Here is a 57,671-nt window from a genome sequence, read left to right as displayed (position 1 = left end):
TGAGATGTTGCGGCTCGGCTACGATCCGAAGCTTGCCACGTCAAGCGTCGCAGCGGGCGGCACCCTCGGGTCTTTGATCCCGCCGAGCGTTCTATTCATCATCTACGCAATCTTCACTGAAACCTCGGTCAGCAAGTTGTTTGTCGCCGGTGTTCTTCCCGGAATTCTTACCCTTCTCGGCTTTCTTTTGGTGATTGCCGTCTGGATTGCCATGGATCCGAAGGTGGCTCCGGCGAAGGAGGCACCGGCAAGCCGGGAAGAGAAAATTCAGGCCGCCAAGGAAGCGTGGCCGGCGGCGCTTATCTTTCTGATCATTGTTGTCGGGATCTACGGCGGTTTCTTTACCGCAACCGCCGCTGCAGCGGTCAGCGTGGTGGTCACGACCGCCATCGGCTTCATGCAACGCCGGTTGAGCCTGCCAGATCTGTGGCATGCGGTGCGCGATACCGTCATTCAGACATCTTCGCTGTTCATCGTTGCTGCAGCGGCAAAGATCTTTGTTTCGGCCATTGCGCTCACCGGCATTGCCCCGGCTCTGGTTCAGGCCGTGTCTGAGGCGCAACTCAGCCCGGCCATGCTGCTCTTCTGCATCTGCCTGGTCTACATCCTTCTCGGCATGTTCCTTGATCCGATCGGCATCATGGTGCTGACCCTGCCGCTGATGATCCCGCTGGTTGAAGCAAACGGCATGGATCTTATCTGGTTCGGCGTTGTCGTGGTCAAACTGCTGGAGATCGGCTTGATCACACCTCCGGTCGGCTTGAACGTTTTTGTTTTGGCCAACGTAGTTGGCAAGGAAGCGCCGGTTGGGACGATATTTGCAGGCATATGGCGCTTCCTGGCTGTGGACCTGGTCGTGCTTGCGCTGATCGTCAGTTTCCCAGCCATTTCACTCTTCCTGTCAGAAGCTGTGAAGTAACGTGGAGTTTCAGGATCTGGGCTATGCAAAGGCCAAGAGGTATTGGATAGATACAAAGTGGGACATCAATAAAGCGACAAAATATGCCCGATCTTAAGGATGACAAACGCTACGCGAATACTCTGGCCCGCGGTCTGAGCGTGCTCAGAGTTTTCCGGCCCACGGACAATGGGCTCGGGAACCTTGAGATATCCGAGCGAACCGGTTTGCCGCGTTCGACCGTGTCGCGCTTGACCTTCACCTTGTGCGCTTTGGGCTACCTCACGCATGGCCGTCATCATGACAAATACCGCCTCGGCCCATCGGCGCTGGCGCTTGGCAACATTGCGGCGGCCGCCTTCGGGTTTATCGAAACAGCAACGCCGATCATGCAGAAGCTCGCCAACGATACCAAAACCCTGATCGGCGTTGCCATTCAGGACGATGGCGAAATGCTGATGGTCAAAACCTGGCGGCCGGAAAACTCCGCAACGATCTGGCTGAATGTCGGCTATCGGATGCCGGTTCTGAAGTCGTCAACAGGGGCCGCCTATCTGGGAGCTCTGACAGATGAGGAGCGGCGCAAGCTGATGACACTCTTGCCGGGGGATCAGGCCGCCGAATGCCGGTCCCTGTCCGTGAAGTCCCAGGACCAGCTGCTGGCAAACGGATACATGTACTTGACCGGGGACGACCGGTTCTCCAACTCGATCAACGCCCTGGCGACGCCTTACCGTCCGTCAGAATTCAGCGAGCCGGTTACCTTCTTGAGCGGCGCCGCCGCCGACGTTCTCACCGTTGCGAGAATGAAAGAAAGTGTCGGGCCGAAACTCGCCGGCGCCGTTGAAGAGCTGCGCAGGATTACAGGCCAGAATTACTCGGTATTGCTGCCGGTCTAGCAGCCGCGTCCCCTGCCGGAGCAGGGGAGCCAGTTTTGGGGTGTGTCGCTTTATTCTGCGACTGGAGCAAAAAGATCTGCGTAGGTGTCCCGCAGGATGTTCTTTTGAACCTTGCCCATGGTGTTGCGCGGCAGAGTGTCGACAACGATGAGCTTGCGCGGGTGCTTAAAGCGGGCAAGGCCGTCGCTCACGGCTGCCTGAATGGCATCAAGGTCGGGATTTGCTCCGGCCTCCGGGACAATCAGACCCACGACGGTCTCACCAAAATCGGCATGCGGCACACCGATAACGGCACTTTCCAGAACACCCGGTTGTTCATCGAGGATCAACTCGATTTCCTTCGGATAAATGTTGTAGCCGCCGGAAATGATGAGATCCTTGTTCCGGCCAACGATGTGGACGTAGCCATCGGCGTCGATCTTGCCGAGATCGCCGGTTATGAAGAACCCGTCTTCCCGGAGTTCTGCGGCGGTCTTCTCCGGCATTTGCCAATAGCCCTTGAACACGTTTGCTCCCCGAACCTCGATCTGACCGACCTCACCATCCGGCAGGGTTGCGCCGCTCTCCGGGTTGGTGATCTTGAGATCAACACCGGGCAGGGGAAACCCTACGGTTCCCGCACGGCGCTCTCCGTCGTAGGGGTTTGACGTGTTCATGTTGGTTTCGGTCATGCCATAGCGTTCCAGGATCCGGTGCCCGGTGCGCTCTTCAAACCGCACATGGGTCTCAGCCAGTAGTGGCGCGCTTCCGGAGATGAACAGGCGGATGTGGCTGGTCAGGTCCTTGGTGAACCGCTCATCGTCCAATAGCCGGGTGTAGAACGTCGGCACTCCCATCATGGAGGTCGCCTTCGGCAGGTTTGCGATCATGGCGTCCAGATCGAACTTCGGCAGGAAGATCATGGAACCACCGGCTGCGAGCATCACATTGGTCGCAACGAACAGACCATGGGTGTGGAAGATCGGCAGGGCGTGCAGGAGCACATCCGTCTCGGTGAACTTCCAGTAGTCCGTCAGCGTTTTTGCGTTCGAAAGGAGGTTCGCCTGGGTCAGCATCGCGCCTTTCGACCGTCCAGTCGTCCCCGAAGTGTAGAGAAAGGCTGCCAGGTCATCGGCGGACCGGTCGACAACATCGAAGGTGGCCGGTTTGGTTTTTGCAGTCTCGGTCAAAGACCCGGAGCCATCGGCATTCAGCGTAGCAAGTCTGGCTCCAAGGCCAGTTGCGATCGGCGTGAGCGCGGCTTCGCTGCGCGCATCGCAGACCACAAGCGTGGCGCCGCTGTTCTCGATGAAATAGGTCAGCTCATCGACGGTATAGGCCGTGTTGAGCGGCAGGAAGATCACACCGGCCTGCGCGCAGGCCGCATAGAGAGCAAGTGCCTCGGGTGACTTTTCAATCTGGGCTGCGAGCCGGTCACCCGGTTTCAATCCGAACTCCGTCAAGGCATGGGCGATCTGCGCCGCTTGTCCCAGGAAATCGGCGTGGGTGAGGGTGGCCCCGCTTGCCAGATGCAAAAAAGGTGTCGTCTTGCCGGCGTGTTTGCCGAACAGCTGATCAAAGAGCGGGTTGGCCATCGGTCGGGCTCCTGTTGAGTGTTTTTTCAGCGGCCGCGCTGAGCGACTTGATATCCGAAGAGGCCGCAATTTCATGGGAGGTGGCGAAGCGCTCGTGGTTTTGCGAGACCTTCGACAGATTGTAAAGGTAGTTGACCATCACGCCGGCGGATTGCTGTTGACCCTTTTCAGAAAGGTCGGCGTCCGCGTGAACTTGATAGACCTGCGCGCCGTTGCCGAGATGGAAGCGGGCCACTGGATCAAGCGGCAATCCGTTCCGTCGTTTCGCTGCAATCAGATAATGGGCCGCAAGTGCCTTGAGCTGCTTTGGGTCGTCGGGAAGCGGGCCTAGATCGTTTTTCTCGATCCAGTTGCGGAAACCTGGAATTGGCGACAGGGTTACAAAGGTTTTGAGGCCCGGCAGCTCCAGGGAAAGATCTGCAGCAACCTGTTTGATCAGAGAATTGCCGAAGGATATTCCCGCTAGCCCCTTCTGGCAGTTCGAGATGGAATAAAAGACCGCCGTGTTCGCGTCTTCTGCCTCAATATGCTCCCGTTCCTCGCTCAAGAGCGCCTGGATGGATGAGGGAACACCTTTGGTGAGGGCGACTTCCACGAAGATTAGCGGTTCATCCGGCATTGTGGGGTGGAAGAAGGCGAAGCAGCGCCGGTCGGCGGGCTGCAGGCGCCGTCTCAGGTCATCCCAGCTGTCGATGGCGTGCACCGCTTCATATTCAATGATCTTTTCAAGGATATTGGCCGGGCTTTCCCAGTTGATCGGTCTGAGCACGAGAAACCCTCTGTTGAACCAGCTCGCAAACAGATGCCCGAAGTCGACATTGAGCGCCTGTAGGGCGTCGTCCTCCTTGCTGAAGCGCAGGAGATCGGCGCGCATGGCAACAAGGGATCGGGTGGCGTCCGGCACCTGGTTGAGCCGGCGGATCAGCTCTTGCCGGCGTGGTTCGGCAGCGCGGACCAGGGTTTCGTAGCTGGTTTTCGTTTGCCCCTTTTCATAGGTCTCAAGTGCCGCGCGAAGGTCTTGAGGTGAGACCGCCATGTCTTCGGCCAAGTGCCGGAAAAAGGACAGTTTTTCGTCTTCCTCCGCAGTTTCATACCGGTCGAGGATGATCCGGGCGATGGTGCTGCCCGAAACCTCGCCCGACGCACCCAAAAGCGCGGAAGTAAGTTCCTCCATGGGCCGGTTGTCGGAGCTTCCGGGAAGAAAGGTCCGGTACCGGCGGTCAAAGATTGAAGACAGCAGATCGGCCAAAAGGGTCATCGTGTTGGTCCCATCACAGCATCCGGCAACCACGTTGCCAGTCCCGGGAAGATGCATAACAGGATGATTGCGACGACCATACATCCCACAAAGGGCAAGGACCCCTTAAGGATGGTCTTCAGCGAGATATCCGGTGCAATGCCATTGATGACGTACAAGTTGAGGCCGACTGGTGGCGATATCAAGCCGATCTCCATGTTGATCGTCAGGACAACGGCAAACCAGATCGGATCAAATCCGGCCGTTGTGATGATCGGCAACAGGATAGGTGCTGCCATCAGGATCACGGCAACCGGTGGCAGGAAGAAACCGGCAATCAGCAGGAAGATGTTGACGGCGCCCATCAGCACCCAGCGGTTCACATCCAGAGTGCCGATCCATTCGGCAATTGCCTGCGTGATGAACAACGAGGACAGCATGTAGGAAAACACGCCGGCAGCAGCGATGATGAACAAGATCATCACGCTTTCCTTGGTGCTGTCGCGCAGGACAACCCAAAGATCTCCCGGGTTCCAGAGTTTGTAGATCACCATAGCGATGATCAGACACATCAGCGCGCCGACAGCGGCCGTTTCCGACGGTGTCGCGATACCGCCATACATGGCGTAAAGCACGCCGACGATGATCGCGAGGAAGGGCAGGACCCGAGGCAGGATCTCAAAACGCTGTTTCCAGGTATAGCTGCCGGCACTCAAGACTGAGGCATCCCCGGAGCGCCACGTCGAATAGAGCGACCATGCCATGAAGAGGCCGACCAGCAGAAGACCTGGAATGACACCGGCAAGGAACAGTCGTCCAATCGAGGTTTCGGTCGCAATGCCGTAAACGATCATCGTAACCGATGGCGGGATCAGGATGCCGAGTGTTCCGCCAGCTGCGATCGAGCCGGCTGCAACGCCGTCCGGATAGCCGCGCTTGCGCATTTCCGGAATGCCCATCTTGCCAATTGCCGCACACGTTGCCGGGCTGGACCCGGACATGGCAGCAAACAGCGCGCAAGCGCCAAGATTGGAGACGACCAGCCCGCCGGGAACGCGTGTGAGCCAACGTTCCAACGCTTCATAAAGGTCGGCACCAGCGCGCGTGGACGCGATTGAAGCGCCCATAATGATAAACATCGGGATCGAGAGGAGCGCGAAGTTGTCGAGTTTGCCGAACAGGATTTCCGGCATCAGTTCCAAGGATCGCATGCCATCGAAGATGATGAGGAACCCGGCTGAGACAATCAGAAGCCCCAGCGCGACCGAGACACCGGAAAACAGGACGAAGATAGTGAAGAAGGCGACCAATGCACCAAGGAGAAGCGGGTCCATTATGCGTCCTCCAGGCCAAACGGGCGATCAACCCGTGTGATGACGGCGACCAGATCGGCAATCAGCTGCAAGAGAAGCAGGCCAAACCCAACGGGCAGGGAGAGGTACGGGATCCAAAGCCGGACGCCCCACACCGTGTCCGAGCGCCAGCCGCGGTCCCAGGCAAAGTGCCAGTATTCAAAGCCATAAAACAGCATGATCCCGACAATCAGGATCGACAACGAGAGGGTAATCAACGCGAGGAAAAAGCGAGCCCGTGGCGGCAGGGATAGCGGCACCAGATCCACATTGACGTGGCCGCGCAACCGCTGGACATAAGGCAAGCCGACAAGCGTCGCGGCAATCACCAGATAGATGACCGCTTCCGTCTGCCAGACCGTCGATCCGTTCAACACGAACCGGACAAAGATCATCTGGCATGTGATCGCAACGGCGGCGACAATCATGGCTGCCGAGCACCAGCCTGCAACGGTCGAAATGGCCGCGACAGCGCGCAAAAAGGGGTTGTTACCGGCACGCGCAACGGCTGCCGAGCTGTGACCCGCCATGGGGAACTCCCGAAAAAAGAAAAAGGGTAGCGAGAGGCGGGGCGGCGTGACACCGCCCCGGTCAAAGACTTATTGAACTGACAGTGCCATATCCAGGAGCTCCTGGCCGCCCGGGGTTTGCTCGATGAAGGCCTTGTAGGAGGTCTCTTGCGCAAGGGCCCGCCAGGCGTCGAACTCCTCCTGGCTCATTTGCGCGATCTCGACGCCATTTTCTGCAAAAATATCGGCAGACGCCGCATCCTGCTTCTTGGCTTCCTCCAGATAGAACGCCTCAGCCTTGGCGGCACCTGCCTGCAGCGCGGCTTTTTGGGCATCGTTCAGGCCGTCATAGGTGGATTTGTTCATCAAGAGCGGCTGATACATGAACCAAAGGGCAAAGTCGCTGGCCGGTGTGTAGCACTTGACCTGCTCATAGATCCGATAGCTGACGAAGGATGAGGACGACGTGTTCGCAGCCGTCAGAACGCCGGTCTGCATCGCGTTATAGATTTCTGACGACGCCATGGAGGCAATGGAGGCACCGGCCCCCGCGAGCATTTGCTCAAATGCCTTACCGGCTGCACGGGTCTGTTGCCCCTTTACGTGTTCCGGGGCGGTGATGCATTTGTCTTTGCCGACAAAGCCGCCAGCGAGGTAGCCGTGAACCAGAACCATCACGTCGTCACCTGCCATGATCTCTTCGATCTTGCCCATGAACGGGCTTTCGTTGAGACGGGCTGCGTGATCGTGGTTCTTCACCAGACCCGGCATCAGGGTGAGGTTGTAAGCAGGCTGCTGACCGCCGGCATAGCTCAGCGGAAACACGGTCATATCGAGCTGGCCGCGGCTGAGCGGCTTGTACTGTTCGCGCGGTTTGAACAGGGACTTTGACGGGAAGATCTTGATCTCAAGATCCACGTCGGCAGCGGCGACTTCATTGGCAACGATTTCTGCCACCTTGTGGCGCACATCGCTGGTGGACCACTGGTGCGACAGGCGCAGTTCCGTGGCATTGGCGGCAAAAGCAGAACCGAGCAGCGCGGCAGCTGCAACGGCAGATGTCAGTTTCATGGTCATTGTTGTTCCTCCCAAAGAGCGTGTGACGTTTGGTCAAGCTCGAGAGGCATCCTTGCACCGAATGTATTCTCCGTCAAATTTTTTGTATACAAGATGGAAATTATTGCGTGCAGGGAATAGGTGTGTTTATGTCAGCGGCATGGATAGGAAACGTGCAGATCTGATCGCCGACGAATTGGAGGGCCTCATTTTAGAGGGCACTTACAAAGATGGCGCGCGTTTGGATGAAGTCCAGCTCGCCGAGCGGTTTGAAGTCTCACGCACCCCGGTCCGGGAAGCTTTGCAGCGTCTCTCGCAGTCCGGCCTTGTGGAGCAGATCCCCCGGCGTGGCGTCTTTGTGCGACAACCGGGGCCGGTCGAACTTCTGGAGATGTTCGAGGTGATGGCCGAGTTGGAAGCCGTCTGCGCGCGTCTCGCCGCAAGCCGCATCACGGACCAGGCCTTGTCGGACCTTCATGCTGCCAACGCGCGTTGTGATGAAGCGGTCGCAGCTCAGGACACGGATGGCTATTACCTGGAAAACGAACGCTTCCACGCCATATTGTACCGGCAGTCCGGGAATGGGTTTCTGGAGCAGGAATGCCTCCGGCTTTACCGGCGCCTACAACCCTTCCGCCGCATGCAGCTCAGGGCAAGAGGGCGCTTACCGCAATCCATGGCCGAGCACAAAGCTATTGTGACTGCATTGGAAAAAGGGGATGGCGAGGGCGCAGCTGCGGCCATCCGGGGCCATGTCGCGGTTCAGGGCGAAAAATTCCACCATCTGATGGCCAGCCTGAAGCACGCAGCTGAATAGGTCACTTCAAGTCCGCAAGTGATCTGCGCGGCTTCGACAGAACATGCCGATTTGGGTCCTTAAGCTGTCTGCGAAGCAGCGAGGCAGGTTGTGAAACGCTGAACTCCCGAAATAAAGTACTTCGGACGGTCCTTGCTTTGATGTAGATGAGTAATCTGAAGATCGAAATGATTTGGCTTGAGTTGCTAGCATCAATCACATGAACCAGAGAGCTGAAGTTCGAACCATAGGCCCGCCGTACGAAGATGGTGCAAAGGTTGTTTTTGAGATCTTTGTTCAGCCAGGATTTTCGGACCTGGAACTTTCTGCCGTAACAACAGTACTGCGCACGGCAAACGATGTTCTAAACAACGATGTCTATTCATGGTCAGTCATCTCTGATGAACCGGGATTGGTGACCAGCAGCTCAGATTTGATCGTACGGGCGGCCCCCGCCATCAGCGGCCAGTATTTGTGCGATTGCCTGGTCGTCATTGGCGGCCGTTCCAGCCCTCCAGAGGCATGGCTGGCGCGCTTGAGGGCGATGCAACAGTTGCAACGACGCGTCATCCTCCTCTCGGACGCGTCCCGTCAATATGTGAGGTCGGTCAATAACCTCGATGCGCCAACGACCGCGCACTGGCGTGACGTGTCTCTGTTGCAGGAAGTCGGCTCCTATCCGAAACTGACAGACAGTTTGGTGGAAACACATGGCACCGTGCTGACCTGTGCCGGCCACGGTCATACCCTCGAAGCAATGATCGGTGTGCTTGAAGGCCAGTTGGACCGCCGGCAGTGCGCCGAGATTGCCAGTTTGCTTGTGCTCGATCGTGTTCGCGGATTTTCATCCGAACAACCCAAAGGCAGCAGTTACAGCTCCAGTTACTTTGAAAAGAGGCTGCAAAACGCACTGCGGCTCATGGAGGCCAACATCGAACAGCCCTTGCGTCTTGCAGATGTTGCCAAGGAAGTTGGTTTGTCAACACGTCACCTGGAGCGGTTGTTTACAGTCTATTTCAACACGACGCCGTCGAAACTCTATAAGAAAATTCGCTTGAAGAAGGCGCATGCGCTCGTCGTGGACACCCATCTGCAACAGATCGAGATCGCGCTTTCTTGCGGGTTTGGCTCCGCGGGATCCTTTTCGCTCGCCTACAAGGCGGAATATGGAGAAACGCCGACGCAACGCCGGAAGAGGATGCGGTAGATTCCTTAGTGATCTGGTTAAGCTGCCGCCGTTTGATCCCGGTTTGGTTTTGTTCGGATAAGAAAAAGGCGGCCCGTTTGAACCGCCTTTTTTGCAAATAGCCTCAGAAGCCGTTTATTCGGCGGCCGCCTTGGCAATCTCCAACTGCGCATCGATATCAGAGGCATCGTGCCGCTCGGCGAGCTGTCCGCTTTCGTCCCCAAAGACCCGGTTGACCATGCGCCCGCGGATTGCTGCCGGACGGGCGTCAATCTTTTCAGCCCAGGCAACGAGGTTCTTGTATTCATGGACGGAGAGGAATTCCGCTGCACTGTAAAGACGGCCCAATACCAGCCCGCCGTACCACGGCCAGATCGCCATATCGGCGATCGAATAATTTTCGCCCGCAATGAAGGGGCGCTCGGCGAGCGCCTTGTCCAGCACGTCCAGCTGCCGCTTGGCCTCCATTGAGAAGCGATCGATCGGATACTGGAATTTTTCCGGCGCATAGGCATAGAAGTGACCGAAACCGCCGCCGAGATAGGGCGCAGAGCCCATCTGCCAGAACAGCCAGTTGAGGGTTTCTGTCCGCTCAGGGCCTTCTGCCGGCAGGAATTCACCAAATTTCTCGGCGAGGTACATCAGGATTGACGCAGATTCGAAGACGCGGGTTTTGGCAGGCGTGCTGTGATCGACCAGGGCCGGGATCTTGGAATTGGGGTTTGCGCCGACAAAGCCGCTTCCGAACTGATCGCCGTCGCCAATCTTGATCAGCCAGGCGTCATATTCTGCGCCCTTATGCCCGAGGGCGAGCAGTTCCTCAAGCATCAAGGTGACCTTGACGCCGTTCGGAGTGGCAAGCGAATAGAGCTGCAAAGGATGTTTGCCAACCGGCAATTCCTTCTCATGCGTGGAACCTGAGACCGGCCGGTTGATGCTGGCGAACTGGCCGCCGCTTGGCTGCTCCCAGGTCCAGACTTTCGGCGGGGTGTAAGTGGTCGTATCGCTCATTTGGTCAATGTCTCCAGAACCGGATATTGGTCGATCTCGTAACGATGACCGGTGTGACGTCTCAAGTCATCGCATTATTACGATCAAATAGGCGTCGCAGGAGGTAATGCAACAGCATCCTTTCCAAATCCATGCGCTTTTCGGACGTTGAGCAACGTTCTTTGAACGATTGGGGCCGTGAGGCGTGCTGGCAACATGAATGTCAGATGAACCAACTCTCCGTACTGGTGCCCAAATCATCGGGCAATCTCCTTTTCAGAAATGATGAGGAGCCGGAACGAAGGGGAGCCCGATGCACCTGAAATCACTTGCCGCTGCACTTTGCTTAGTTGCCATGCCGGTCGAGGCGAGCAGCCTTTATGTGAAATACGACATCTCGCTGACGGGTTTGAAGATCGGCGAGGGCGCGCTTTCCGTCGATCTTCAGGATCAATCCTACAAGATCCACGGGCAGGGCAAGATGGCAGCCTTTGGCAATTTCGTTTCTGATGGTTCCGGCAATGTGCTTGCGACTGGCTCAGTATCGCCGCAAGGCCTGAGTCCGGCTGCCTTCTCGATGCAGGCGGAAGAAGACGGCAAACCGAACACGGTTTCGCTCTCTATGGCGAATGGCTCTGTCACGGGCACCAAGATCCACCCGGCCCAAGACAGGATGAACGAGCGGATCCGGGTCACGGATGCCCACAAACGGGGTGTGATCGATCCGCTGACTGCGGTCTTGTTTCCAGCGCCGAAGGGCCTGCACGCGGACAGCTGCAAGCGCACGGTTCCGATTTATGATGGCCGTGACCGGTATGACATCGTTCTGGACTACAAGACAAAGTATCAGAAGAGGGGCGGCCGGAAGGGCTATTCCGGTGGTGTCCTCACTTGCTCTGCCCGTTACAAGGCAATCGCCGGTCACAGGCCGAACCGCAAGACAATCCAGCAGTTGGAAGCAAATACGTCGATGGAGATCCACTTGGCCGAGGTGCCGGGCAAACCGTACCTTCTGCTTTATAGAGCCCGCCTGATGACACCCGCGGGGCCGCTCAACATCCAGAACGTTCGCTTCAAGATATTGAACTAAAGAGAAAGGGCAGGAAAATTCCGGCCCTTTGTTTGTGTCTGTACTGTCAGATCAGACCCTGACGACGTAGACCGAGCACTTGGAGTGCCGAACGACGCGGGCCGCGTTTGGTCCGAGCAGGAACTCGCGCAATTGAGGTTTGTGTGCCCCAATTACAATGAGGTCCGCATCTGTGCGTTTCGCCAGCTCCAGGATCTCTTCGTAGATCGAGCCCGTCGCAACAACGTGACGGATCTCCTTGTTGCGCTCCTCGCCCAAGACACTGCCGACAATATCTGTCAGCTTGTTTTGTGTGTCGTTGACGATCTCATCCTGAAAGTTCTCATCGAAATAGGAACTTACAAGCGTCACGCCGAAATTCGGCACAACGGTGATCACGTCGAGCTGGGCGTTGTCGAGCTGGGCGAGTTTGTCTGCCGTTTGAAGGACCTCGCGGTCTTCCGGATGGGTAATGTCGACGGCGCAAAGAATGGTCTTGTTCATGCCGGAGCTCCTTCCAGTTCCTTGCGTTCGACGCGGGCACGCGGGCGTTGGAGCAGATAGATCAGGCCGAGCAGCAGAAGACCCGGGATGTAGATCAGCTCCTTCGGCATTTGTTCAAGAGACACCTGGGCTTTTGCGATCTGGACCGGGTCATCCCCGTAGAAATCGAAGTTGCCGAGTGTTTCAAAGAACGGTGTGCCCGGGAAGGGTTCATCCATTTTCATCACGCCGTCTTCATCAAAGACGGTCAGGCCAACAGCAGACAGGCGCGCTTCCGCATCCGGCTCGTCTCCGACGGTCAGGATGAAGGTCGTTTCCGCCTGAGATCCTGTATCGAAGTCGGGGCCGTTCACGGTGATGCGGATCTCGTCTCCCGGGTTAGCCTCGCCAACGGCCTCAACGAAACTGGTCGGTTGAACAATTTCGAACGGAGGCTGGATCCGGTTCATGAAGAAGTCCGGACGGAACAGGATGAAAGCAACAAGCACCAGAGCGATGCTCTCATAGATGCGTGAGCGGGTGACGAAATAGCCCATGGTTCCGGCCGTGAAGGCCAATATGGCTATCGTCGCCATTATGAAGACCAGAATACCCTGTCCCCAGCCGACGTCGATCAGAAGCAGATCGGTATTGAAGATGAAGACGAACGGCAGGGCGACGGTTCTGAGCGAATAGAAGAACGCCGTGAAGCCAGTCTTGATCGCATCACCGCCAGATACCGCGGCTGCGGCGAAGGAGGCAAGTCCCACCGGAGGCGTCACATCCGCCATGATGCCGAAGTAGAAGACGAACAGGTGAACGGCAATCAGCGGCACGATCAGGCCGGATTGGGCACCGAGTTCTACCACCACACCGGCCATCAGCGAGGACACCACGATGTAGTTCGCCGTGGTCGGAAGACCCATGCCGAGGACCAGCGAGAGAAGTCCGACAAAGGCCAGCATCAGGACGAGGTTGCCGCCAGAGACCAGTTCCACAAGGTCGGCCATCACCTGGCCGATCCCGGTCAGGGTCACGGTGCCGACGATGATGCCGGCGGTTGCGGTGGCAAGGCCGATGCCGATCATGTTGCGGGCCCCATCGATCATGCCCTTGGCAAGATCAACAACGCCTTCCTTGAACTCCTCGACCATCTTGTTTTCGCCGCGGAAGATCGCCTTGATCGGCCGCTGGGTCAGAAGGATGACGAAGAGCAGGGTGGTTGCCCAGAACGCGGAGAGGCCCGGAGACTTCTGCTCAATCATTAGGAAGTAGACAAGCACAACGATCGGCAGGAGGTAGTAGAGGCCGGACTTGTAGATGTCGGCGATCTCCGGAAGGACGATGTCCTTGGCATTGGGATCATCCGGGTGCAGGTCGTCAACGCTCGCGGCGAGCTTCAGAAGCACGACGTATGCAACGAAAACAAGAACCGCAAGGATCCAGCTGGCGCCATCCGGTACAAGGGCCGTGATCCAGCCGATCGGGAACTTGATGCCGTAACAAAGCGCAGCAAAGCCCGCGAAGAAGAAGAACATGCCCATGACGGTACGCAAGGTGGACACGGTCTTGTGGCCGATGGTCGGCATGTTCCGCTTCACCGCTTCCAGGTGCACGATGTAGACCAATGCGATGTAGGAAATGACCGCAGGCAGGAAGGCGTGGGTGATCACTTCGACATAGGAAATGCCGACATACTCCACCATCAGGAAGGCGGCAGCACCCATGACAGGTGGCATGATCTGCCCGTTTACGGACGACGCAACTTCAACGGAACCGGCCTGTTCATTGGTAAAGCCAACCCGCTTCATCAGCGGAATGGTGAAAGTGCCAGTGGTAACAACGTTCGCAATGGACGAACCGGAGATGAGGCCCGTTGCGGCTGACCCCACGACGGCCGCCTTGGCCGGGCCGCCTTTCAGGTGGCCGAGCGCTGCAAAGGCCATCTTGATGAAGTAGTTGCCCGCGCCCGCTTTATCGAGCAGGGCGCCGAATAGAACAAACAGGAATACGAACTTGGTGGAGACGCCAAGGGCAATCCCGAAGACACCCTCCGACGTGATCCACATATGGCTCATCGCCTTTTGCAGCGATGCGCCTTTCCAGCGCATGACTTCCGGGACCCATTGGGAAGAACCGAAAAAGACATAAAGCAGGAAGACGGTGGCGACGATGGCCATCGCAGGACCCAGGGTCCGGCGTGCAGCTTCAAACAGGATCAAGATGCCTGCGAGCGCAAACCATTTGTCGATGTCGTCGGCGAGGCCGCCGTTGTTGACGATTTTCTCATAGAAGAAGAGGCCGTAGAGCGCGAGAAACGCACCGGACAGGGCCAGGACCCAATCCTGGATCGGGATGTGATGGCGCGGGCTGCTTTTCAGAGCCGGGTAGGCCATGAAGGCGAGGAAGATGGCAAAGGCAAGGTGGACCTGGCGGCTGTTGTTGATCAGGTCGCTGGGCAGAACATAGTTGGCAAGGGGAGACGCAAGAAGAACCTGGAAAGCGGACCATGCCAAAGCGACAGCTGCCAGAAAGAGCCCAATCGGGCCGGCAGGGTTCCGCGAGCCGGAATCGGACGCTGCGACCAGTTCCTGAAGCTCTTCCTCAGACAGGCCACTCGACCCGGCCTTCTTGTTCGCCTGATACTCTTCAGACATCAAATGTTCCCCCGTTTGTCCGGCCCCCAATTCGCCGGTCCGATAATTCCCAAGATCCTATGAGCGAAGCTGCTCTGGACAAAGACATGTTTTGAAAACAGCACGCGATCTTCTGTGTGGCATGGCTGTGCTGACAAAAGGCCCGGAAGCTTGCTCCCGGGCCCATGTTTCAGAAGGTCGGATTAGTTGATCCAGCCTTTTTCTTTGTAGTACTTCGCAGCACCTGGATGCAGCGGAGCGGACAGACCGTCCTGAGCCATTTCTTCCGGCTTCAGGTTGGCGAATGCCGGGTGCAGCTTCTTGAAGGCATCGAAGTTTTCGAAGACCGACTTGACCAGGGTGTAAACAGTGTCTTCAGACACGTTGGAAGAGGTCACGAAGGTTGCGCCCACACCGAAGGTGCCGGTGTCAGCATCGTTGCCGCGGTACATGCCGCCCGGGATGGTGGCGGTGCGGTAGTAGCTGTTGTCAGCAACCAGCTTGTCGACAGCGTCGCCGCCAACGGTCACGAGTACGGAGTCACACGCGGTGGTGGCTTCCTGGATGGAACCGGACGGGTGACCAACGGTGTAGACCATTGCATCGATCTGGTTGTCACACAGAGCTGCGGACTGCTCGGCAGCTTTCAGCTCGGTTGCGAGCGCAAAATCGTCCGCAGTCCAGCCTTTGGCTTCCATCAGAACTTCCATGGTGCCGCGCTGACCGGAACCCGGGTTACCGATGTTGACGCGCTTGCCCTTCAGGTCATCAAAAGTCTTGATGCCGGAATCTGCGCGAGCCACAACGGTGAACGGCTCCGGGTGTACGGAGAATACAGCGCGCAGCTCTTCGAACGGACCTTTGTCTTCGAACTTGGATGTGCCGTTGAAGGCATGGAACTGCCAGTCAGACTGGGCAACACCAAACTCCAGCTCGCCTTCACGGATGGTGTTGATGTTGTACACAGAACCACCAGTGGATTCGACCGAGCAACGGATGCCGTGGTCTTTGCGATCCCGGTTCACCAGGCGGCAGATTGCGCCACCGGTCGGGTAATAAACACCTGTGACACCGCCGGTGCCGATGGTGATGAATTCTTCCGCGGCAGCTGCGCCGGTGAAGGCGATGCTGGTCGCAAGAACAGCACCTGCAAGGTTCAGTTTCATCATCATTTGACTAGGCTTCCCTCTATTTCAGTTTTTGTTCCAGAGCGGTCCAACCACCCTAGACATTTTCAAGTTCATCGAGCAAGCGATTGTGCCTGTCGACATTTTGGATCCGGGCTTCCGCCTCGGAACCGGCTCGCGCGACCAGCATGCCCGTAATGGTCTCAATGAGAACGAGCGTGGCCGCGTAAGATGAGAAAAAGTGTGGACTTTCAGTGCGCTGAATGAAGTGATGGTCTGCGAATTGCAACCCTGGAAACGCATGACTGTCGGTCAGGACGATCACTTTCGCACCGTTTTCTGCTGCAAGTTCCGCCGCCCGGACCGAGCGGTGGGCATACGGGTGTTTAGACACGATCACGATGCAATCGTCCTTGGTCAGACTTGCAAGTGCACCGCCCAGGGACGCGCCATTGCGCCCTGCCACGATCCAGCGATCATTGAACCAGTTGGCGAGGTACGCGAAGTAATCGGCAAAGCCGGCTGAAGCGAGCGCGCCGACAACAACAGTCCTGCGCGCTTTTGACAGGCAGTCAACAACCTGTTCCAACCGAACCGGATCAATGTCGTCGACGAGCGCCTTGATGTTGTCGACACAGGCAGCCGCCTGACGGGGCAACAAGGGCTGATCCGCCTCGTTTCGAAGCTGCCGGGCCTTGTCCTGAAAACTGCTGCCGCGCTGGCTCAGTTCCATCCGCGCCTGTTCGCGCAAGGCTTCGTAGTCGGTAAAACCGATGGCCCGCGCGAGCCGGGTATAGCTGGCAGGGGAGACACCGCTTGCGGCGGCGATCGCCCGCAGGCTGCGCGTTGCGATTTCAAGCTGGTTGTCTGCAAGGTAATCCGCGGCCGTCCGCAAGGTCTCGCTGAGATCAGCGTAATTTGCTGTGATGGCAGCTCGGATTTGTGGTCGCGCAGATGTCATGCGCGCACTGTTTCATTTGTTTTTTTGATTGTCAATTTCTGAAACAATTGTTTCGTCGTATTCGAAATTTTGCATAGGAGATAAGTCGGGTCACGTTAGGTGACACAGCGTGCTTCGGGACCGGCAAAAGGGTGCTGAAACATAGGAAATGTAAAGGGAAATCGCAGAGCGCAGATGCGGGCTACTCGACGATGGTCTCGCAGTACGCCTTCACCTTCTCAAGCGGCATTGAAGTGCTCTGGACTTCCATCCGGAGGATTTTGCCGTCAGCCCGCGTTAGGATCGCCAGATTGCATTCGTCTGTCAGCGGCTTCGGGTTCTTCTTTTCCGTATAGGTTCGCTCGTTGATGGACGACCAATAGTAAACGAGCTCCTTGGGATCTCCGCCCGGGTAGTTGATCGGATCGGCTCCTTTCGGGATTGCATCATAGGCAATCACGTCCGAGGGCGGGCCATATTTGAGAAAGAAGTCTGCCGACGGTTTGCCGACATAAGTGCTTTTGAATTCAGGATTGGTCGAGGTCTGGCATGCGGCAAGCCCCAGGCACAAGAGTGCCATGAGGGCTTTTCCTTTTGCGGGAATGTGGCGTCCGCTGATCATGTCCGATTTCCCGGCCGCTGCGATGTGCAGCCGTCAGTTGATTTGCAACTCGAGAGACTTGTGCAGACGCTGAAGGTTACGCAGGGACTTGGACTGCCACGGAATGGCTTTGGAACCGAGAACACGCACACCGATTTCCGGTTGCTTGCGGATCTCGATGGTGAACTTTGCAAGGAGGTTGATGCCGGAACTGTTGAGGAATTCCAGACCGGTCAGGTCAAGTACGATTTCTTCCGGTTTGGAATCGAGCACATTGTTCATGAGTTCCAGGATTGGCGCATACGCCTCCGTACCAGACAGACGCATCGTGCCTTCATAATGGATCTTCGACCCTTCTGCCCAGACACGGTAGTCGTTGGTGCTGATTTCCATTCTAATCGTTCCCTCGGAATTATGTATGCGCTCAGGAGAATGTCAGCGCAGCTACAGTTTTCAAGTTGACCGAACCATTACTGGCATCCGGCGTGAAGCGCCAGCCGAGTTTTGCATCATAATCGCTCATTAGCGTCAAAAGCCCAAGTCCGGACCCGGAGGAGTCCAGATCGGTCGCGTTGGCTTCAATGCGTTCCAGAAGAAGTTCGCCCGGATCTCGTGCCAGGATTTCCGTCAAGAGCTCCTGAAACTTCTCTGCCGTGGCCGGATCAATCACATTGGAAATCTCGGATTCGAAATGATTTCCGTCCAGAGAGCAGCTGATCTCGATGTTGCCATCGTGGCGGAACTTCACCGCATTCTCCAATATTTCGTTCAGCAAGTAGCCGATGCTGTGCCGGGCGTCGACCTGATCGACCCCCTTTGCACAGCATTTTGCAAAATAATCGCCAAGAAAATCGGAGGTTGTTCCGCAGTGTTGCCAGCTCAGCTCCAGCGGTTCTGCGGCGAGGGTGATGTGGAGCGTGGTTGCTGACGGCCCATTCGTCAGCTCGGCGTGTCCGAATGTCACTGTCATAGCCTACCTGTGCTTCATCACCACAAGGGTAATGTCATCAAACATTTTTTGTGTGTCAATGTGTGCTTTAACTTCCGTCAGTATCGCCTCAATAATGGCTTTGGCTGGTTTGCCCGCATTGGCTTTGGCGCAGGCGCACATCCTGTCGAAGCCGTAAAGAACGCCGTCCGGGTTTTCCGCCTCTGTCACACCGTCTGTGTGAAGAAGAAGAACATCATCCGGACCGAAATTCAGGACTTCAGTTTGCACAAATGGTGCAATGTCCGCTTCCAGGCCAACCGGGAAACCGAGTTCGACCGTATCGATCCGTTCGACATCGCCATTCGCCCGGATAATCAGCACTTCCTCATGCTGTCCGGAGAGCGTGACCTTGCCATCCTCGTAATCAACGAAGGCGAGGGTCATGTGTTTGTCGGAGTTGGTCCGCGCGATGTTCTTGTAAAGCGCCCGGTTGAGCACTTCGAGGAAAGCAATTGGGTCGTTGTCGCCCTTTTCCTGCAAGGCCCGGGCAACAGACTGCACCATGAGCATCAGTACGCCACTTTCCAGCCCGTGCCCGGTCACGTCGCCGATGCCGACTTTCACCCGGCCGCCGTCATGGAGAACGTCATAGTAATCACCGCCGACTTCATCCGCCGGCTCCATGTAGGCAGCGATTTCGATTTGGGCGATGCCTTCCAGTTCACTGCGCCTTGGCAGCACCATCTCCTGGATGCGTTTCGCCACATCAAGTTCAGCGCCAAGTCGCAGGTTTTCGTTCTGAAGACGTTTGTTGAGCGCGACGATTTCCTTGTTCGCGGTTTCCAGTTTGCCGGTGCGCTCTTCGACCAGTTTTTCAAGGTTTTCCGTATGATAACTGATTTCCTCTGCCATCCGGTTGAAGGCCGTGCCCACGGCTCCGACCTCATCCTTGCTCGGGATTTTCACCCGGACGGAATAGTCCTTGTTTTGAAGGGCGCGGGCGGCGTCTGCAAGGGCGCTTAGGCCAGCGGTAATCCGGCCAGAAATCGCGTAAACGGCGATGAAAACGATCACCAAACTGATCAGCAGGGCCGCGATCTGCCATTGAACGATGCTGCGGGTGGCGTTGGATATCTCCTCTTGCACCTCGCCAAGCGTTTCGTACATTTCCCCTTCAGAAACGAGGAAGCCGAGGGTCAGGCTCTCTGAGACAATTGTGGAGCCGTTCCAGAGGTTCACCGGATCCAGCCGTTTCAAAACAACGATAAAGTTTTCTGGCCCATTGCCTTCGTCAATTTCGAGGGTTTTGATCACCGTGTTGGCGTCTTCCGGCAACAGAAGGTTCGAGATCGCGGGATAACGGCTCTGATTCAAGAAGCGGTTGATCCCGGTTACGCCCTGACCCGTGGCATCAACTGAGATGAGGCCGAGCTTTTCCGCGCCAACTTCACTCACAGCAATAACATTGCCGGCGGAGCTGGTCAGGAAGCCAAAGCCCGTGTCAGCAATCTGCACGTTCTCAACCAATTCGCCGAACTGGTCGAGCGTTACATCAACAGCCGCCATCCCGGCGACGTCAGACCGGTCCTGGGTCCACAGCGGTTCGAAGAAACTGACAATCAGAGCGCCGGTGATCGCGTCGATGTAAGGTTCTGTTGCAACAATGTTTCGGTCGACTGGACGGGAAGAGGGGTCGCTGATCCAGTTCTGCCAGCCCTCATAAACGCCGGGAAAGAAGAAATCCCAAAAGTTCTCTTCGTTGTGGCCTGGATACAGCCGATCAAAGGTTTGCGCCTGAGTGGTATAGGGCGTCGTCCGCATGATCGGCGTGTCTTTGGGACCGACATAGTACATCTGCAGCTTCTGCGAACCTGATGACATCAGGGCAGGGGCCACCAGGTTGAAGGCGGCGCTGTCAATGACTTCCTCTCTGGCGCTAGGCAGGAGGTTGCCCTCATCATCAAGCAAATAGCCCCAGATGCTGACAACAGACGGACCTGCAAGGTTCTGAGCCCAACCGCCTTGCGGATCAAAGGTGATGTCCTGATCGCCCAGTTCCGGGTCACTTTCCACTGCTTCGCCAATCCGGATTTCCGTCTCCGGGTGATCGATCAAAGCCTGGAGCGAGCTGCCGAGGGTCTCAACTTCAGAGTATGTCTGATCGAGCAGGAGGTTTGTGCGAAGCGCTGTCGTGTCGATATAGGTATTGAGGTATTCCTGCGTTGCCTCCGTCAGACCCTGGCTCACAGTTGCGGTTGCGTCTCTGGAAAGCCGTTGCACGTTCCAGATGGCAACACCGCCAGCCAGCATAATGTCGAACAACACGGCCGCCCCGACCACAAGCAGGAACTTGGCGCGAAAACTGTGCCGGGAAAAACGGCCGATCTCTTCTTCCTGATCGGCCTTGTTCGCGGTCGCGGGAGACTGGGTCTGTGTCATAGAGGCTTCCGTCCAGAGGCAACCCAGATTGGCCAACCAGCGTAGCCTTTGGGGTGCAGGGCAGCAAAAATGTGATCCTGGAAACCTTGCCGGAAACGGGCAATCTGTTCCGGACTGTCACCACGTTCTACGGCCATTTGGCCAGCATAAACGTTTTCCCAGGATTGGATGATGTCAGCGAAGTCTTGTGGATTGCCGTCAAGGTTGGTGACCATGAAGCTTTCCATTTTGATGTCTTCAAACCCGCCGTCGATCAGATAGCGCCGGCTCTTGGGGCCGAGCTCGATATCCATATCGAAGTGGTCCCAGAGCTTGGCGACCTCGTTATAGGTCCACTGAATGGTTTCGGACCGCGGTTCGCCAAGGCAGTGCGAGTTTTTCTCGTTTGTGATGTAGACCCGGCCGCCCGGTTTGCAGATCCGGTAGAGTTCTTTCAGGATCTCTTCCGGATGATCAAAAACCTGCAGGGCATGGCGGCAAGTGACGAAATCAAACTGGTTGCTTTCCAGAAGCATCTCAGAGGCATCGCCATAAACATACTCGATGCCCTTTACGCCAAATTCCGCGGCAACCTTACGCGCATAATCAAGGCTTGATTTTGAGTGATCGAGCGCAACCAGCCGGCCAAGTTCGTATTCCTTTTGCGCCAGAACAGCGAAATCACCAATTCCGCAACAGATGTCCGCCATCTGCATGCCAGGCTTCAGGCCATGACGGCCGAGGATTTCGCGTTCGTGGTGCCAGGTCAGCTTGGTTTGTGTCCGCAGAATCGGAATGAAACCACCTTCTTCCAGGAAGGTCTGCCCCGGATAAAAGTCGCTATCGTACTCACTGACCGTAATGTTCTGGTTCGCGCTTTCCAAAGCCTGGAATTTGCGTGTTGACCATCCAACACAGCTCGACGTTGTTACCTGGATGTTCAGGTCTGGCCGGTTAACGCAAGTATCGACCAGGTGCCGGGCAATCGCCTGAAAGGCAACGTTGTTCATACGCACGAGGCGGCGGACGTTCAGATAGAGCCGGCCTTTGACGGTAGACGTCGCAGAATCCAGGGCCTCCATGCAGCCATTGAGCTCATCGGCGGATTGCGGCCGCAAGCTGCCTTGCAGGGAGAATTCCTGATCGTTTTCATTGAAACGCCAATCGAATGCGTGGCCAGTCGCTGGGGAAGTCACGATGCATTATCCTCGAAAACAAGATCGGCCGTCAGGCAAATACGGTTGTTTGATTGGTCACGGGTCAGGTTGAACTCCGCCCCATAATCGACGCTCAGCTCCAAAAGACCGAGGGATCTATCCGGGTTCTCTGCTGAGAAAAGGCGATCCAGATAGATGGCGTCCTTGTCTGGACGCTTGGTCAAGGCGACCGCGTCATCGTAAAAACGCGCGACATCTTCGCTGCCGGGCATATCGATCTCGATCCGGTCTGCATTCTGACGGCGTTTGAACCGGCACACGACCTTGCCGTCGTTTCCGTGTCTGTGGAACGCTGTTTCCATCAGCTCATTGAGTGCGGATGAATAAAGATTGGCAAACAGCATGGAATCGAGACGGTTGTGACAAACCATCCGGGAGACGTAGCTCGAAACAAGATCGCAGTTGGCCCAGTTTGAAGAAAAATCGCGAACATCCAGATCGATCTCGATCATCGGCGTTTCGCCCGCTCCGCTGGCGTTCGAATATGACACGTCGCCCAAACTCCATTATTGACGCCGAAATTTGCGCTCAGTTTTAGTTTCCGAACACAGATGACTGCGGCTCCCTATCACCGCGGCAGGAAGTATGACGTCGAAATCGTTAAGCTAGATCCAACCAGAATGGTAAATATTAGCCCCATCCCTAGTTCAACTGTTTGAACTTTGAGTGTCAACCAGTATGAATTATCAAGGCTTTTGGCAGTTATTCTGATAGGTGACAAGATGCGGGGCTGATCTATCCGCAAGCATCTGGGGAATGTTGATTTTTCGCTGCTCTTGCGCAGTGTATTTCCAAAACCAACAAACGTCGTTAAATGACTAGCGGAACGGCTGCGAGGAGCGCGGCGGAAAACTCTGACTGTTGTTAGAAACGGAAAATGGCGGATTCGTTTTCATCTGATTCTCAAACCGGCGGGTACAGCGCATCTATGAAAGATGAATTGGAAGCCCTGCGCGCCGAGCTGGCAGAGTTGAAAGCCGAGCAAGCGGATCTGCAGCTGCTTTATGAAGCGACCATCGAACACGGCGAGGCCGTGGAAGATCAGCTTGCCGAGAACAATCAGCTTCTTCTGGACACCCAACGCAGGCTTGAGGCCGAATTGGCCGACGCGGGCCGGTATGTGTTGTCGATCCTGCCGGAGCCGAGGTCGGAAGGCCCGAAAGCGGACTGGCTTTTGGTTCCGTCAACGGAACTTGGTGGCGATTCCTTCGGCTATCATGACCTCGATAGCGATCATTTTGCCATATACCTGATCGATGTCTGCGGACACGGGGTTGGTGCAGCGCTGCTCTCTGTTTCGATTATCAACGTGTTGCGCTCTTGCGCGCTGCCGGAAACAGATTTTCGTATCCCCTCCGATGTGCTTTTCAAGTTGAACAACGCCTTCCCAATGGAACGGCAGAACAACATGTTCTTCACCATCTGGTACGGCGTTTTTCAAAGGTCGACCGGTAAACTGTCTTATGCGTCCGGGGGGCATCCGGCAGCCGTTCTGTTGCCAGCGGTCAACGAAGAGGGGGCGTTTTCGCTCATTGGAACGAGCGAAGGCATGGTGATCGGCGCCATTGAAGATATGACGTTCGACCAGTCCGACGTATCGGTAAGATCAGGAGATCGCTTGTTGGTGTTGAGTGACGGCACCTATGAGGTGGATGACCTTGAAGGCGATGTCTTAAGCCTTGAGGGTCTGGCCAACGAGGCACTTGCCGCAGACGGCTCCATACCTTCACATATTCTAGAGTGGGTTCAGAAAAAGTCTGGTCAATCCGAGTTGCCGGATGACTATTCAATGATCGAGTTTCAGTTCTGATCGGTTCCGCTGGAGCTCAACCGCAAAACCACCCGCGTCGTATTGGTGCCGTCGTTCCGGGAATGCGACACCTCTTCAGACACCTGATGGACCAGAAAGAGACCCAATCCGCCAACTGACATGTCCTCGGCAGACGCCTCGGTCATATCGAGGACAGGTGCGGTCCCGGTGTCAAAAGCGGTTGCGTGATCTTCCAGGGTCAAGGCGAGCCTGTCCCCGTCTTTGGCAAGTTCGATTTTGATGGTGTCAGCCACGGCCTCTGGATAGCCGTAGGACACGGTGTTAGAGAACAGCTCTTCAAGAATCAACGAGAGATGACGGCGAATGTGGTCATCAAGACCGTGGCGTGCAGCAAGGTCATCCAGAAAGGTATAGATCCTGGAGAGTTCCTCTAACTCGTTCGCAACTTCCAAAGTCCCGAGAACCGATGTCATCTGCCCGGTCTCCTTTTAAGGCGCTGGGCGCACATAACGGCAGCTAGCCCCGGATCTCTGCCAGAGCATCATCGCGTCCCTCAACCACGCTGAGGATTTTAAGGAAGCCGGAAATCTTTAGGACTTCATGAACCGATGGATTGACGCCGAAGAGGATCAGTTTGCGTCCTGCCGGGGCGATCTGTTTGGTGATGATCAACAAGGACCGCAGGCCGAAGCTGGTGACATAATCCACGCCGCTCATGTCGATCAGCAGGCTGGCATCGCTCTCTTGGGCGGCTGATTTGAGATGTGCTTCAAAGTCCTTTGCCGACAGGGTCTCCAATTTGCCTTTGGGGCAAATGATCCGAATCCCGTCCACCGTTTCGTTATCGATCGTGAGATGCGCCGCATCCGCCATTTGGACCATACCTTCCACAGGATTGATTAGGGGCTGAAACTCGTCAGTGCGTGGATTTCCCTTGAAGCATGAAAATCTTATAAAATGAAGAACGCAACGGGTGTTTCCTGTCAATGACGTGGCGGTATATGGTCCGAGCCTGGACCGGTGATCTGGCTGTGACGAAGTGGGATGCCGGAAGACCATTATGCTGCGGGCCGTGACAGGGGAATACTCCAATGGCTGAAGAGATTGTAATTCCTGAGTTGTCCGACCCACGGGCAGAGGTCGGCAAGGTTGCACTGGCGAATGCGGACGGGCAGGAAGAGTTCCGCGACAGTCCGGAATTTGAGGAGCTTGAATCCGAATTCCGGAAAATGGAGATCGACGGGCCATCTGCCGTCAACTGGAAGATGCTCAACGAGAAGACCGTCGATGTATTAAAGGATAACTCGAAGGATCTCGTTCTGGCGACCCGGCTCGCTTATGGTCTTTTTCTGGAGGAAGATTTCAAGGGCCTCGCGGTAGGCGTCAAGATCCTCGAAGACATGTCCAAGGACCATTGGGAAGACATGATGCCTCCCGTGCGGCGTGAACGCGGCCGGGCAGGGGCCTTCGACTGGTTTGCAGAAAAACTCGGCTCACTTGTCGAGGGAAAGACGCCAGAGGGCGAACAGGGCATGGCTGCGCTTCAGGCGCATGACTACCTGCTTGAACTTGATACCGCACTTGAACAGAAATTCACCAAATCGCAAGCAGCTCTTGGTCCGTTGATCCGCGCGCTCCGCCCAATTGCAAAAAACATACGCTCGGTGCTTGAGGAAGAAGCGCGAAAGAAAGCCGAGGCAGAAGCGGCGGCCCAAGCCGCGGAAGATGCGAAGGAAGCCGGTGCAGTGGCGGCTGCCAGTCCGGCAGCAGAGGCAGGTTCGGAGAGCGCTCAGGCAACCGAACCAGCCGCCGCCGAGCCTGCCGCCACAGCTTCTGCACCGGCCCCTGTTGCTGCACCAGCACCGCAAGCTCCCGTCTCGGCCCAAGCCGCCGCGCCAATAGCCGTTCCGGAAGTGGCCGTGGATGGCGATGGGGATGCGGCTTTCACATCACTCTTCAATGCAGCCGGCAAGGTGGCGTCCAGTAGCCGGCAACACGCGCCGCAGGATCCGAGAGGGTATCTTTGTGCCCGCTTCGCCGTCTGGGGCCGTGTCATGGTCTTACCGCCCTCCAACAGTGGAAAGACCAGTTTGCCACCACCTCAGAAAAACCGGATTGCGGAATTGCAAGCGCTCAAGGGAGCTGGAAATCATCTTGGTTTGATCCAGTCAGCCGAAGGCGCCTTCATGTCATCGCCGTTCTGGATCGATGCGCACTTCATGATCTGTGAAGCGATGAGTGCGCTCGGCAGTGAATATGATCATGCGCGTCTGTTGATTGAGGGGGAACTGGCCGGGTTCTTGAAACGCTTGCCGGATGTGTTGTCCCTGTCCTTCAGCGACGGAACGCCGTTCGCGAGCGGTGAGGCGAAAGCATGGATCAATCAAAGTGTTACCGTTGGCGGCGATGCAGGAGGTGACGCGGACCAGCTCGCAGGGGCCGCATCAACAGCCGCTAGCCTGGCTCAGGCCGGTAAGGTTGTTGAGGGATTGGCGGTCTTGAAAGACTATTGCGCCGGCTGCCGGGCGGAGCGGGACTGGTTCCGTGGACAGCTGAAGCTGAGTGAATTGTGCCTGCAGTTCGATGTTCTTCAGCCGTTGGTGGCTCAATTGTCGCGGCTTCGAAAGACGGCAGAAGACGCGAATCTGGCGGCCTGGGAGCCAGACTTGGTCGTCGAATTGGCCCGGCTCTCATGGCGTAGTCTCAACCACAAAAACATCCGTCAGGTCATTTCTGACAATGATTTGGTGCCTTTAAAGGCCTCAGTCATGGAAACTTTGTCGATACTGGATCTCGGCGCGGCTGCCGAGTTGACGGGCAAGCGATGACCGCGCAAAGTGGTTTTGTTGTGTGCCTTTTGAAAAAAGTCATGTCTTTGAGGGGTCTTTTTTAAGACTCTTCTAGACAGATTTGACATGAAACAGTTCTAGAGTGCCCCCCCGACAGGGGAGCACCAGTTTTAAAACATGATTTCCGTAAGTGACATCGGAAGCTCGACTGACGTTAAGGAGAAGGCATGTCCAAAGAATCCTCCGTCGCTCCCAAGGAGCGGGTAAATATCAAGTACAAGCCCGCGACGGGAGACGCTAAGGAAGAAGTTGAACTTCCGCTGAAGCTCGTCATGCTTGGGGATTACACCATGCGTCCCGACGACACGCCCGTCGAAGACCGGTCCCTGATCAACATCAACAAGGACAACTTCAACGAGGTGATGAAAAGCCACGAGTTGAAGCTGGACATGTCGACAGACAACAAGCTGGTCGAGCAGCAGGAAGGCGAAGAGCAGGAAAAGCTCTCCGTTTCTCTGAAGATCGAAAGCCTGGCCGATTTCTCTCCTGAATCCGTTGTGCGTCAGACACCGGAACTCAACAAACTTCTGGAGCTGCGTGAGGCGCTTGTTGCCTTGAAGGGGCCGCTGGGCAACGTTCCGGCGTTCCGCAAGGCAATCCAGAATGTTCTCGGCGATGAGGCTGCGCGCGAAAAACTTCTGGCTGAACTCACCAAGACGACCGGCAATTCCGGCGACGGCGAATAAGTGCCGTTCAAATCGGCGGCGCAACCGGCGCCCGCTGATTTCATCTTACCCGGACCACAGCAAGATCAGAGACCGTGAACATGGCTGACACCGAAAACCAGCAACAGGGCGCCGGCGCGCAAACCGAGGAACTCGACGCCTCGTTGCTTGACCAGATTTTGCAGGAAACCAAACTCGCTCCGAGCGACGACGGTTATGACGTCGCCAAAAAGGGCGTTGCTGCATTCATTTCCGAACTTCTGAAGCCGACCGACGGTCAAAGCCAGGTTTCTGGCGCTGCCGTCGACATGATGATCACCGAGATCGACAAGAAACTGTCGGATCAGGTCGATCAGATCATCCACAATGAAGACTTCAAGACGCTGGAGTCCGCTTGGCGCAGCCTGAAGTTCGTCGTGGACCGGACCGATTTCCGCCAGAACATCAAAATCGAAATGATGAGCGTCTCCAAGGACGAGCTTCTGGAAGATTTCGAAGACAGCCCGGAAGTCGTTAAGTCCGGCCTCTACAAGCACATCTACACCGCTGAATACGGTCAGTTCGGTGGTCAGCCGGTTGGCGCTGTTGTGACGAACTACGATTTCGGCCCCGGCTCACAGGACATCAAACTGGCTCAGTACTGCGCCAGCGTTGGGTCCATGTCGCATGCCCCGTTCATCGCCGCAGCTTCGCCGGCCATGTTCGGTGTGGATACCTTTGAGGAGATCCCGAACCTCAAGGACATGGAATCCATTTTCGAAGGACCGAAATACGCGAAATGGAACTCGTTCCGCGAGTCGGAAGATTCCCGCTATTTCGCGCTGGCCATGCCGCGCTTCATGCTGCGCACGCCTTACGGCCCCGAGACCATACCGGTCAAGGCTTTCAACTACGAGGAAGAGTCTGGTTCCAAGAGCGAGAACTACCTCTGGGGCAACGCAGCGTTTGCTATGGCGACCAAGCTGACCGACAGCTTTGCCAAGTTCCGCTGGTGCCCGAACATCATCGGCCCTCAGTCAGGGGGGGCGGTCGAGGATCTGCCGGTCCACACCTTTGAGGCCATGGGGCAACTGCAGAGCAAGATCCCGACAGAAGTTCTGGTTTCCGACCGTAAGGAATACGAACTTGCCGAACAGGGCTTTATCTCCCTGACCATGCGCAAGGGGTCCGACAACGCTGCGTTCTTCTCGGCAAACTCGGTTCAGAAGCCGAAGTTCTTCGGCAACAATCCGGAAGCCAAGGATGCGGAGCTGAACTACAAGCTCGGCACACAGCTGCCTTATATGATGATCATCAACCGCCTGGCGCATTACATCAAAGTGCTGCAGCGGGAGAACATCGGCAGCTGGAAAGACCGCAACGAACTGCAGTCCGAGCTGAACAACTGGATCCGTCAGTACGTATCTGACCAGGACAACCCGTCCGCAGACGTGCGTTCACGCCGTCCGCTGCGCAAGGCGTCGATCACCGTATCGGATGTTGAGGGCGAACCAGGTTGGTACAGCGTGTCGATGGCGGTACAGCCGCACTTCAAGTACATGGGGGCAGACTTCACACTGTCCTTGAAAGGCAAGCTCGACAAGGCTTAAGTCGGTCAGTGTCTTGACGAATGACCTTTCACAGGGCGCCAAACGTTTGGTGCCCTGTGTTGTTTCAAGAGGACTTCTGCTGTGGCGGTTTCCCTTTTCCAGCGTCTTGAAGGCGATGTATTGAAAGATGAGTTCAAGTCGCTGGATCAGCATGAGGCGGCGCTGATGGACAGTATTCTCGCCGACTTGCGTATCCTGTTGAACTCAATGGCAGGCTGCTGTGAAACGCGTCCTGACTATGGGCTTGCGGACTTCAACGCCGTCAACCAGAGCCACAAGGACACGGCTGCAGAGTTGTGCCGGGATATTGAACAGCAAATCATCAAATTCGAACCCCGATTGAGCAATCCGGTGGTCCGGACGATTGAGGATCCGAACCGTCCGCTGGAGTTTGTGTTCAACGTTGAGGCAGACTTGAAATATGGTACGCGGCAGGTTCGCGTGCGTTTTGATTCTGTGCTGGACAGCTCGGGCAAGGTGCGCCTCACTGCTTAAGCCGTAAAAGGATACGTGCTGGATGTCGGTCAATTCCTACTACAGGGATGAACTCAGCTATCTCAAGGAACTCGGAGGCGAGTTTGCCAAGGCAAACCCGCGCCTGTCCAAATATCTTGCAGGTGATCCGACCGATCCTGATGTCGAGCGGCTCATGGAGGGCTTCGCGTTTCTCGTCGGACGGCTGCGTCAGCGGCTGGATGCTGAAATGCCGGAAGTGGCGCATTCGCTGCTCAAGCTGATCTGGCCGCATTACCTGCGGCCTGTCCCGCCGATGACGACTTTGAAATTCCGGCACGCGCCGGATGTTTCTGAATTGGCCATTCGCGTTCCGAAGGGGACGTCGGTCAAGACCGCCTCCATGAACGGCGAAGCGGTGTCGTTCCGCACAACCCTGGACCTCAACGTTCTGCCGCTGGAAATCAGCGACACCAACCTGGACAACCGCAAGGACAGCGCGTCGCTCGAATTGTCCTTTACGAAAACGGCTGGTGCAGGGTTGGCTGCATTGGCGGCTGCACCGCTGACCCTTTATCTGGGCGGGCAAGGCGAGACCAACACGGCGCAACAGCTTTACCTCTATCTGATGAAGCGGTTGCGGTCGGTTCAACTGTTGCCAAAGGGGCAGGACCCGATCACAGCGGACGTGGTTTTGGAGCCGGTCGGGTTTGAGCGTGACGAAGCGAGCCTGCCGTACCCGGAAGGCTCATTTGACGGGTTCCGGATCATGCAGGAGTACTTCTCCTGCCCTGAAAAATTCATGTATGTCCGCATCCGCGGCCTTGAGAAATACGCTCGCGTCACCGCGGACAGCTTCAAACTGGTCTTTCATTTCAATCAGGGCTTTTCCAACCTCAGCCGGGTGATGCCACACCAGATTCAGTTGAACACCACACCGGCGGTCAATCTGTTTGAGGCCGAAGGCCAGGCCCTTCTGGTGTCGCATGATCGCAGTGAGTATCCGGTGCGGCCGCTTGGCGGGCGCGAACTGCGCAGCGTCCACGACGTGCTGTCCGTGACCGGTTGGGTGCAAGGCAGCAGCAAGAGAATTGATTATCAGGCGTTTGAATCCTTCTCGCATGATACGTCCGGGGCGGATCCGGACAAGCTCTACTACCGAGCGACCATCAAACCGTCGGTTCTCGGCAGTGGAATCGACCACTACATCTCGTTTGTGACCCGGTTGAACAAAGCCGGTGAACCGCTGACCGAAACGATCTCCCTCAATCTGCTCTGCTCCAATGGGGAACACGCCAGCAAGTTCGGTATTGGGTCTGTCAACCAGCCGACATCTGAGACACCGGCCAAACTGGTGTTCACAAACATCACCCGGATTTTGGGCGAGGTTCCACCGCCGCTTGATGACCGGATCCTGTGGACGCTGATTGCCAACCTCTCCCGAAACTATGCATCACTGATCGACGTCGAAGCGTTGCGCACGGTGATCGGGGCCTATGATTTCCGGGCGAATGTGGACCGGCAGGCCGCGCTTCAGCGGGACCTCTTGCTTCAAAGCTTCAAGAGTTTCGAACGGCGGAGCGTCGATATCTTCCGCAATGGCCGGCCCGTCCGTGCCTATGAACTTGTGCTTCGGCTTGCCGAGAGTGAAATGGGCGGAGAGGCGGAGATGTACCTCTTCGGCTGTGTCTTGGACCGCTTTTTGAAATCCTATGCCAGCATCAACAGTCTGCATCGCCTCTCGATCATCGGGACCGACAGCAACACGCTCTTGAGTTGGGATCCGAAGGAAGGGAGCGCGGCGCAGCTATGACGGAAGTTGTCGAGGCAACGGAAAAACACAAAGCTCTTGCCGGGCACCTTGCGCACAGCCAATTCTTTCAGCTCGTCTACCTCATCGGCTTGATGCATGCGGACGTCAACAAAATGGGTCCGGGCCACGCTCCGAAAGATGAACCGATCCAGTTCCGCGCCACCCGCTCATTGAGTTTCGGAGCCAGTGATGTCTCCGAGATCTCCTATGACGAGGCGCGCGACAAATTTGATATCCGGGTGAATTTCCTCGGCCTTTATGGCCCGGCATCGCCTTTGCCGCCGAACGTCACGGAACGGATTATCGAGAGTGACGAAAACCCGTCTTCTCTTGAAGATCTTTTGGATCTGTTCAATCACCGTCTGACGATCCTCTTGTATCAGATTTGGCGCCGCTCACGGCACTACATCCGGTTTGAAGACCATGGCCTTGATGCGACGTCCAAGTGTTTCCTGGCTTTATGCGGGTTTCCGATCGAGGACCGGGCGGAAATCGGATCCGTCGCAAGATCCGCGCTGTTGCCGCATGTAGGATTGATGTCGCTGTACTCGAACTCCGCCGAGGCCGTTGCATCGGTCTTGTCGAGCTTCTTCAAGGTGCCGTGCGAAATCATTGAGTATGTGAACCGCCACGTTGTGATGGGTGAAGACAGCCAGATCTCGCTCGGTGTTCGAAACACCCTTCTTGGCGGGGACATGGTGCTGGGCGAAGAGGTTGAAGACGATCTCGGCAAGTTCACCGTCCGGATGGGCCCTGCGCCTTATGAAAAACTCAAACCGTTCATGCCCGGAGGAGAGCGGCACCCAGAAATTGCCGAACTCTTGGCTATGGTCATGCGGGACCCACTCGATTGGGATCTGCAATTCGTCTTCAAGGAGGACACGGTGACAGCCGGACAAGTCGGCGATATCCGGCTGGGTGTTTCTTTGTGGCTCGATGCCGAGGAAGACAGCCAACTGGAGAATCCTGTTCAGTTGACGGGCCTGCCATTGGGAAGCGGACCGGACTATACCGGTGAGCTGGAACATGCTACGCCGGATGCGAGCGGTCATGCGCCCGGGACGGGGCCTGCCGAAATACAATCCAACGGTCTGATGGTGTCATGAGCAGTGAGTTGATCCTGACCTGCGCGGCTTTGGGCAGTCAGTTCCGGTACGGTCCTTCCGGTGGAACATTTGGGCGCTCAAAGAAGTGTGACTGGGTTCTTCCTGATCCCAATCGGATCTTGTCATCCATACATGCGCGCGTTGTGTTTCAAGGTGGTGCATTCTTGTTGATTGACGAGAGCACAAACGGGACGTTTCTTGCTGGACAGGAGCAGCCAATTGGCCGCGGCCGGTCTGTTCCGCTGGGGCCGGGGACTGTCCTGACAGCTGGTCCTTATGAAATAACGGCAGAACTCGTCGCGGCGCAGCAGCCCATGCAGTCCGCACCTGTTGCCGTCGCGCAGCCAAAGGTCCAGCCAGCTGCTGCAGTGGAGCCGCAACCCGATTTTACTCCGGATGCGCAATTCCTGGCACCGGGACAGACCTACGGTGCACCTCCGAAAGGCAAGCAGTCTCTGGATCCGCTGGATTATCTTGGGGGCAGTGATCCAGCGCCTCAGCCGGTGAGTGCCGCCCCGCAGGCATCCACGCAACAAATCCCGCAAGACTTCATGCAGGCCGGTGCGCAAGCACCAACTGCAGTGCCCCCGGCAGTGCAAGTTCTGCCGCAGGCTACAGCCGCACCCGTCGCCCAACCGGTGCAACCAGTCGCCGCCAGCGTTCCGCCTCAACCGGTCGCATTGCCGCCGGCAGAGTCGGCTCAACAACAACCAAGTGCTACGCCTGCGCCAGCTGCCACGCCGCCAGCGTCCGGCGGCATACCGGACGATTTCTGGTCGTCCCTTCCAGGCGGCGCGCTTCCGGACGCGCGAGCTGCGCAGGGCGGTGTGCCGATTTCCGTGCAGCCCCAACCATCGCCTGCTCCTCAGCCCGCCGCGCAATCGACCATTCCGGACGATTTTTCTTTTGGAGCTCAGCAGGCGCCGACAGCTCCATCTCCGGTATCAACACAGGAAGCCGCCCAGCAGGCTTCCACATCAGCGTCCCTTCCGCCAATGCCGCAGAGTGCTGGATTGAACGCACCTGTTTCTTCAATGATGCCGCCGATGCCCGGGCCAGGAACCGCTGGCGGTCTGTCTCATCTGGACGCGCTCAAAGCCCGACGTGAACAACGGGTTGCAGCGCTTGATGCCAAGGCCAAAGGTGCGGATAAGGACGAAGCCCGGCTGGCCGGGGCGCCGCAACCGGTGCCCGCAGCCGCCCAACAACCACAAATGCCCGCGCAGGCGATGCCGCCGCAACCCATGCCGGTGTCTTCGGCTCCTCAAGAGCCGCAAGCCTCTGCATCGGTTCAGGAAGTCCCGAACATCCCGGTGCCGACCGGGCCGCGCAGCGACGAGGATCTGCAGATCCTATTGAGGGCCATGGGGTTTCCTGAAGCCGAGGTTCCCGAAGCGATCCGGGATCAGATTCTTCAGGATGTCGGAGCCATGGTTCGCGAAATGGCATCCGGCCTTGTGTCGATGATGGCCGCGCGCAAGGTCGTGAAGTCGGAGTTCCGGATTGACGAAACCCGGATCGAACCGAAAGAAAACAACCCGTTCAAGTATTTCAAGGTCGGCGAGCTGGCCTTGGACGAAATGCTGTTGACGAGGACCGAAGGCTATCTGTCGCCCGCGCAGGCAACCCGTCACGCTTTTCAGGATCTGCAAAGCCATTCGATGGTGATCATGTCGGCCATGCAACGGGCGATGCGATTGATGTTTGAAAAATTATCCCCAGAAGCTTTGGCGCAGGCCGGTGACGGCGACGGCGCATTGCGCCTAAGAAGTCTTGGGGGGCGTCGCGACAAGTGGGATACGGCGCGCAGCACATATGATCACATGCGCAAGGACTATGAGGCAGTCGTGCGGCAGATGATCATGGAAGCCTTTACGCAAGTGCAGGAAGAGCAGGCGCGGCGCATGTCCGACGATTATTGGAATAAGAGGAAGAAATGAGCCTGACCCGACGATCAGCGTGCATCGGACTTCTGGCTGCGCCCATTGCCATTTCTGCCGGGTGTTCGCGTGTCGCCAAGCCGACACCAATCAAGATCGAGCTGCAGGCCGATGCCAACGTCAACCCCAACGAAAATGGCGATCCGGCACCGGTTGTGGTCCGGGTTTACGAGTTGAAAGAGCTGACGGCCTTTCAAAATGGCAGCTTTTTTGACTTCGCGGATAACGACAAGAAACTGTTGGGCGGTGACCTGGTCGGAAGTGCGGAATACGAGCTGACACCGGGACAGACCGTCGACTACAACCGCAGCATCTCCAGTGAAGCCCGCTACATTGGGGTAGTCGCTGCATTCCGGGATATTGAATCCGCCCAGTGGCAGGATTCCATCGAACTCGAACAAGAAAAGAAAAACGAGTTTGTCATCTACCTGACCACTCTTGCTGTTCGAATACAAAAGCTTCGAAACCGCCGGTTGGGCGTCTTTTAGGACCGATCCCGCAAGGGTTTCCTAACGAATTGAGTTTGCACAGCGGAATCAATTAGAAGATACTCCGCAACGTCGGTATTTTGCCGTTAGGTTCGAATCATGAAACTTGGTGAGAAGCGCAGGGGAGTGCATTGAACGCAAGCGGCAAACCGCTCTGGCTTGAGGGAATGTTTCTCCGGCCCCAGCACCTCCAGCAATATGACCGCTGGATCGAAACCAATCTTGAGCACCGGGTGAAAGACCAGGCGCCCTATAGCTGGGGTGTGCGGAAACTTGAATTTGATCCAGACGCCTTGCGGATCGGCCAGATTCAGGTTGCGGACGCGGATATCGTCTTTCCGGATGGATCTGTTTTCAATACCTCGCTCTTGCACAAGGTTGCAGGCGCACGCGAGATCACATCGGAACATCAGGGCAAGAAGATCTATCTGGCTGTGCCGCTGAAGTCTGTCGGCGGACTGGAAGTCGGCGACGAAGCACAAGGCAAACAGCGCTACACGAGGCATATGTCCGAGGCGCGCAACACGGCAGAAGCTGACCGGCCACCCGCCAATATCGCGGTTGGAACACTGACAGCTCGGTTGATCCTCGAAGGTGAAAGCCTTGATGAGACCGCCAATCTGCCGATCGCTGAGATTGAAGGTGTGGACGCGCAAGGTGCGGTGCAGCTTTCCGGCACCTTCATCCCCCCGGTGAATTTCGTTGCTGCAAGCAAGCCGTTGCTGGCGCATCTTGAAGAAGTGCGCAGCCTTTTACGCAAGCGCGGCGAGATGATGGCCAGCAATGCGGCAGGGCAGGGCAGCAGCACACGCAACGGCCTCATGGACCTCATGATGCTCGGCGTCGTGAATCGCTACGAGGTTCTGATCGGTCATTTGATCATGTCCGGCCGGCACATGCCCGAGACAGTCTACCGGGACCTGATTTCGCTGATCGGCGAGATCTCCGCCTATGGGACCGACACCCGCAGGCCGCCTGAAATTCCGACCTACGACCATCGCGATCTGCGAATGACGTATCAGGGCTTGGTCGCCGTCCTGCGCAGCCTGCTCAGTTTTGTTGTCGAGCAAAACGCGATCAGCATCCCACTCACAAAACGGGAATACGGGATCTGGCTGGGCGAAACCTCAGACCGGATGGTTTTCCAGGCGCGCTCGTTTGTGCTGATTGCCTATGCGAATGTCGATCTGGAAACCCTGCGCAAGCAGATGCCGATCCAGATCAAGATCGGCCCGGTCGAAAAGATTCGCGAGTTGGTCAATCTGCAGCTGCCCGGGATTGCGATCTCGCCACTCTCCGTGGCCCCCCGCCAAATCCCGTACATCCAGAACGCAGTCTACTTTTCATTGGATACCGACAATGAACTTTGGCCGCAAATGCAGACCACAGCCGCATTCGCGTTACACTTGAGCGGCGACTACCCGGGGTTGGGGCTCGAGCTCTGGGCAATCCACAAAGGCAAGTGACTTAGCAGCTGATGACGAATGACGACCTGGACCAACCGACCGTAGCGCAGCGCTTGTCGCCGCGGGCAAGTACGTCCATGGCGCAGGGCTCTGCTGGGGCGGGCGATCCGGGCGATGAACCGACTGTTGCGTTCGTCAGTCAACCGAACGTTGCCCAGCCTGCACAGCAAGCACAGCCTGACCCGGCTGCTCCGGTCTCGCAAAACGGCTCTTCTGTTGAATCCGCAACATCCATCGTCCGCCTGTTTGACCGAATTCCGGAACGGGTCCTGGTCCGCGCCGCTACGCCGTTGCTTTTGCTAATTGCCCAACTACGCAGCTCAATCGACCGGGCGGATGTTGTGGCCCTGCGCCGAGAAGTCGTTGCCGAGATCGACAAGTTCGAGCAGACCGCTCAAAAGGAAGGCGTCGAAGCCGGTGACATCATTGCCGCCCGCTATGTTCTGTGCGCGACCGTTGACGAGACGGTCTTGATGACGCCGTGGGGCAGCCGCAGTGAGTGGAGTTCCAACAGTTTGCTGAACCAGTTTCACAATGAAACCTGGGGCGGTGAGAAGTTCTTTGGCATTTTGGACCGGATTAAGGGCGATGCGCCGCGCAAGATGCCTTTGCTTGTTTTGTTGCATGCCTGCCTGATGCTCGGGTTTGAGGGCCGTTACCGGGTTCTGGAAGGCGGCAGGGATCAGCTGGAAGATCTGCGCAACGAACTGTCACGGCTGATCAAGCGCAACACGCGCATTAAGCCAGACCAACCGTTGTCGAAAGTGTCTGAAGGCCACAAGGGCGGCCGAAAAGTGAGCGTTCTGCCGCCTATTTGGATCATCGGTATCATTGCCGTGTCGATCCTGTTTATTGCCTGGGCCTACAGCGATTTCATGCTGGAAGGTGAAATCGTCCCTCCGTTGAGCGCCATTGAAGCGCTCGAAGTGAAATAGGGGCGGCGGGTATGATCAGGACATATTTCGCCAGCCTTTTGAGACCAGTAAGCCTGCTGATTCTCCTGCTGCTGATCATCGTATCGGTAGCCATCTATTTCTTCGGTGGCATCGTCACAATTGCAGGCTTCACGCCGTTTGCGCAGACCGAGCCGCGGATCATTGCGATTGTCGCGCTCTTTGTTCTGTTCTTCCTGATTACATTCTTGCGCCATGTTCTGGCACGCCGGGCGAATGCCAAGCTTATCAACTCCATGCTTGCCAATGACGAATTGGTGTCCATGGGAACGGACATGTCAGCCGATGAGGTCGAGCTGATCCGGGAACGGTTCGAAGCTGCCCTACAGAAACTACGCGACAACCCGCTGGACGGCAAACGGCGCCGGAATTTCCTGTTTGAACTGCCTTGGTACATCATCATCGGTCCTCCCGGCACCGGTAAAACCACGATCTTGCGCAATTCGGGGCTGGAGTATCCGCTTGCCGAGCATGGGCAGGAGGCGCTGCAGGGCATTGGCGGCACGCGCAACTGTGACTGGTGGATTTCCAATGAAGCCGTGATGATCGACACGGCCGGACGGTACACGACGCAGGACGTCAACAAGGGCGTTGATGCCGCAGCTTGGAATGGCTTTCTCGAGCTGCTTCTTAAGTTCCGCAGACGGCGTCCGGTTAACGGTATTTTGCTGACCATCAGCATTGAGGATGTGGCCGTTGCGGACGAGGACAGCCGGAAGCGTCAGGCGGAAATTCTGCGCCAGCGCCTGCGCGAACTGCACCGGACATTCGGCATGCGCCTGCCGGTCTATGTCATGTTCACCAAGTGTGACCTGATCGCCGGATTTGACGAATATTTTGATGACCTGAAGCAGCGCGAAAGGGATCAAGTCTGGGGCGTTACGCTGCCTTATGACCCGCAACAGATCACGGTTGGACCAGCTTTCGAGGCTGGATTTACGGATCTTGTGGCACGTCTGGAAAAAGACCTTCCAAGCACGCTGAGTGACGAGCGGAACAACAGCCGCCGGTGCCGCATCTACGGTTTTCCGTATGAATTCGGCTCTCTCTCCACGGTCTTGCGGAGCTTCCTGGCGGATGTCTTCCGCTCCAGCCGGTATGAAGCACAGCCGTTGCTGCGCGGCGTCTATTTCACGTCCGGCACACAGGAAGGGACGCCGTTCGATCGTTTGCTCGGCGCAATGGGCCGCAGTTTCCAGTTGGCCCCGTCGCATCAGATGCCGCTGAGCGGGCAGGGCAAAGCCTATTTCATCAAGAACCTGCTCTCCAATATTGTCTTTCCCGAGCAGAACCTGGTGGGCGTCAATACCGGTTTGGAGCGGCGGCTGGCGGCGCTCTACGCCGGCGGTCTGGCGGCGCTTTGTGCCTTTGTGATCGGCATGTCGGCATACTGGCTTGCTGGCCTCAATCATGCGGAGCAAACCGCTGAGAAGGTGGAGGAGCTGTCAAACCGGGTTCGGGTTCTGCGCACGGAAGCAGATCAAAACCGGTCGCTCATCAGCATTCTGCCAACGCTCAATGCCGCCAAGGCCTTGCGGGATGAGGTGATTGATCAAGAGAATTGGCTCACGGTCACGCCATTCTCAATTGAGTCCCAGTCCAAACTGCTTCCAGCTGCCACGAAAACCTACGATTCGTATCTGACCGAGTACCTTCTGCCGTCGATCGCTTCGCGTCTTGAAGCGCAAATCCAATTGGTCTCGAACACCACGGGCAGCAATTCGGCGCTTCTGCGGGACCAGCTTGAAACCTATCTCATGCTGACCACCGGGCAGAACTACAACGCCGACAAGGTCCGAAGCGCCTTCCGCTCACAAAACGAAGCGGCGTTCGTGCTCAACCCGGAGAACCGGGGCGCAATGCAGGAGCACATGAACAACCTTATTCAGCTCCTGCCGATCCAGACGGCCGTTGATCAGCCGATCGTTCAAGAGGCCCGCGACCGGATCCAGCGCGTTCCGCAAGCAAGCGAAATCTATAACCGCATGGTGACGGATTCCGCGCAGCGTTACCGGGTCGCGCCGATCAATCTGACGCGCTCGCTCGGGGCCGGTGCGCTGTTCATTGACAGTGCGACAGCCGGTGGCCGCAGCCTGATCCCTGGCTTTTACACGAAGAATGGCTTTTACAACTTCTTTCTGGCCCGGCTCCCGGAATACATCCGCTCATCGATCGGGTCCGACTGGGTACTCGGGGATAGCGTTAGTGAAACGACCTACAACCGGCTCGCCCAGGAAATCGTCCGGATGTACACGCAGGACTACGTTCAGGCCTGGCGTGAAGGGATCAGCTATATCCGTGTCGTGGAAATCGGCTCGCTCGGCCGGGCCCAGATTGTCCTGCAGGACTTGTCGAGCCCGGATTCGCCGCTCACGAATGTATTGAATATCCTTCGCGAAAACACCCAGTTGCCGCTCCCAGGTTCCCAGCAGAACCAGGCTGCAACACAGGCAGCGTCCGCAGCGTCCTCCGGTGCTGCAACGAGCCTCGCCGCTTCTGCCAGCGAAGCGGCACAGAAGGCAGCCGTAGAGACGGCATTCGGCGATGCGCCTTGGCCCGGGATTGCGATCGAAAATGCCTTCCGACCGTTGAACAACCTGACCGATCCGACAAGCAGTCAGACACTCGACCGCGTTCAGCAGCTGTTCGGCGATCTTTATGGCAACGTATCCGGCGTTGTGACGGCTCCGGACCCGACAAAAGCCGCTTACGACTTGGTCAAGGGAAGAGCACAAACCCCGACCACCGATTCCTTCACGACCTTGCGGGCGGAAGCGTCGACCAAACCCGAACCAGTGCGGTCGATGGTCTTGTCCATCGTGAACCGTACTTGGGATCTTTTGAACAAATCGGCGTATCTCTATCTGAACGGCCGGTGGAAAGATGAAGTCGTACCAGCCTGTACGTCCATCATCGCCGGCCGGTATCCGTTCGATCCGGATGCGCAAGAAGACGTCAGCCTGGAAGATTTCACGGATCTGCTCGGCCCCTCCGGTGTCATGGATGCGTTTTACAACGACTATCTGAAGCCGTTCATCGTGGTGCGTAGGCGCCAGTTCAGCCCGATCCAGACGCAAGGCGCGGGCCTGGGCTTGGCTCAGGAAACGCTCAACCAGATCTCCACGTCTCAGACAATCAAGGACGCGTTCTTTGCCAAGGGTGGCAGCAGTCCGGAGACCAAGTTCACGATCCGGCCGTCCTTCCTGGACCCGGAAGCCCTGCGCTCAACCTTGAAAATTGACGATGACTCGATCGTTTACCGGCACGGTCCGGTGCGCGGCAAGGACTTCAGCTGGCCGAGCCAGGCTGATGCGAGCACCGCGGAACTGTCGATCACACTTCTCGACAATTCCAAGACCACAATTCTCAAGGAAGGCACCTGGGCGATCTTCCGGCTCTTGAGCGCCTCAGGTCTATCACGGGTTCGGGGCCGCGACCGGTTTGAGTTCTCTGTCGAAAAGGTCGTGAAGAAAGAACAGCGGATCGATAACGGCACGAAGACGGTTGATGTGAGCTACAAGGGCAGCTTCGCCTTGAGTGCCGGCAGTGTTGTGAACCCGTTCAACCTTGGGCTCTATTCATCGTTCCGGTGCCCACCAGCCCTGTAAGGGCATCGGCCGGACACATTGTTGACCCTAAAGAACCAGGGAGGCTGGGGCGCATGCATATCTGCGGCTTTTTTGGCAAACGCCCCGCTGAACGAGATTTCGTTTTTGAAGGCCTTCCAGCTCGGGTAACCGATGCTTGGGCGAACATGATGAGTGGTTGGCTCGGAGCGTGTACGGCTGCGGCCCCAAAAACGTGGCAAAACGACTATTTCAGTGCCCCTGTTTGGCGCTTTGCGTTGCCGGTCAAGCATCTCGATGATCATTCCTGGATTGGGCTCGTTGCCGCATCGGCAGACACCATGGGCCGAACCTTTCCCTTGGCTGTCTTGATGTCGATGCATGTCGACCGTTTCGGAAAAGATGTCATCTTCCAGATCGACGAGATCATGGATCGCTTGGAGCTTGAACTGTTGACGTTCCTTGCGGGTGAAAGCAACCGTCGTCATTTTCTCAACAGCGTGACAAACTGCTCCGCCGACATCAGAGCCGCGATCGATGAGGCGCCTTACAACGTTTCGATGACGCTTCCCGATCTGGAGAACGATGAAGCGGGTTTATGCATTCCGTGGACGGATTTGGTTGCGCCGAATGAAGTGGCAGCGCACATTCTGGTGTGGCCCGAGGCCGGGAAGAAAAAGCGGCCGTTGGCACCGGGGTATTGGTGGCACGAAGGGTCGCCGGAACGGGTGAGCGAAGTATGTGTTTTTTCCGCGATGCCTGGAGCCGAAGCCGCCCGGGGTATTTATTTGGGGCAATGGGAAGCACAGGGCTGGCGTGAACGGGGCTGAAAAAGTTCGTTGTCATTCCTTGGGCGCAGGGAGATAGCCCCGCAAACGGCAAAACGAATATATGGTCATTAAAAAGAAAAAGACCGGGACAGGCCTTGAGATCGAAGCTGCGACCCGGCAAGGCAAGCGCCACAGTCAGAATGAAGACAACCATGTCTCCAAGCCCGAGCATGCCCTTTTTGCCGTGTCCGATGGTATGGGCGGTCATCGGGATGGCCATCTGGCCAGCCGTGCATTTGTTGAAGAACTGCAACTGATCGACTTTGCCGTTCAAGAGGGTGTCAATGAACGCCTTCAACGGATCGAAGCCGCCTTTCATCGTGTGAATGATCAGCTCTATGGCAGTTATCTGGAAAACCCGGATGCGGACATCAGCGGGTGCACCGGACTGACCCTCATCATTCACGATGGCTATGCCGGTTGCCAGTGGGTTGGAGACAGCCGCCTGTATCTGTTGCGGCAGGGTCATCTCTTTCTTGTATCCGAAGACCACAGCGATGATCTGGGGCGGTTAACCCGCGCACTCGGTTCGCATGAAGATATTCTGGTCGACCGGCGCGTAATTGAGATTTCCAAGGGCGACTGTTTTGTTTTGTGCACCGACGGCTTGTTCAAGGGGGCCAGCGAAACAACGATTGCGGATGCACTTGCGGATGGACGTGCCGGTGTTGCTGAGCGGTTGGTGACCCATGCAATTGAAGGCGGATCGTCTGATGATGTGACATTGGTTACGGTGCGGCTGAATGACAATGGCTGAAGCAGACAAGGACCTTGGCTACACGCTCGCCGTTGATACGATGGTCGAGCGGTCCGAAACGATGGCACCCGTGCCAGGTCTTGTGCTGAAAGACCGGTATTTGCTGATCAAGGAAATCGGCCGGGGCGGGCAGTCTCTGGTCTTCAAGGCGCGGGATCTTGTCGCGGCCAAGGCTGGTTTGTCGAAAGCTGACGTTGCTTTGAAGATCATCACGGCGGGGCCGGAAATAGAACCGGACTTTGTCGCCCTCATGCACCGGGAAGCGCGGCGCCTGCGGGATCTTGTCCACCCGAACATCGTGCGCGTCTATGACATGGACCGCGTTCAGAACCTGCATTTTATGGTGATGGAGTATCTGGAAGGGGACACGCTGTCCAGTTTTCTGCGCAAGGCGGAGGACCGCAAGCTGGAGCTCGCTCAGGTCATCCGGCTGGTGCAGGATTTGGGCTCGGCTCTCGAGTTTGCCCATGCTAACGGGATCATTCATTCCGACCTGAAACCCGGCAATGTCTTTGTGCAAACCGATGGCTCAGTCAAGCTGATCGACTTCAACATCTCCGCGCCGATTGCACCATCCTTGCGCAAGGATGAAGAAGACACAATCCGGATCTTGATCCGTCTTGGTGCAATCACCCCGAGTTATGCCTCGCCCCAGCGGCTGGAGGGCCACGAACCATGCGCGGCCGATGACGTGTTCTCGCTGGCGGTTATGGTCTATCTATGCCTTGCCGGACGCCGGCCGTTCGGTCCTAAAAACGCGCTGGAGGCCATGGAAGCGTCGGTTCAGCCAGAGAGGCCAGAGCATCTCTCTTCAGCGCAGTGGACGGCCTTGATGAAGGGCCTTGCGTTTGACGATGCTGGACGGACCCCGGAAGTCACGAATTTCGTAACGTCCTTCGCCGCGCAACGCCAATCTGCAGCCGATTGGATCCGGTCGCAGCTCAGTTGGTAGGTCAATGCCGGGTCAGATCCCGATCCTGAACCCGAAGTGAGGGGCGCCCCGAGCTGAGCCTGTGAGCGTGGCATCGATATCAAGGACGTCCTCGTCCTCTTCAGATCGGGCGGCGGTTACCGAAAACTGCACAGCATTGAAAAGGGCGTCTGATATCTCGTCGAGCCGGACTTGAAGATTTTTGGCAGACTCTTCTGCCGTCTTGGAACCTGACGGCGCCGTTGAAAAAGCCACCTGAAGCAGCGTGTTGAGCCGGGCCATGGAAAGTGCACGCGCAACACCTGCGTCCGGCTCGTCCGACTTGCTTGCCGAGACTGTGCGGGAACCGGCAAAATAAACCTCTGCCCGGTTGGCTTGACCGCGGAGAACGTTGATCCCGGTTGAGGCAAGTGACAGAGCAGAGTCTTGCGAGACGAAAGTCATGACGCTGTCCGCCAGCGGTTTTCCGGTGTTGGTATGTTCCGCCGTTTCCAGTTGATCAATCGACAGTTTTTGCCCAGCACCAAAGTCGGGCCATCCGTTTGCCGCTTGGGCGTGGAGAATGGACAGCAAGGCAACCCAGCTGGCGGGCAGACCAATATCGACCGGACCGTCATCATCAGCAATGAGGCGCCCTTTGTTCCAGAATAAGGCAAGACTGCTCGATGCCGGAGATTGCCGGAGGCTTGCAAACTGTTCAAAGCCGATTTGATCCAGCATTTGGTGCGGCGTGTCCCGGCTGCCGACGGTGTCGGCGCTTTTTCCGGCAAAGTCCGGGGCGAGGGTGCCGAGCAGGCACGTCGCATTTTCCGCTGCAACCGTGGCCAGACGTTTGAAGTTGGAGGCGCCGTCCTTGGCGAGGCCAGATTCATTGGCGGCAAGAACCACATCGAATGCGGCATGGGCGAGCGCACCCTCCGGTTCTTCCAGGCTCGCCAAAACACCCTCGATTGCAGCTGTCGCGCTGACCTGAACGAGGAACAAGCGGATTGAGCTTTCGCGCGGCAATTCAGCCAGCAACATCCGCAGTGCGAGCCAGTTTTCCAGAACCTGATGCAGGCGGCGGTCTTTGAGGAATAGAGCGGCTTGGTCTTCGATCATTGCATCGAAAGAGGCGCCTCCGCCGGCAGGTGCAGGTGTGGACGGCGCAGGTTTGCGCGGTTCACCACTTGAGGTCTGGGACAAGAATGCCTGGACCGCGTGCTTCGCAAGGTCCTGTGTGACTTCACTGTCTGCCGATCTCTTCGGTGCTTCGACCATCGAGAACAGAGCATCCAGTCCGTCGTCTTCGTCTGATTTCGGATCTGAAGCAGGAGAACCCGATGGCTGGGGTTTGGGAACTGCGTCACGAGATGCAGGCGTTTCCGGAGCTGAATGCGCACTCGATGATTTGGCTGCGTCCAAGAGCAGATCGAACCGCTGTCCATGATCGGCCAGTCCGGACACACCGCCCATTGCCATGGCAGTCTTGATTGTGGTGCGAAACTCAAGCGCCTTGCTAACGGAAGCGGGTTTGAAGTCCCGCGGACGTTTGAAAGACACATCTTCGATCAAGGTGGCCGGGAGCGTCCCGAGGATGTTTTTTGCCTCTACCGTCAGGGCTGGCGCGAGTTCGCTGATCAGCTCCGAGATATCCTTTCCGGTGATTTCCTGAAGACCGGCAACGGACGTTGCGAAGTCGCCAAAAATCAGAACACGGTAGGGCGGGGGCGGTTGCCTGTCGTGAGGCAGCGGCGTCCCATCGCCCAAACCAACGGAAAACGACTTGATGCCGGTGGGGGTCTCATCGTCCTGAGCCATGGACCGGTCCTTTCCGGTTATCTGATATTTACGCGGGTCGGTGTCGCCTCAATCGCCAGAAACGCGAGGGTTTTTTGATCAATCACCACCCGTCCGTCGACACTGTAGCCCGCCGCGCGGTCCGCGACATGCCCGGTCACTGCAAACTCGACGACAGGGCGCGAAGACCATTGACCGCTGCCGACCGGCGTCACGACGAGATCGAGCGTCAGCTTCTGCCCGTTGCTCATAATCTCTGTTGTTTGTCCAAGTGATTTGGCTTCAGATTTGCCGTCCAGATAAACTTGTGGCGTGCGGTTGCGCAGGTAATCGTAAATGCAGGCATGTAAGGCATCAGGCTCTTGTGTCGCAGGCCGCCAGGCACTCATGATGTTTCCTCCGTTTGCCCGCCGGTCGACGCCAGCCGGTTGTCGATACGCGCATGGATGTCATCCGTTAGCTCCGGTATGAGCGTTGCCCAATGGCCAAATCGTGGCGCCTTCAGAACGTCCATGCTCGGATACCAAAGGCTTCGATCTGTTTCGGCGTACCAATACCATGGGCACATGTACTGCGCGATGACCAGTCCCGGTGTTCCGGCAGCCCCGGCACCATGCAGGATAATTCCGTCCGGCCCCACAACAAAATCGAGTGCGTGCAGCAGAGCCGCAAGATCGTCGAGGCGTTTGATGTGCGCGCCCGCATCAATAATTCCTTGATGACCGGACAATTGTCTGCGGCTGTGATCCCAGACCGTGCTGACCAGTGTCCCTGGTAGGGATCGTATCGCGGGCAACAAGGTATCGAGTGTCAGGCCGGGCTGGGCCTCGTTCCAGGTGATCCCGATCCACGGCTTCGGAAATTCAGAAAGGGCGTCCTGCCACCGTTTGAGCAGCTCCGGTTTGACCGGCAGATACGGACAGGGCCCGGTCACGCCACCCCGCAGATCGTCCGGCAATCCGAGGATCTGGGAAATTGGAAGGGTCACCGGAGCGGTCGGTTGCTCAGAGTTGCCGTTCGGCGCGTCGTTCGGCAGAAAGTTGTTGTATCCGAAAAAGCCGGAGAGCTGGGACAAGGTCGAAGGACCTGCTAGCGGAGCAGACTTGTCGCGGCCCGCTTGGTCCAGAAAGCGTGCAAGCACCATGAATTCCAGATTGGAAAGACCGGGGTCAATGACCATGACGGCTTCACTGACCCGTTGCCTCAACACGTCGGGATTTGCGTCCCCACTTTGGCTGCCATTTAGGGTCGCAACGACCGGCTGTTCGAGCGTTGATGGGATCTTTTCAATTTGTCCGGTCGACAGGAAGGCATCGCGCAAGATGCTGTAAAGCCGGCCGCGCACGGCATCCTTCATGCCTGCGGCATTGGCCATCAGGGGCTCCAGCAGCTGTATGGCCTTTTCCGGTTCTCCGGCCAGCCGATAGGCCGTGCCCAGCGTTAGCGTTGCTTCCATCCGGTCCTTGGCACCTTTTGCGACCGGAGCAAACTCCCGCAAGGCTTCCAATGCTTCTCCTCGTTCCGCCTTGATCTTGATGTAGCTGAGCCAGGCGGGCATCAGATCCGGAAAAAGGGCCTTCGCGCGGCTGGCGATCCGCAAGGCTTCGCTCGATTGGCCGATCGCGGCAGCATTGTTGGCAAGCGCCAGCATGAATTCCGGGTTCGTCGGTTCTTTCAGATGCGCTGCTTCAAAAAACGATGTGGCTTTCCCGTGGTCGCCTAGCGCTGTCAGGATCTGGCCAACGAAGGCTGACAGGCTGCTGTCGTCCGGCGCATTGCTCAAGGCTTCCTGGGCGATCATCAGAGCCGGAGAGAACAGGCCGTAGGCATAATAAAGCCGCGATATGCCAAGCAGGATATCGGTGTCTCCGGTGTTTCGGCTCCGCACGGTGTTCAGAAGGTCTTCCGCTTCCGACAAGGCCCCTACTGAGGCCAAAAACTCGGCTTTCAAGAGCGCTGCCTGGGCATGGAACGGATCAAGTGCCAGAGCACGTTCCACCAGTTTTTCAGCGTCTTCGGGCTTCTGGCTGATGATCGAGATCTTGGCAGCGAGTGTGAGAAAGCCCGGATCCTGGCCGGTGACTGCGGTCGACTTCGACAACAGCGTTTGAGCCCCTTCCAGATCGCCGTTCGCCAGCCGGGTTTCAATCAGACCGGACAAGGCCTCCGGATGGCCCGGCGAGACGTCCAGAATACTTTCATACAGGAGCGCCGCATTATCGTGCCGGCCGGCCAACGCATGGTCTTTGGCCGCTTTCAGCCTATCATCAACTAGGAGCATTCAATTTCCGCAATCTGCTAATCCGAACAGCACCTTAGCCCACGCTGACGCGTTTGGCATCAAGCCGGACATCTTCTTCCGCCGTAATCATCGAGATGTCGCTGTTTTGAGTGGCGACGCTGTCAATGTTCTGAACCAGGATACCGGCCTTGAGCGTTTCGGTTTCCTTGACCGAGCTACTGCGGCTTTGCGCAGTCGTCGTGATGGTCCGGGCATTGACCATCTTGTCCACCAGCGTTTCCATCGAGCGGGTGAAGTTGGTGATCAACTGCTTGCCGGTCTGGGTCACGCTTTCCGCCAGCACGTTCATACGCCGTGCGCTCACATGAACATCCGGTGCCGAAACGGTGAGGCGCCCTTCGGATTTCAGCGCGATTTCCCTGGCGCCTGCAACTCCGATTTCCGCAGACACTTCAGCGTCGCGGGTCAGGACCGATAGAATGAACGCCTGTTCGGCGCCTCGGAAAACCAGAACAGTATCGCCGATCGCAGGGGCCAATAGGCAACCGGCTGCCTGGCTTGCATGGATTTGCTCACCGTCCGACAAGGTCACCATGGCGTCCTGTTCTGTCAGCAGTGCCTTGACAATGCCGGTTTCCAAGCCGGTGCCGGGAGTTGGCGCAGTTGTCGCTGTTTTGGATGTCGTTTCCGTCTTGCGGGATGTTTGTTTTTTCATAAGCGACTCTTTGGTGATGGGATTGTCAGATCTGTGCTGTGCTGGCGATCTTGGCTTCCCACAGCGAGATCATGGATTTTACATTTACGTTAGCACATTCAGCGGCAATCTGTTCGGCGGTGATGCCACCTGTGCTTGCTTTCACAGGGGTTGCGGTCGCTTCCGTCGCGGTTGTGTCTACCTTGACGGCTTTGGATCTAAACGTGGCCCCAAGCACCTTCAGTTCACCTTCCTTGATTTCTGTTTTCCAGGCAAGGATGTCGGTCTTGACCAGTCCGATATCGGTCTTGAGCAAATAAAAGGTGATCTTTGTGATCGGCTCGATATTCAAGCTAAATGCCAAATTGAAGACAAATTCAGCCGCGATTTTGACCTGAATGTTTCCGCCGCAGAACATTTTGAAGTACGTGCCGTAATGCCTTGTATCGGTGTGGGCATGGATCTCTTTGTATGAATTCGCATGATAGATTTCATACTTGTTTGCTTCGTAGTATTTGCGCGAGACACTCGATACTTTCTCGTATTGCTCGCCGTCGACCGTCTTTGTATCTTTCCGGACAGTGGTGTTGAGATCACCAAGTCCATTGGCGCCGGCGATCAAATTGATATCCTGTTCATTGCCGTTCGTGTCAGTACCGGACTGGATCGTAATCGCTCCTTCGTCCGACTGGATGTGCATGGCACCTTTTGGATTCAGGTAAAACTTCTCCCCGCCCCGAATCAGGATCCGGCCATCGCAGGCCATGAGGATGCCTTTCCCCCCGCCAGCTGCATTTGTGTAGATCGCATCACCTGATTCATCGGCGATATGTTGTGCCGGAAAATAGGCAGAGTAGGTATCGGCTCCCGCGTTGTAGGCGGTTTGTTCGACATCGGCGTATTCCCCAAGACGCAGCAGGGTGCCAAGGCCTGAGTCGTCCGCAGACGTATTCGCGGCACCTGGTGTGCTTGGGACGTAAAAGTAGGTGTATGTGGTTTGGTAGTGAGTGCCCGTGTCGTCTTCGACAAGGGCATCACTATCCGTCACATTGCTCAGGGAGGTGTTCAGATCGGACAAAGCCGCGGTCAGGGAATTGATCTGCGTATCATAGGCCGAAGACATTCTATGTCCTCCCAATGTGGGTCTTTGCAGACCCTACGCGGAACCGTCGCTGATCTGCATGATAATGCCGGAAGCCGTCCGGGTTCTGTGCGCGACATTCTGGTTTGTCGCCGTAACAGGGTTGACCTGCTCCCCGTTCGACACCGCGCCCAAAATGACCGGGCGGTCCGGATCGCCGTGCAGGAAGCCGAGCAACACCTCTGTGCCGATCAACAGTGTGGAGTGGGACCCGTAGCCGTCTCCGCCGCCATAAGGTTCCATTTTCCGAACGACATAGCTTGCTTTGCCCTGCGACAGGCCGCTTTCCTCGTCCAGAATCCTGACGCGGTAACGGCCAGCGCTGTCGAGTTCGGCGCGCTTTCCTTCGGTCTCACCATCGATCACCGCGGAAATGTACCCCGGGATAGATGGCTTTGGTGTGACAATGGATGGCCGGAAGCCGTTGTCGAATGGAACACAGACAAAGTGGTTGCGATAGGGTTCGGGTGTCATGTCGGCCGAACTGAATCCCAGAGGTGTTGTGTTGACGCAGCTGTGAGTGACTTCTGTCACGATATAAAGACCGTCGAGATCGCGGATCGGATGGTCTTTCAACTTGAAGAAATACCCCGGTCGCAGGAGTGGGATGTTGCTCTCACCGGTGAATTGCTGGCGCTCGGTCTCAACCAGTTCGACACGCCGCTTGGCGATGAAATCACCCTCAGAAACCGTGGCATAGTGCTCACCATAACGGGTGGTAATGCCCTGGCCGGGGAAGCTTGCGTCTTGAGAGACGAAAAGATCTACCTTCGGTGTTTCTTCATTGTACTCACGCAGCGCCACTGTGCCGCTTTGGGTGATGAATTTCTGGTTGAACGACCAGATACCGAAATCGCCGGTCCCCATCACCTGTTCTTTGCTGCGGTAGGACAGTTCTTCGGTGATCTGTTTGCCGGAGAGCTTTGTGAAGTGTTCCTTCCGGTCTCCGAACATGACCTTTTCCTTGTCACTGGAATGGTCGAAGGAGAAGAAGATTCCAAACCGCTCACACATGCGCTTCAGGAAGTTCAGGTCATGCTCCCGGTACTGCATGACGAAATGCAGTTTCGGGTAGTCCCCGCTGGAGGGCAGCATGTCATACTGGATCTGGCGGGGGACGCGGCTCGAACTTGTGTTTGAGTCTTTCTTGTTCGCATCGCTCAGCTCACTGGTCAGGATATCGACCACGGTCACATCCTTGTCCGTGCCATATACCTGGTTCTGGGCGCTGTGCCGCAACATGGAGAGTTCCGGCTCAATGACGAAGCGGTAACAGAATTCGCGGTTCGGGGTGGGGTCGCGTGTCTCCGCGCCCTCAATGACACCCTGAGCCTGCATTTCTTCTTCGCCCATTTCCAGGGTCAGTGTGGCCGCCTTGCCCATCATGTCCGGCAACTTGATAGGATCCTTCGACACAATATCAGCCGTGAACCGATAGCCATCGGTCAGGACTTCAACTCCATATAGGGCTTCGACATACACATCGCTGCTCGATACGCCGGGCAGGGTGATCGACATTTTTCCCTGCATTGCTTCGCTGCTCATTGCCTGATCTCCTCTTCTGCCGTTGCGCCGATTAAGGGCTCGGGTTCAGCAGACGTATTTGTGACGGCACCAATGTGGAGCCAACAGAATTCGGTGAAACGCCATTTTGCATCGTCGGGTCCAACAGGGCGCGGGTTGCCGGCATGCATTGGAGGAACAATTTTGTGGAGCCCTTCATGTTCCGGCTGTTGGAACACACCATGCCGGAAGCCACACCCGGGCCCGGGCCGCTGATCGTAACCGGTGCCAAGTTTGTCATATTGTGCGCCGGCATGCACATGATCAGTGACCGGAAGCATGTCGGTATTTCCGTGACCCGAAAGCCCATCGAAAAAAGTGGTGTCGGAATTGGGCCGGCAGGTGTTGTTAGGAGAAAAATGTCAGGTGAGGAAAAGTCCATCCCTGGAATCGGACCTTGTGAGTTTACAAACACCATCAGAGTGTCCCTCCTTGACCTGCGTCGTCGCCGTCTAGGGCGACTTTGTCGGGCCGGTAAAGTTCTGCAATCGCACGATCAATATCTGTCTCGATCCGGCTGCCGGATGTGCCGAGCATCACAGTTTGTTCGGTCTTGGCTGCATGGAATTTTGTATAGTTGAAATTGCTGGCCGAGAGTGATGCGCCTGACAGGTCGGCATGGGAGAACTCGACCTGGCGCAAATCGCATTGCTCGAACAAAGCTGCCCGGCAATCCGCCTCCTGGAAGACAGCGGAAAACAACTGCGAATTGTTGAGCCGCGCGCCGGAAAGACCGGCACCTGCAAAGTTTGCCATGGTCAGCTGGCTGCCTGAGAGATCCACGCCGTCCAGTTTGCTTTTCGTGAAACCGGTCGTATTTGCCGTGACGCCGCGCAGGCTGGCACCTTCAAAATCACATTCGGCAAAAACGGACGCGCTGAGGTTGGCGCCGTTTAGATTGGCGCCTTTAAATTCGCCCTTGTGGAACGTGCAGTGCTGCCAGGATTGGCCGGATAGATCGAGCCCGGAGAGGTTCGCATCAGCAAACACGGCAATGTCGATAAAGGTGCCGGTGATATCCACCGGCCGCAGATCGGCATCAGTCAGCATGAAGTTTGACAAAACCGCGTTTGCGAAACTGGCGCCGGTCACGTCTGATGCCAAAACGACCGCCCGGTAGAAACTCGCTTTGGAAAAGTCGGCATCCATAAGGTCCGGCTGCGCAAAGGATACCTGATCGAACGTGCTGCCCGAAAAGTTACAATTGCTGGCGTTCCCGGCAACGATCTGGGCGCGCTCGACATACGTGTCGCGCATTTCCGACGCGTCCATGTCGCAGGACACGATCTGGGTGTTTTTCAAATTACAGCCATTGAAACGCGCGCCTTTGAGTGTGCATGAGACAATCTGGGCATCCGTCAGGGTCGCTCCGGAAAAGTCGCACCCGGTCAAGTCGCACTCGATAAACCTAATCCCGGCAAGGTTCATGTTCGCGAAGGACATTCCCGAGGCGATGCGCAGCATGATCGGTTGCTCATGGGCGTGGAACGCCATGACATCTTCAAACGTGATCGGTTTTCTGTCCGGCATCTTAGGCATGGGTCGGTTGCTCCAGAAGTGTCATGCCAAGGTTGGCGCCGGAGAAATCACAGCTGGCGAGTTTGGCTTCGAGCAAGTCTGCGGCGAAAAGATTGGCGGCCCGCATCGAGCAGCGCCGAAGATCGACACCGGTCAACGCAGCAGCAAAAAGGTTGGCCCCGAAGAAATCGCTGCCTGCAAAATTGGACCGGCCGAACAGGGAGTTGCGGAATGATGACAGCCTGAAATCATTGGCTTCCAGGTTACATGCGTTGAAGAAACAAGCGGTCCCGCTCGCCCTCAAAAAACAGCATTCGGACATTTCGGCCGTGTTGAACGAGCTCTCGGTCGCATGAAGTCCATCAAAGCGCGAGCCGGTCAGATCGCTTGCGCCCATGATGCCAACGGACAGCCATTTGCCGTTGATCGCGCGCATTCCCGGTGCCTTCACTTCCATAAAGCCAATGCGTTCCAGGTCGCTGTCGCTTAAGTCCAGGCCCTTCATGGACAGGGTCACGAACATGGTCCGGAGCAATTTGGAGCTTGTCGCTTTAAATCCGTCCGCCGATCCGGTCAGGATCTGACTATCGGTGATCCGGCTTTGTGTGAGCTGCATGTCGCTGATGTTGGATTCAATCAGGCGCACCTTCTCAAGATCTGCTCCGGTGCCAGTCGATCCCGAAAGGTCCGATTGGATGATCAGGAGGTCATGCAGTTTTGCCCGGTCAAGCGCCAGTTCCTGTGCGCTTGCCTTGTTCAGGTTGGCGCGAGTCATGTCGCAGTCTGAAAAGTCGACACCCGTGAGCGTTGCCCCGGAAAAGACAGCACCTGTCAAGTTCGAGCCGGTGAACCGGGCGTCTGTCAGGTCTGATTGCTCAAAGAACGTACCGGAAAGATCCATGCCGCTGAAATCAACGCCGCGCAGATCTGCTCCAGCAAGATCGGCGCCTTTGAAATCGTGACCATCGCGCAGTTTTCCGGTGACAAACGCACCGAGACGGATTGGGACCCCCTCGGGCAAGGCCTCCAGTGGAAACAACGGGGCAGGGGATTGCTGGCGGGCTGTTGCCATGGAGTCTTCCATGGTCTCTTCCGCCTCGTCCATACGGTCCTTGGCCGTTGCCATCGACGCCAGGGCAGTCTCAGATGGTGTTTGGCCTTCAGGCGGCTGCGGTCCGTCTGCTTGCATGCTCTCAACCCTCTCCAAAAGGGTTTCAAGCATTTCACCCGGCTTGTCCTTCGGAATAATGGGGGAGTCGAGTTTGGACAGCCCTTCTTCCAGCTTGGCAGTCAGGTCGTCCATCGGCATGTCATCTGGTTGACTTGCCAAGAGGTCTTTGAACGATGATTGTTTTGCTGCGGGCGCAGGCGTGGCTTCGGCCAGCTCCCCGATCATCGCACTGAACTGGTCGTCAATGGCGTCTGCTGGCGGTTTCATGGCCTCGTCCAAGCCCTCTAGCTGGGACAAGTCCATTTCATCTATGGCCTTGCGGGCGTCGGCCAGGATACTGCCTTCCGGCTGCTTCATCGCCCGAGCAACCGCCTTGGTATACGCGAGCTCAATGTCCTCTTCCGATGGGGCTTCCGGTTCGCCGAAGATGCCCGCCAACGTTTCATCCAATGCCCCGGCAGCGTCGGGATTGTCATTCAGTCCCGCAAACAGGCCGGAGGGCGAGCGGTCTTTCAGCGCAGTCAGTTGCCCTGTGACTTCCTGAAGTCCGGAGGCGAAATCCGGGTCAAGTTCGAGATCGGTGAACCGTGCCAGGAACTCATCGTCGACAATTGGTTTTTTGGTGTGTGGAGGCAGCAGTTTGGGCGGAGTTGCCGCGACAATAGCCCGGCGCTGAAGCTCTGCTTTCGCCATCTCGCGGTCGCGCTTTTCCAAAAGAGCGTCTTCGACCGCCTTGACGTCATCCAGAAGGGCAGCCAGGTCCAGGTCGCCGTTTTCCAGTTCTTCCGGCGTTGGTTGGGCCACCAGAGGAATATCGTCAATAATGTCCGACTTGGGCGGCGGGACGAGGTCACCCGGCAGGCCCTCATCTTCCAGCATTTTGCGTGCTGCCCAGTTCTGATTGTCCATGAATTTCTGGCGATCGGCAGCAGCCTTTTCCAGTTTGGCTTCGCGTTTGGCACTCAGGACCGCCGGATCAACTTCCGGCATCAGCTGATAGTCGGCCAGCGCATATTTGTGCGCTTCATCCTTGGATGTTCGTTTCTGATAGACATCGGCGTAGTAGGCAGCGTCACGGCGGAGCGCATCCGTCTCTTCCAGACCGACCATGATGGCCGCAATGTCCTCCGCAAACCGGTCTGCACCGCGCAAAAGGCCACGAAACGTCAGAACGGCTTTTTGAACATTCGGGAATAGCGTGACGGTATCGCAGCGCATCGTTGTCTCGATGAGCTCACTCGTATCGGTCAGCTTGTAGAAGCACCGGGCGGTGAGCCGCGGCAGTTCTCCGCCAACGGAAGCCTCACCGCGCGACATGCCGGTGATCGCAAATGTTTCCCCACCCTCAAAAAAGCCGTCGAACCGTTGGTCCTCCGGTGCTTCGCAATGGTAGAGCGGGTTGAAGTCGTCCGGTTTCAGCGGCGAGATATGGTCGATCCAATGCTGGTCATACGTTCCAAGGTATCTCAAGCGCGCGGCGTCATCTGCGGCAATGGGACCGAAATGGGCCGGAGCCGGCTGGTCGTCCGGCGATTTGGTCAAACGGGCGGGATCTTCGACATTTGGAAGCGGTGCATCGTAGCCGGCCTCCAGAATGCTTCTGGCTCCATGCCCTTTGCCGCGCGCATTGGGGGCGTAGTTCGGGCCACCAAATGCCTGCGCTTCTCCAATCGGCATTTTGAGAAACGGAACAGGCCGGCTCATTTGCACACCCTGATCTGTCAGTTGCCAAACCCGATCACCGAACACGGCCAGCTCCTTGTGGAGCCGGTCGAAACGAACAGAGACACGGATGCCTTCAATCGGGGCGTCTGTCGGGGACAAGGCATTGCCGGCAATAATCACTTCGCCCTTGGGCTTGAGCTGGCCTTTGTCGAAGATGGCACCGTCGGCCATCTGCTCTGTTACCATTGGCCACAGCGCTTGCTCGGTCAAAAGCCGGCTGGGTTCCTCGAAGTCGAACAGCGCGTAAGCCGAGACTGTAGTCAGCGCTCCGTCCTTTGAGGGTTCTGTTTGGTGCGCTACCGAAACCCGGGATGGTTTGATGATAGCTGGCAAAGGCCTTCTCCGTTGCGTTCGTTATTCAATCGAATGATTGGTCACTCGATCCATCTGGAGCCTGTCGTCTACAGGACGCAGACAGTGTCCTGCAAAAGTTACAATAGCATCACACCCATACAGGTCCTTTCCAAGCAAAGTGAGGGACCAGCTACCTTGGGTCAATTGTCTAATATCTGCACATCAGGATTGAGAGTGCTCTAATCCAATTTTGAAAAAGTGAATGATTTCAATGATTGTTTTAAATCCGGATTTTGAGCCGGCTGCAGAACGGCGGGCGGAATGTGATTCAAATCACAAGGAGAATGCGCAGAGAATTGCACACCATGCCCCTCACTGTGAAGTTTTCTGCACAGTTTAACACTTTCTTAAATCGGAAATTATCGGGATTAAGTATCTGAAATGTATGAGTATTGGTGACGAGAGGTCAGTTTGGCACGCAGCTTGCGAAGTGAAGGGCGTCGGAGGTGAACAACCTTCTACCGGAATTTCGAAAGCTCACATACGGGAGACGATAAAATGGCAAACGTTGCATACATGACCATCAGCGGGTCCACCCAAGGCGAGATCACGTCAGATGCCACAACAGCTGATTCCATCGGCAACAACTGGCAGGAAGGCCATGAGGGCGAATCCCTGGTCTACAAGTTCGAGAGCAACGCAATTGTACCGCGTGACCCGAACTCCGGCACCGCCATCGGCACCCGCCGCCACCAGCCGACAACCATCATCAAGCCGCTGGACAAGGCGTCTCCGTTGATGTGGCAGGCATTGGCCACCGGCGAATCCCTGGAAATCACCATCAACTTCTGGCGCACCTCGACGGCTGGCGTTCAGGAGCACTACTACACGATCAAGTACACAGATGCGGTCCTGGTTGAAGGCAAGACCATCTTGCCGGATGTCTTCGATGATGCGAACGCATCTCGCGGCGATCAGGAGCAGTGGTCCTTCACGTACCGCAAGGCTGAGTGGACCCACGAAAAGGCCGGCACATCCGCGTCCGACGACTGGCGCGCTCCGGTCACCTGATTTCGGTGCCAGCAAAGAATTGTTGACGGAATGCCGCTTCGGAAACGGGGCGGCATTCTTTTTAACGTTTGTACGATTAATTCAGCTCATTCCGCATTGTGCGGGAAACGTCTCTTTGCGTAAGCTTGAAGCGTTCTTATGACACGCCTGTCATTAAAGGCCGCTAACAGTTGGGAACAATGCACGTCCGTGCATAATTTTGGGGGTTGCTCACCGTGCTCGACCTTGATCTTCGCCGCCTCATCGGCCGTTTGAACGCCTATTCGAAACGCTCACTCGAAGCTGCTGCAGGCCTTGCGGTGACACGCGGGCACTATGAAGTCTCCATTGAACATGTGCTGCATGTGTTTGTCGAAGACAGTCAGCATGATGTTCAAAGCGCGCTGAGACACTTCGAGATTGATCCTGCTGTCATGCGGAAGGGGCTTCAAAGTGTCCTTGAAAGCATGAAGACAGGCAATCAGGGCCGTCCGGTGTTTTCCCCGCTCCTCGTCGAACTCATTTCCGATGCCTGGCTGGTCAGTTCTGTGGAATTGGATCTCGATCAGGTCCGCTCCGGCAGCCTTCTGGCCACAATTTTCGCCCAGCCGAACCGTTACGGCGATGACCGCTGGTTGCAATACATGGAAGACATCTCGTTTGCCGGGTTCAAAAAGGACTTCTCCGACATCATCGGGAATTCCGAGGAAACCACTGCAGGCCTGACCGCAGCACCTGGTGGAGACGACAAGGCGCCGTCAGTCGCGCCTGGAATGAGCCCGGACAGCGCGCTCGCTCGCTTCTGCACGAACTTCACTCAGGCTGCCCGTGAGGGCAAGATCGATCAGGTGTTCTGCCGGGACCGCGAGATCCAGCAGATGATCGACGTTCTTGGACGCCGCCGGAAAAACAACCCGATCTGTGTCGGTGAACCTGGTGTCGGTAAGACCGCAGTGGTCGAGGGACTTGCGGTCAAGATCGCCGAGGGCGATGTGCCGGACATGCTGAAGAATGTTGAGCTGATCGGCCTGGATCTCGGCATGCTGCAGGCCGGCGCCGGTGTGAAGGGCGAATTCGAAAACCGTTTGAAGGGCATCATTGACGAGGTCAAATCGTCGCCGAAACCGATCATTCTGTTTATCGATGAAGCGCACATGCTGATTGGTGCAGGGGGTTCTGCCGGTGGTGCGGACGCCGCAAACCTTTTGAAACCGGCTCTGGCGCGGGGTGAGTTGCGCACCGTCGCGGCGACGACCTGGAGTGAATACAAGAAGTATTTCGAAAAGGATCCGGCACTTGAGCGCCGGTTCCAACTGGTGAAGCTGGACGAGCCGAGCCCGGAACAAGCAATCACCATCATGCGCGGCCTGCGCAGTGCTTATGAAAAGAACCACGGCG

Annotated in this window: 49 protein-coding genes (2 of these 49 running past the window's edge); 22 read left to right on the top strand and 27 right to left on the bottom strand. The window is 56.7% G+C overall.

Translation table 11 applies throughout. The features are described from left to right. Both ACQY4Z_RS03565 and ACQY4Z_RS03560 read left to right on the top strand, forming a co-directional pair. Positions 1 to 919, top strand: partial view of a TRAP transporter large permease gene (locus tag ACQY4Z_RS03565; RefSeq protein WP_133950781.1) — the 3' portion only. 422 nt of this gene lie to the left of the window's left edge; the window shows 919 of its 1,341 coding nt (coding positions 423-1,341); its start codon lies off the left edge, out of view; it ends in the stop codon at positions 917 to 919. An 83-nt stretch (positions 920 to 1,002) separates the two neighbouring features. Beyond that, positions 1,003 to 1,797, top strand: coding sequence for an IclR family transcriptional regulator (locus ACQY4Z_RS03560; RefSeq protein WP_428526724.1), 795 nt, complete (start codon positions 1,003 to 1,005; stop codon positions 1,795 to 1,797). Between the two features lie 50 nt (positions 1,798 to 1,847). Here ACQY4Z_RS03560 and ACQY4Z_RS03555 read toward each other — a convergent pair whose 3' ends face one another. The 5 genes from ACQY4Z_RS03555 to dctP form a co-directional block, all read right to left on the bottom strand. Beyond that, positions 1,848 to 3,371, bottom strand: coding sequence for a malonate--CoA ligase (locus tag ACQY4Z_RS03555; protein ID WP_428526722.1), 1,524 nt, complete (start codon positions 3,369 to 3,371; stop codon positions 1,848 to 1,850). Then, the gene (locus tag ACQY4Z_RS03550; RefSeq protein WP_428526720.1) at positions 3,352 to 4,629 is read right to left on the bottom strand and encodes a malonyl-CoA decarboxylase; all 1,278 of its coding nucleotides are present in this window, start codon (positions 4,627 to 4,629) and stop codon (positions 3,352 to 3,354) included. Before ACQY4Z_RS03550 ends, ACQY4Z_RS03555 begins: the two co-directional genes overlap by 20 nt. Beyond that, positions 4,626 to 5,942: a TRAP transporter large permease gene (locus ACQY4Z_RS03545; protein WP_133950773.1), complete on the bottom strand. Its 1,317-nt coding sequence runs from the start codon at positions 5,940 to 5,942 to the stop codon at positions 4,626 to 4,628. The genes ACQY4Z_RS03550 and ACQY4Z_RS03545 overlap by 4 nt, the downstream gene beginning before the upstream one ends. Beyond that, positions 5,942 to 6,490 carry a TRAP transporter small permease gene (locus ACQY4Z_RS03540; protein ID WP_133950771.1) on the bottom strand — a complete coding sequence of 183 codons (549 nt, stop codon included), beginning with the start codon at positions 6,488 to 6,490 and terminating at the stop codon, positions 5,942 to 5,944. Before ACQY4Z_RS03540 ends, ACQY4Z_RS03545 begins: the two co-directional genes overlap by 1 nt. Positions 6,491 to 6,559: 69 nt before the next feature. Continuing rightward, positions 6,560 to 7,546: a TRAP transporter substrate-binding protein DctP gene (gene dctP, locus ACQY4Z_RS03535; RefSeq protein WP_208326742.1), complete on the bottom strand. Its 987-nt coding sequence runs from the start codon at positions 7,544 to 7,546 to the stop codon at positions 6,560 to 6,562. A gap of 139 nt (positions 7,547 to 7,685) precedes the next feature. Here dctP and ACQY4Z_RS03530 point away from each other — a divergent pair, with 139 nt between their 5' ends. Then, complete coding sequence (locus tag ACQY4Z_RS03530) at positions 7,686 to 8,342, top strand: GntR family transcriptional regulator (RefSeq protein ID WP_428526716.1); 657 nt, start codon at positions 7,686 to 7,688, stop codon at positions 8,340 to 8,342. A 199-nt stretch (positions 8,343 to 8,541) separates the two neighbouring features. Continuing rightward, a complete protein-coding gene (locus ACQY4Z_RS03525; RefSeq protein ID WP_428526714.1) occupies positions 8,542 to 9,528 on the top strand; it encodes a GlxA family transcriptional regulator in 987 nt (328 codons plus the stop codon). A gap of 114 nt (positions 9,529 to 9,642) precedes the next feature. Here the strand turns inward: ACQY4Z_RS03525 and yghU are convergent, their stop codons facing one another. After that, positions 9,643 to 10,518 carry a glutathione-dependent disulfide-bond oxidoreductase gene (gene yghU / locus ACQY4Z_RS03520; protein WP_420338129.1) on the bottom strand — a complete coding sequence of 292 codons (876 nt, stop codon included), beginning with the start codon at positions 10,516 to 10,518 and terminating at the stop codon, positions 9,643 to 9,645. 292 nt (positions 10,519 to 10,810) lie between these two features. On the opposite strand from yghU, the gene ACQY4Z_RS03515 reads away from it, so the two are divergent. Then, positions 10,811 to 11,587, top strand: coding sequence for a DUF3108 domain-containing protein (locus tag ACQY4Z_RS03515; protein WP_428526711.1), 777 nt, complete (start codon positions 10,811 to 10,813; stop codon positions 11,585 to 11,587). 51 nt (positions 11,588 to 11,638) lie between these two features. On the opposite strand, the gene ACQY4Z_RS03510 is transcribed toward ACQY4Z_RS03515, so the two are convergent. From ACQY4Z_RS03510 to ACQY4Z_RS03465, 10 genes are all read right to left on the bottom strand, one after another. Next, positions 11,639 to 12,070: a universal stress protein gene (locus ACQY4Z_RS03510; protein WP_409690805.1), complete on the bottom strand. Its 432-nt coding sequence runs from the start codon at positions 12,068 to 12,070 to the stop codon at positions 11,639 to 11,641. Continuing rightward, positions 12,067 to 14,706, bottom strand: a complete 2,640-nt coding sequence (locus ACQY4Z_RS03505; protein WP_428526709.1) for a TRAP transporter permease — start codon at positions 14,704 to 14,706, stop codon at positions 12,067 to 12,069. Before ACQY4Z_RS03505 ends, ACQY4Z_RS03510 begins: the two co-directional genes overlap by 4 nt. Positions 14,707 to 14,888: 182 nt before the next feature. After that, positions 14,889 to 15,857: a TAXI family TRAP transporter solute-binding subunit gene (locus tag ACQY4Z_RS03500; RefSeq protein WP_409690809.1), complete on the bottom strand. Its 969-nt coding sequence runs from the start codon at positions 15,855 to 15,857 to the stop codon at positions 14,889 to 14,891. Positions 15,858 to 15,909: 52 nt separating this feature from the next. After that, complete coding sequence (locus ACQY4Z_RS03495) at positions 15,910 to 16,773, bottom strand: MurR/RpiR family transcriptional regulator (RefSeq protein WP_133950757.1); 864 nt, start codon at positions 16,771 to 16,773, stop codon at positions 15,910 to 15,912. 181 nt (positions 16,774 to 16,954) lie between these two features. After that, positions 16,955 to 17,332 carry a hypothetical protein gene (locus ACQY4Z_RS03490; RefSeq protein ID WP_420338127.1) on the bottom strand — a complete coding sequence of 126 codons (378 nt, stop codon included), beginning with the start codon at positions 17,330 to 17,332 and terminating at the stop codon, positions 16,955 to 16,957. Positions 17,333 to 17,407: 75 nt separating this feature from the next. Beyond that, positions 17,408 to 17,746: a slr1659 superfamily regulator gene (locus tag ACQY4Z_RS03485; protein ID WP_055671004.1), complete on the bottom strand. Its 339-nt coding sequence runs from the start codon at positions 17,744 to 17,746 to the stop codon at positions 17,408 to 17,410. Positions 17,747 to 17,777: 31 nt separating this feature from the next. Further along, a complete protein-coding gene (locus ACQY4Z_RS03480; RefSeq protein ID WP_286182966.1) occupies positions 17,778 to 18,323 on the bottom strand; it encodes a slr1658 superfamily regulator in 546 nt (181 codons plus the stop codon). A 3-nt stretch (positions 18,324 to 18,326) separates the two neighbouring features. Continuing rightward, positions 18,327 to 20,723, bottom strand: coding sequence for a SpoIIE family protein phosphatase (locus tag ACQY4Z_RS03475; protein ID WP_428526705.1), 2,397 nt, complete (start codon positions 20,721 to 20,723; stop codon positions 18,327 to 18,329). Then, positions 20,720 to 21,898: a class I SAM-dependent methyltransferase gene (locus ACQY4Z_RS03470; RefSeq protein WP_409690817.1), complete on the bottom strand. Its 1,179-nt coding sequence runs from the start codon at positions 21,896 to 21,898 to the stop codon at positions 20,720 to 20,722. The genes ACQY4Z_RS03475 and ACQY4Z_RS03470 overlap by 4 nt, the downstream gene beginning before the upstream one ends. After that, entirely contained in the window at positions 21,895 to 22,410 is a 516-nt protein-coding gene (locus ACQY4Z_RS03465; protein ID WP_428526703.1) for a hypothetical protein, read from the bottom strand. The genes ACQY4Z_RS03470 and ACQY4Z_RS03465 overlap by 4 nt, the downstream gene beginning before the upstream one ends. A 386-nt stretch (positions 22,411 to 22,796) precedes the next feature. Here ACQY4Z_RS03465 and ACQY4Z_RS03460 point away from each other — a divergent pair, with 386 nt between their 5' ends. Next, positions 22,797 to 23,729 carry a PP2C family protein-serine/threonine phosphatase gene (locus tag ACQY4Z_RS03460; RefSeq protein ID WP_428526701.1) on the top strand — a complete coding sequence of 311 codons (933 nt, stop codon included), beginning with the start codon at positions 22,797 to 22,799 and terminating at the stop codon, positions 23,727 to 23,729. On the opposite strand, the gene ACQY4Z_RS03455 is transcribed toward ACQY4Z_RS03460, so the two are convergent. Both ACQY4Z_RS03455 and ACQY4Z_RS03450 read right to left on the bottom strand, forming a co-directional pair. Continuing rightward, positions 23,720 to 24,163, bottom strand: coding sequence for an ATP-binding protein (locus ACQY4Z_RS03455; RefSeq protein WP_428526699.1), 444 nt, complete (start codon positions 24,161 to 24,163; stop codon positions 23,720 to 23,722). The genes ACQY4Z_RS03460 and ACQY4Z_RS03455 overlap by 10 nt on opposite strands. Before the next feature lie 43 nt (positions 24,164 to 24,206). Then, positions 24,207 to 24,563, bottom strand: a complete 357-nt coding sequence (locus ACQY4Z_RS03450; RefSeq protein ID WP_428526697.1) for an STAS domain-containing protein — start codon at positions 24,561 to 24,563, stop codon at positions 24,207 to 24,209. Between the two features lie 218 nt (positions 24,564 to 24,781). Here ACQY4Z_RS03450 and ACQY4Z_RS03445 point away from each other — a divergent pair, with 218 nt between their 5' ends. From ACQY4Z_RS03445 to ACQY4Z_RS03380, 14 genes are all read left to right on the top strand, one after another. After that, positions 24,782 to 26,518: a TssA family type VI secretion system protein gene (locus ACQY4Z_RS03445; protein ID WP_428526695.1), complete on the top strand. Its 1,737-nt coding sequence runs from the start codon at positions 24,782 to 24,784 to the stop codon at positions 26,516 to 26,518. A 188-nt stretch (positions 26,519 to 26,706) separates the two neighbouring features. Beyond that, on the top strand, positions 26,707 to 27,225 hold the full coding sequence (gene tssB / locus ACQY4Z_RS03440) for a type VI secretion system contractile sheath small subunit (RefSeq protein WP_209173353.1): 519 nt from the start codon (positions 26,707 to 26,709) through the stop codon (positions 27,223 to 27,225). An 80-nt stretch (positions 27,226 to 27,305) separates the two neighbouring features. Further along, positions 27,306 to 28,793, top strand: coding sequence for a type VI secretion system contractile sheath large subunit (gene tssC / locus ACQY4Z_RS03435; protein ID WP_428526692.1), 1,488 nt, complete (start codon positions 27,306 to 27,308; stop codon positions 28,791 to 28,793). Between the two features lie 81 nt (positions 28,794 to 28,874). Next, the gene (gene tssE, locus ACQY4Z_RS03430; protein WP_166672759.1) at positions 28,875 to 29,288 is read left to right on the top strand and encodes a type VI secretion system baseplate subunit TssE; all 414 of its coding nucleotides are present in this window, start codon (positions 28,875 to 28,877) and stop codon (positions 29,286 to 29,288) included. 22 nt (positions 29,289 to 29,310) lie between these two features. Further along, the gene (gene tssF, locus ACQY4Z_RS03425) at positions 29,311 to 31,059 is read left to right on the top strand and encodes a type VI secretion system baseplate subunit TssF (RefSeq protein WP_428526690.1); all 1,749 of its coding nucleotides are present in this window, start codon (positions 29,311 to 29,313) and stop codon (positions 31,057 to 31,059) included. Beyond that, a complete protein-coding gene (gene tssG, locus ACQY4Z_RS03420) occupies positions 31,056 to 32,165 on the top strand; it encodes a type VI secretion system baseplate subunit TssG (RefSeq protein WP_428526688.1) in 1,110 nt (369 codons plus the stop codon). The genes tssF and tssG overlap by 4 nt, the downstream gene beginning before the upstream one ends. Next, positions 32,162 to 34,105: a type VI secretion system-associated FHA domain protein TagH gene (gene tagH / locus ACQY4Z_RS03415; protein ID WP_428526686.1), complete on the top strand. Its 1,944-nt coding sequence runs from the start codon at positions 32,162 to 32,164 to the stop codon at positions 34,103 to 34,105. The genes tssG and tagH overlap by 4 nt, the downstream gene beginning before the upstream one ends. Next, complete coding sequence (gene tssJ / locus ACQY4Z_RS03410; RefSeq protein ID WP_133950724.1) at positions 34,102 to 34,593, top strand: type VI secretion system lipoprotein TssJ; 492 nt, start codon at positions 34,102 to 34,104, stop codon at positions 34,591 to 34,593. Before tagH ends, tssJ begins: the two co-directional genes overlap by 4 nt. 131 nt (positions 34,594 to 34,724) lie before the next feature. Further along, positions 34,725 to 36,059, top strand: a complete 1,335-nt coding sequence (gene tssK / locus ACQY4Z_RS03405; RefSeq protein WP_428526683.1) for a type VI secretion system baseplate subunit TssK — start codon at positions 34,725 to 34,727, stop codon at positions 36,057 to 36,059. An 11-nt stretch (positions 36,060 to 36,070) separates the two neighbouring features. Then, positions 36,071 to 36,994 (top strand): type IVB secretion system protein IcmH/DotU, encoded by a 924-nt coding sequence (gene icmH / locus ACQY4Z_RS03400; protein WP_428526681.1) that lies wholly within the window; start codon positions 36,071 to 36,073, stop codon positions 36,992 to 36,994. 11 nt (positions 36,995 to 37,005) lie between these two features. Next, on the top strand, positions 37,006 to 40,620 hold the full coding sequence (gene tssM / locus ACQY4Z_RS03395; RefSeq protein WP_428526679.1) for a type VI secretion system membrane subunit TssM: 3,615 nt from the start codon (positions 37,006 to 37,008) through the stop codon (positions 40,618 to 40,620). A 53-nt stretch (positions 40,621 to 40,673) separates the two neighbouring features. After that, on the top strand, positions 40,674 to 41,408 hold the full coding sequence (tagF, locus tag ACQY4Z_RS03390; protein WP_428526677.1) for a type VI secretion system-associated protein TagF: 735 nt from the start codon (positions 40,674 to 40,676) through the stop codon (positions 41,406 to 41,408). Positions 41,409 to 41,469: 61 nt separating this feature from the next. Then, positions 41,470 to 42,165, top strand: coding sequence for a PP2C family protein-serine/threonine phosphatase (locus ACQY4Z_RS03385; RefSeq protein WP_428526675.1), 696 nt, complete (start codon positions 41,470 to 41,472; stop codon positions 42,163 to 42,165). Further along, entirely contained in the window at positions 42,152 to 43,117 is a 966-nt protein-coding gene (locus tag ACQY4Z_RS03380; protein ID WP_428526673.1) for a serine/threonine-protein kinase, read from the top strand. The genes ACQY4Z_RS03385 and ACQY4Z_RS03380 overlap by 14 nt, the downstream gene beginning before the upstream one ends. Positions 43,118 to 43,129: 12 nt before the next feature. Here the strand turns inward: ACQY4Z_RS03380 and ACQY4Z_RS03375 are convergent, their stop codons facing one another. Genes ACQY4Z_RS03375 through ACQY4Z_RS03335 form a run of 9 tightly spaced genes read right to left on the bottom strand, consistent with a single transcriptional unit; the run spans position 43,130 to position 55,262 of the window. Further along, positions 43,130 to 44,896: a hypothetical protein gene (locus ACQY4Z_RS03375; protein ID WP_428526671.1), complete on the bottom strand. Its 1,767-nt coding sequence runs from the start codon at positions 44,894 to 44,896 to the stop codon at positions 43,130 to 43,132. A gap of 17 nt (positions 44,897 to 44,913) precedes the next feature. Next, positions 44,914 to 45,264 (bottom strand): hypothetical protein, encoded by a 351-nt coding sequence (locus ACQY4Z_RS03370; protein WP_209173364.1) that lies wholly within the window; start codon positions 45,262 to 45,264, stop codon positions 44,914 to 44,916. Then, on the bottom strand, positions 45,261 to 47,156 hold the full coding sequence (locus ACQY4Z_RS03365; protein WP_428526669.1) for a tetratricopeptide repeat protein: 1,896 nt from the start codon (positions 47,154 to 47,156) through the stop codon (positions 45,261 to 45,263). The genes ACQY4Z_RS03370 and ACQY4Z_RS03365 overlap by 4 nt, the downstream gene beginning before the upstream one ends. A gap of 34 nt (positions 47,157 to 47,190) precedes the next feature. Further along, entirely contained in the window at positions 47,191 to 47,832 is a 642-nt protein-coding gene (locus ACQY4Z_RS03360) for a DUF3540 domain-containing protein (protein ID WP_428526667.1), read from the bottom strand. A 25-nt stretch (positions 47,833 to 47,857) separates the two neighbouring features. Beyond that, positions 47,858 to 48,934: a hypothetical protein gene (locus ACQY4Z_RS03355; RefSeq protein WP_428526665.1), complete on the bottom strand. Its 1,077-nt coding sequence runs from the start codon at positions 48,932 to 48,934 to the stop codon at positions 47,858 to 47,860. Positions 48,935 to 48,967: 33 nt separating this feature from the next. Continuing rightward, positions 48,968 to 50,497, bottom strand: coding sequence for a type VI secretion system Vgr family protein (locus ACQY4Z_RS03350; protein WP_428526663.1), 1,530 nt, complete (start codon positions 50,495 to 50,497; stop codon positions 48,968 to 48,970). A gap of 31 nt (positions 50,498 to 50,528) precedes the next feature. Then, positions 50,529 to 50,897 (bottom strand): PAAR-like domain-containing protein, encoded by a 369-nt coding sequence (locus ACQY4Z_RS03345; RefSeq protein WP_428529699.1) that lies wholly within the window; start codon positions 50,895 to 50,897, stop codon positions 50,529 to 50,531. A 35-nt stretch (positions 50,898 to 50,932) separates the two neighbouring features. Next, positions 50,933 to 52,054: a pentapeptide repeat-containing protein gene (locus ACQY4Z_RS03340; protein ID WP_428526661.1), complete on the bottom strand. Its 1,122-nt coding sequence runs from the start codon at positions 52,052 to 52,054 to the stop codon at positions 50,933 to 50,935. Continuing rightward, positions 52,047 to 55,262: a DUF2169 family type VI secretion system accessory protein gene (locus ACQY4Z_RS03335; RefSeq protein WP_428526659.1), complete on the bottom strand. Its 3,216-nt coding sequence runs from the start codon at positions 55,260 to 55,262 to the stop codon at positions 52,047 to 52,049. Before ACQY4Z_RS03335 ends, ACQY4Z_RS03340 begins: the two co-directional genes overlap by 8 nt. 519 nt (positions 55,263 to 55,781) lie before the next feature. On the opposite strand from ACQY4Z_RS03335, the gene ACQY4Z_RS03330 reads away from it, so the two are divergent. Together ACQY4Z_RS03330 and tssH are read left to right on the top strand one after the other, a co-directional pair. Beyond that, positions 55,782 to 56,294 carry an Hcp family type VI secretion system effector gene (locus ACQY4Z_RS03330; protein ID WP_409685534.1) on the top strand — a complete coding sequence of 171 codons (513 nt, stop codon included), beginning with the start codon at positions 55,782 to 55,784 and terminating at the stop codon, positions 56,292 to 56,294. 215 nt (positions 56,295 to 56,509) lie between these two features. Beyond that, on the top strand, positions 56,510 to 57,671 hold the start of the coding sequence (gene tssH / locus ACQY4Z_RS03325; RefSeq protein WP_428526656.1) for a type VI secretion system ATPase TssH. 1,580 nt of this gene lie beyond the right edge of the window; 1,162 of the gene's 2,742 nt are visible here — the first part of the coding sequence; its start codon is at positions 56,510 to 56,512; its stop codon lies off the right edge, out of view.

Source organism: Roseibium sp., assembly GCF_965276855.1.
GTDB lineage: Bacteria > Pseudomonadota > Alphaproteobacteria > Rhizobiales > Stappiaceae > Roseibium.
The sequence above is the reverse complement of the archived record's forward strand: the minus strand, read 5'-3'. Positions and strand labels throughout refer to the sequence as shown.

What these genes read in the sequence shown, in the direction of transcription:
- ACQY4Z_RS03560 (WP_428526724.1), top strand. Translation starts at nt 1,003, where the DNA reads ATGCCCGATCTTAAGGATGACAAACGCTACGCGAATACTCTGGCCCGC.
- ACQY4Z_RS03555 (WP_428526722.1), bottom strand. Translation starts at nt 3,371, where the DNA reads ATGGCCAACCCGCTCTTTGATCAGCTGTTCGGCAAACACGCCGGCAAG.
- ACQY4Z_RS03550 (WP_428526720.1), bottom strand. Translation starts at nt 4,629, where the DNA reads ATGACCCTTTTGGCCGATCTGCTGTCTTCAATCTTTGACCGCCGGTAC.
- ACQY4Z_RS03545 (WP_133950773.1), bottom strand. Translation starts at nt 5,942, where the DNA reads ATGGACCCGCTTCTCCTTGGTGCATTGGTCGCCTTCTTCACTATCTTC.
- ACQY4Z_RS03540 (WP_133950771.1), bottom strand. Translation starts at nt 6,490, where the DNA reads ATGGCGGGTCACAGCTCGGCAGCCGTTGCGCGTGCCGGTAACAACCCC.
- dctP (WP_208326742.1), bottom strand. Translation starts at nt 7,546, where the DNA reads ATGACCATGAAACTGACATCTGCCGTTGCAGCTGCCGCGCTGCTCGGT.
- ACQY4Z_RS03530 (WP_428526716.1), top strand. Translation starts at nt 7,686, where the DNA reads ATGGATAGGAAACGTGCAGATCTGATCGCCGACGAATTGGAGGGCCTC.
- ACQY4Z_RS03525 (WP_428526714.1), top strand. Translation starts at nt 8,542, where the DNA reads ATGAACCAGAGAGCTGAAGTTCGAACCATAGGCCCGCCGTACGAAGAT.
- yghU (WP_420338129.1), bottom strand. Translation starts at nt 10,518, where the DNA reads ATGAGCGATACGACCACTTACACCCCGCCGAAAGTCTGGACCTGGGAG.
- ACQY4Z_RS03515 (WP_428526711.1), top strand. Translation starts at nt 10,811, where the DNA reads ATGCACCTGAAATCACTTGCCGCTGCACTTTGCTTAGTTGCCATGCCG.
- ACQY4Z_RS03510 (WP_409690805.1), bottom strand. Translation starts at nt 12,070, where the DNA reads ATGAACAAGACCATTCTTTGCGCCGTCGACATTACCCATCCGGAAGAC.
- ACQY4Z_RS03505 (WP_428526709.1), bottom strand. Translation starts at nt 14,706, where the DNA reads ATGTCTGAAGAGTATCAGGCGAACAAGAAGGCCGGGTCGAGTGGCCTG.
- ACQY4Z_RS03500 (WP_409690809.1), bottom strand. Translation starts at nt 15,857, where the DNA reads ATGATGATGAAACTGAACCTTGCAGGTGCTGTTCTTGCGACCAGCATC.
- ACQY4Z_RS03495 (WP_133950757.1), bottom strand. Translation starts at nt 16,773, where the DNA reads ATGACATCTGCGCGACCACAAATCCGAGCTGCCATCACAGCAAATTAC.
- ACQY4Z_RS03490 (WP_420338127.1), bottom strand. Translation starts at nt 17,332, where the DNA reads ATGGCACTCTTGTGCCTGGGGCTTGCCGCATGCCAGACCTCGACCAAT.
- ACQY4Z_RS03485 (WP_055671004.1), bottom strand. Translation starts at nt 17,746, where the DNA reads ATGGAAATCAGCACCAACGACTACCGTGTCTGGGCAGAAGGGTCGAAG.
- ACQY4Z_RS03480 (WP_286182966.1), bottom strand. Translation starts at nt 18,323, where the DNA reads ATGACAGTGACATTCGGACACGCCGAGCTGACGAATGGGCCGTCAGCA.
- ACQY4Z_RS03475 (WP_428526705.1), bottom strand. Translation starts at nt 20,723, where the DNA reads ATGACACAGACCCAGTCTCCCGCGACCGCGAACAAGGCCGATCAGGAA.
- ACQY4Z_RS03460 (WP_428526701.1), top strand. Translation starts at nt 22,797, where the DNA reads ATGGCGGATTCGTTTTCATCTGATTCTCAAACCGGCGGGTACAGCGCA.
- ACQY4Z_RS03455 (WP_428526699.1), bottom strand. Translation starts at nt 24,163, where the DNA reads ATGACATCGGTTCTCGGGACTTTGGAAGTTGCGAACGAGTTAGAGGAA.
- ACQY4Z_RS03450 (WP_428526697.1), bottom strand. Translation starts at nt 24,563, where the DNA reads ATGGCGGATGCGGCGCATCTCACGATCGATAACGAAACGGTGGACGGG.
- ACQY4Z_RS03445 (WP_428526695.1), top strand. Translation starts at nt 24,782, where the DNA reads ATGGCTGAAGAGATTGTAATTCCTGAGTTGTCCGACCCACGGGCAGAG.
- tssB (WP_209173353.1), top strand. Translation starts at nt 26,707, where the DNA reads ATGTCCAAAGAATCCTCCGTCGCTCCCAAGGAGCGGGTAAATATCAAG.
- tssC (WP_428526692.1), top strand. Translation starts at nt 27,306, where the DNA reads ATGGCTGACACCGAAAACCAGCAACAGGGCGCCGGCGCGCAAACCGAG.
- tssF (WP_428526690.1), top strand. Translation starts at nt 29,311, where the DNA reads ATGTCGGTCAATTCCTACTACAGGGATGAACTCAGCTATCTCAAGGAA.
- tssG (WP_428526688.1), top strand. Translation starts at nt 31,056, where the DNA reads ATGACGGAAGTTGTCGAGGCAACGGAAAAACACAAAGCTCTTGCCGGG.
- tagH (WP_428526686.1), top strand. Translation starts at nt 32,162, where the DNA reads ATGAGCAGTGAGTTGATCCTGACCTGCGCGGCTTTGGGCAGTCAGTTC.
- tssJ (WP_133950724.1), top strand. Translation starts at nt 34,102, where the DNA reads ATGAGCCTGACCCGACGATCAGCGTGCATCGGACTTCTGGCTGCGCCC.
- icmH (WP_428526681.1), top strand. Translation starts at nt 36,071, where the DNA reads ATGACGAATGACGACCTGGACCAACCGACCGTAGCGCAGCGCTTGTCG.
- tssM (WP_428526679.1), top strand. Translation starts at nt 37,006, where the DNA reads ATGATCAGGACATATTTCGCCAGCCTTTTGAGACCAGTAAGCCTGCTG.
- tagF (WP_428526677.1), top strand. Translation starts at nt 40,674, where the DNA reads ATGCATATCTGCGGCTTTTTTGGCAAACGCCCCGCTGAACGAGATTTC.
- ACQY4Z_RS03385 (WP_428526675.1), top strand. Translation starts at nt 41,470, where the DNA reads ATGGTCATTAAAAAGAAAAAGACCGGGACAGGCCTTGAGATCGAAGCT.
- ACQY4Z_RS03380 (WP_428526673.1), top strand. Translation starts at nt 42,152, where the DNA reads ATGACAATGGCTGAAGCAGACAAGGACCTTGGCTACACGCTCGCCGTT.
- ACQY4Z_RS03375 (WP_428526671.1), bottom strand. Translation starts at nt 44,896, where the DNA reads ATGGCTCAGGACGATGAGACCCCCACCGGCATCAAGTCGTTTTCCGTT.
- ACQY4Z_RS03370 (WP_209173364.1), bottom strand. Translation starts at nt 45,264, where the DNA reads ATGAGTGCCTGGCGGCCTGCGACACAAGAGCCTGATGCCTTACATGCC.
- ACQY4Z_RS03365 (WP_428526669.1), bottom strand. Translation starts at nt 47,156, where the DNA reads ATGCTCCTAGTTGATGATAGGCTGAAAGCGGCCAAAGACCATGCGTTG.
- ACQY4Z_RS03360 (WP_428526667.1), bottom strand. Translation starts at nt 47,832, where the DNA reads ATGAAAAAACAAACATCCCGCAAGACGGAAACGACATCCAAAACAGCG.
- ACQY4Z_RS03355 (WP_428526665.1), bottom strand. Translation starts at nt 48,934, where the DNA reads ATGTCTTCGGCCTATGATACGCAGATCAATTCCCTGACCGCGGCTTTG.
- ACQY4Z_RS03350 (WP_428526663.1), bottom strand. Translation starts at nt 50,497, where the DNA reads ATGAGCAGCGAAGCAATGCAGGGAAAAATGTCGATCACCCTGCCCGGC.
- ACQY4Z_RS03345 (WP_428529699.1), bottom strand. Translation starts at nt 50,897, where the DNA reads ATGGACTTTTCCTCACCTGACATTTTTCTCCTAACAACACCTGCCGGC.
- ACQY4Z_RS03340 (WP_428526661.1), bottom strand. Translation starts at nt 52,054, where the DNA reads ATGCCTAAGATGCCGGACAGAAAACCGATCACGTTTGAAGATGTCATG.
- ACQY4Z_RS03330 (WP_409685534.1), top strand. Translation starts at nt 55,782, where the DNA reads ATGGCAAACGTTGCATACATGACCATCAGCGGGTCCACCCAAGGCGAG.